Raw genomic sequence first — 42,321 nt, forward strand, 5'->3', positions numbered from 1 at the left:
ATAGGCCTCGGTTTCGGGTCGAATTTTGTACTCTATGCCAGGGAAACTGCGGAAATTTTCGGAGTCGACAAAGTCGGCACAATTTATCCGTATATATTTTTATTTTACGGTGTTGCAGGCATTGCCGGGCCTACAATAGGCGGCAAAATTTACGACTATCTGAATTCGTATTCATTAGCGCTTTTAATATCGTCTTTAATTTGTTTGACAGGTTTACTTTTGTATTATTATACTATTAGTAAGGAGATAAAAGCTGTTGAATCCCACTAGAATAAAATTAGGTATAATCGGAGGCGGACAGTTATCGAGAATGATGGCTTTCGAAGCCCAGAAAATGGGGATATATATAGAAGCGCTGGATCCCGACCCGAAATGCCCCGCTTCTTACGTAGCCAACAGTCTGATAGTCTCGGATTTTTATAACGAAGAACATCTTGCAAAAATATTTCACAATAACGACTTCATTACTTATGATATAGAGCATATTAATGCAGAGGCATTAAAAAAACTCTACGACAAAGAACCGAAAATATTCCCTTCCCCTTACATTTTGGAACAGATACAGGATAAACTCCTTCAGAAAAAAATATTCGAAAGAGCGAAAGTGCCTGCGCCCGCTTACCGGAAGCTCGACAAAAATGAAATAGAAAATTTCGAATCGGATATTTATCCTGTAGTACAAAAGTCAAGGAAAGGCGGATACGACGGGAGAGGCGTTTTTGTGCTGAAATCCCCCGCCGATAAAGCAAACATGCTCAAGACCGATTCCTTAATTGAGGAATATATCGACTTCGAGAAAGAGCTTGCAATAATGGCCGCAAGAGACAAAGAAGGGAATATAAAACTCTATCCGGTCGTGGAAATGATATTTGACGACAGGGTTAACATTTGCGACATTACATCGGCTCCGGCAAGAGTATCCGAAAAAGTAGTTAAAGAAGTCAACTCGATTGCGGAAGCTATAGTAGAGAATCTCGACGGAGTCGGCATTTTCGGCATTGAGTTGTTTCTAACCGGAGACGAAAAAGTTTATGTTAATGAGATAGCCCCGCGTCCGCATAATTCGGGACATTATACTATCGAGGCGTGCAAAACTTCCCAGTTCGAACAGCATATTAGAGCCGTTTGCGGTTTACCGCTTGGCTCGGCAGACCTGGTAATTCCCGCTGTAATGGCTAATATTCTCGGCGACGAATCCCATACGGGCAAACCTTTAATCACCGGTCTTAAAGAAGCTCTTCAAATCGAAGGGCTCTATTTCCATTATTATTGCAAATCTTCGACTAAGCCGTTCAGAAAGATGGGACATATTACCGTAGTCGATAATTCAGTCGACTCGGCGTTCAAAAAAGTATCCCAAGCAAAAAATATCATAAAAGTAATAAGCGAGAAATAAAATGAAACCGATAGTCAGTATAATTATGGGAAGCGATTCGGATTTACCCGTGATGAAAAACGCAGCCGAAGTTTTGGAAAATTTCGGGATTGAGTATGAAATTAAAATTGTGTCGGCTCACAGAACTCCGGATTTCATGTTCGAATTCGCGCACAATGCCGCGGAACGCGGAATCGAAGCAATCATTGCGGGGGCGGGCGGCGCCGCTCACCTGCCGGGCATGGTTGCTTCTTTAACGGAACTGCCGGTAATCGGAGTCCCCATTAAAACTTCGACGCTCAACGGCATCGACTCTCTTTTGTCGATTGTTCAAATGCCGGGAGGCGTTCCGGTGGCAACCGTAGCCATAAATAACGCCAAAAACGCCGGTCTGCTCGCATGCCGTATTTTAGCTCTTAAATACCCGGAGATTAGAACAAAAGTTATCGAATCGATAAAGAATACGGAAAAAGAAGTGTTGGACAAATCGGATAAATTATATAGAGAAGGATATAAAAAGTACCTGGGCAATTCTTAAAAGCTCATTACTCTTTTCTTGAAGTACGAAAAAAGAGCCGTACTGAAATTTTCGTCCGTTTTAATCAGATTGTATTCGATGCCGTAATTGAGAGATTCGTTCTTTAATTTTTCAATAAAATCAGCCATCGATTCCGAGTATGCTTTACGAATATGATACGGCTGCGACGAAAGTTCTTCCGAAGTTTCGAGGTCTACAAAGAGAGCGTCCTTCTCGAAATCGAAATCGATTTCCGACGGATCGAGCAGTTGAAAAAGGATTACTTCGTTCTTTCTGTGTTTTATCTTTTTTATCGATTTGACTATTTTATCCGCGTCGTCGAAAAAGTCCGAAATGATTATTGTCAATCCCCTTTTGTTAATTCTTTCCGTTATCTGATTCAAACACTCGGTCGTATTTGTAGTGCCGCCCGGTTTTATTCCTGTCAGAGAAATTAGAATATTTTTCAGATGAATTCTGTTGGATTTGGGCGGAAGGTAATTATGTATTTCGTTCGAATAAATCGTGAGAGCTACCGCGTCTTTTTGATTAATCATTATATAACTTAGAGCCGAAGCCAGCGTTACGGCATAATCCAATTTTGTTACGGACGCCTTATGTTTGAAATTCATCGAGTTGCTTACATCCAGAAAAATATTACAAATTAAATTTGTCTCTTCTTCGTATTGTTTGATATAAAATCTGTCGCTCTTGGCATAAACTTTCCAATCGATATCCCTCAACGAATCGCCCTGCATGTAAGGACGATGCTGACTGAATTCAACGCTGAAACCGTGATAAGGGCTGCGATGGAGTCCTACCATAAAGCCCTCGACAACCGCTTTTGCCCTCAGCTCGAGGTTTTTAATTTTAGTTACGATTTCCGGCTGCAGATAAGTGACTATATCCTGTGATTTAATATACATGTCACTGATTGTTGAGTCTTTGCTCGAGTAATTTATCGGGCGCCATACCGAGATATTCCAATTCGAGTTTGACAGAGGTAACCATCTCGCTGTCGGGATAACGTTTAAGAAATTCTTCGTAAGTTTTTCTGGCGGCGCTTGTATCGCTCAATTCATTTGCCTCGATGTAGCCGGCGACGAAAAGCGCTTTTTGAGATTCGCTCGCCTCGGGGTATTCGGCGGAAAGTCTTTTATAATAGCGAACCGCATTGCCGAGCGATTCTTTTTTATCGATGTCCTTAATCAAATTCATATGATAAATTTTTGCAATTTCGTAAAGAGCTTTCGGAGCTAGCCGGCTGTCGGAATGTTCTTCTGCTAATTTATTATATTCATTAATAGCGCCCTGAAAATCGTTCTTTTTGACCAACTCCACGGCATTGCTAAAAATTTCGGTATCGCTTTGTGAACTGCAAGAAACAAATAGAACAGAAAAGAAAAACAAGAATATTTTACGCATAAAATTTCCCGATTTTTTTGTTGACTAATATACAATAATAATCGAATAAACGGAGTGAAATCAATTTTTATGGCTTAGAAGTTTAAAGGAATCGCCTCTCGACGAGGAAACTTTTCTGCCGATCGATTCAATTTGTAATTGAAGGCAGGAGCGGCAGTAATCGGGATTGTCGTTGACGCACCTTCTGTCGGCGTAAATCTGGTATTTTTCCCTGTATGGCGAGGGCGTAAAGTCGGGCATTACTACATTTGCTCCGGCTTTTAAACCTTTGATTCTGCCGTCTTCATCCAGAGTTGCCAATGCCGTAGTAGCGGGGATATGAGCGTCTTTAAGAACAATTCTGGCGACAGCCATAGTTTTAAGCGTCAGAACAACATCCCCTGCTTTTTTGTTTTCCCACGGCGTATCGGGCGCCGGGATGAAAGGACCGAACGCCGCCATATCGAGGTCATATTCTTTACACAGCAAAATATCGTCGGCAATATCTTCTAGAGTCTGATTCGGCAAACCAATCATATTACCCGAACCCACCTGATAACCGATCTCTTTCAAAAAACGGATATGTTCGAGCCGTTCGTTTAATTTTTGATTTTCATGAAAAGCGGCGTATAATTTTGGATTTGCCGTTTCATGTTTTATCAGATAACGGTCGGCGCCCGCAATTTTCCAGGTTCTGTATTCTTCGAAATCGCGTTCTCCCAAACTCAACGTTATCGCCACGTCGGCTTTCTGCTTAATAGAATAAATTATGTAGGCAATCTGATCCGTATCGTAATAACCGTCCTCGCCCGACTGGAGCACTATTGTAAAAATGCCTTTATTGATAATCTTATGCGCGACTTCAACGACTTCATCGGGGGTCATCCGGTAACGCGGCAGTTTTTTATTGCTCTTACGCAGACCGCAATAGAGGCAATCCTGCTCGCAATAATTGGAAAAGTCGATTATTCCTCTTAAATGGACTTCGTCGCCGCAATAAATACGACGCACTTCGTCCGCCCTTTCTAATAAAAGATTTATTTCTTTTTCATCGGATAAACCGAGCAGATATACAATTTCGTCCCGGTTCAAATTCTCTTTTTTCAATAATTCGTTTATATCCATAATCGTGGAATAATTTAGTTATCAGAAAAATACGTCGCGCTCGCCCGCATCGACTCTTTCGACCATTTTCAGTGTTTTATTCTTAGTCGGCTCTTCCAGTTTTTCAATTTCATTGAGCAGAAATTCGAGAGCTACTTTTTTTGTTACTTCCGATGCGTAGTCGAGTATGTATTCTTTGAAAGTCGAAATTGCATTCGGCGAGCAGAGCTTGCCAATGTTGCCCGTTTTTGCAAGTTCCATAAATCGGTCGCCCGTACGAGAAGACCTGTAGCATGCCGTGCAAAAACTCGGCAGATATCCCAATTGGCAGCAATCCCGAACGACTTCGTCTAAAGACCTGTGGTCGCCCAATTGAAATTGCTCCATTTGATGTTCTTCCAGGCTTTCCTGCGATTCTTTATATGCTCCGGGAGAAGTCCGGCTGCCTGCGCTTATCTGCGAAACGCCCAGATTGAATAATTCCCTCCGAAGTTCGGGACGCTCCCTTGTCGATAAAATAATGCCGGTATACGGCACCGCAAGACGTATAACCGCCACGAGTTTCTTAAACGAGAGATCGTCGACGGCAAACGGGGGTTTTTCCGAAACGGGAGCATTCAACGCCGGCTCAAGTCTCGGAACCGAAATAGTATGAGGACCAATCCCGTATTTTTCATCGAGATTAAATGCATGACTCAACATGGCAAGCGTTTCAAATTTATAGTCCGTCAGACCAAATAAAACGCCTATCCCGACATCGTCAATACCGGCTTGTAAAGCTCTGTCCATCGAATACAATCTCCACGCAAAATCGCGTTTCGGTCCGTCGGGATGCATTTTCATATACGTTTCGTAATGATAAGTCTCCTGAAAACATTGATAAGTGCCTATGCCAAAACTCTTTAACGTTTTGAATTCATCCACTGTCAGAGGCGCCACATTAACGTTAATTCTTCTTATATTGCCGCCGTTAATGTGAACTTTGTACATCGTATCGATTGCTTTTCCAACAAAATCGAGCCCGGGTTTTTTCGGATGCTCGCCAGCTACAAGTAAAATTCTTTTATGTCCCTGTTTAACTAAAAATTCTGTTTCCTCGCGTATTTCGTCGAGAGTGAGCGTTTTTCTTTTCAATTCCTTATTGTCCCTGCGGAAGGCGCAGTAGAGGCAATTATTTACGCATATATTGGTGATGTAGAGCGGAGCAAAGAGAACGAGTCTGTTGCCGTATATTTTTTCTTTAACCTCCTTTGCAGTGTGGAACAATTCTTCGAGCGTTTCCCTATCCTCGATATTCAAAAGTGCGGCGCTTTCTTTGAGACTCAATCCCTTTGCATTCTTTGCTTTTTCGATAATTTCACGCTGATAGGATTGGTCGTTTAATCCCTTGTCTTCAATTAGGGATTGAATATATTCTTCTTTTATGAATTCCATGCTGCCTCTTAAAATTAATGCAGGTGTAATTTAATTAAACAATAAGCATACCAAAACGGAAATCATCAAATAAATGAAGGTATAAGGAAGGTTTTTCTTAAAAAAGAGAAATATAAAAGTCGCTATTCTATATTTGCGATAAAATCAGACTACGCCGCTTTCTGGTATTTCAATAAAACCTCTCGAACCGTTAACGATACATTGCAATCCGAAAGGGATTGTTATATTTTCTTTAATATGCCCGTGTTTGACGTTGTAAATAACCGGTATTTTCATTTTTTCAAAATATTCGAGGATCACTTCATTTAGAGTAAATGAAGATTTGCTGTTATCCGTTTCGTAACAGTTGACAAATCTGCCCAAGATTACAGCCTGAGCGTTTTTAAAAAGTTTAGCCAGACGTATTTGATTAAACATCCGGTCAATTTTATACGGCGGTTCGTTAATTTCTTCGAAAATAAAAACAGGGGTTTTAAATGGCGGTAAATATTCGGTTCCGATAAGAGATGTAAAAATACTTAGATTTCCTCCGATTAAATTACCGACTCCGCGACCTTTCCGGAGCACGAAGAATTTTTCATCCGAAGGATTTTTCAGACGACCGATTTTCTTATTTGACGTAATAGTACGCCAGAAAATCTCTTCGGTAAATTCGCTCACCTGCTCATGGAAATCGACTGCAACCATCGGTCCTGCAAAAGTAACGAGCCCGCACTTTTTCAAAAAAGCCAGTTGCAGGGCGTTAATATCGCTGTATCCGACGAAAATTTTCGGATTTCTTTTTATCAAATTATAATTAATTTTATCGAGCAATCGCGTTGATCCGTATCCTCCGCGAATCGAAAAAATAGCTTTTACATGCTTGCTTTCGAACATATAATGAAGGTCTTCCAGCCGTTGTTCGTCTGTTCCGGCTAAATACCCTTCCTGGAGTCCGACATTTTTACCGAGTTCCACGCGATAACCGATGCTCTCGAGATAACTGACGCCTTTATTGATTTTATTAAGGTCGTCGGGCGATGATGCAGGCGAGATTAACCCTATCACGTCTCCTGCATTTAATTTGGGAGGTTTTATCAACTTCATTAAGATTTATAGTTTTGTCAGAAGTTTTTTACAATATAAAAAAAGTTTGCTCCAATGCAAAATAATTTTTTGATTTATGCGGCTCAATTTCTGAGCCGCATTTGTTTTATTTCAACACCGGATAATGAACTTTGATTGTGTCGATATCCGTCCATGGTAATTCGTCCAAAGTAATAACTTTTTCGTCTCTATATATTTCGAAAAATTGGCGATTCGATTGAATTCCGCCAAACGGATCGCCCCAGAGCATAAACCAGACCCAGCGCGGTTGTTCTTCCAATATTTTACTTGAAGGAACAGCGCCAACTTCCCCTAACGCTATGGGTTTATCCTTGGCTAATTCGAGCAGTTCATCGTAATTTTCCCGATTAAATCCTTCAGAATAGACGTCGGTGGCAAGTATGTCCACCACATCGTCGCCGGGATAATACTCAGCATAAGAGTCGACGCCCGGTTTAACTTCGTTGGCGTTGTATACCCAGAGCAGATTATTAAGGCCGTGAAAATTCACCAACCTGTCGAAGAGCATCCGATAAAGCTTTTTATAGCCGTTTTCGCCTTTTTTCTTTCCCCACCAGAACCATCCCCCGTTCATTTCATGATACGGTCTCCACAGTACAGGCACTCCCGCATATTTAAGTTGTTTTAAGAACCAGGCAATTACGTCAACCTGAGATTTCCATCTTTCGTTTAATTCCGTTCCTTCGGTAATCAGGTCATTCCACTCATCATCCGAAAGCCGGCTTTGGATTGCCGAGCTGAAGTCGACGGGTTCTTCCATATTCGGAGGTACGGCGTGCCACATTAACGTAATTATAAAACCCTGTTCATGGCGTTTAATCGCTTCGTCAACTATTTGTTGTCTGTAGTTTATACCGTCCCACGTTCCGGGTTCGCTAAATCCGAAATCCTGTCCGAAAAGAGCGGGATACTTACCCGTGGCTTTATGGACTGCCGGCAGCCTTAAAGAACCGAGCAAAGGCACGGAATGCTGTCCCGCTAATATTTTTTTGCCGGAAATCGAATAAAGATAATTCAGCAATTCCACTGCTTCAGGAGAAGCATCCGGAGTTACTGGTAAAACCAAACTTGAATCTTGTTGCGCGTTTATGGTTATAGCAATAAGAAGCGCTGAAAATATTTTTTTCAACATAACTACTCCACTTTAATTATTTAATTCTTTATATGCAGTTTCCATAAGAATAAAGAACGCCTGCCCTTCCGTAGCAGTGCCCGGATGATCGAACTCAGGCGAACCGCATACTCCTTGGATAAGTCCATAATTATCGAATTTAGAATGCGCCGCTTTTCTCATCAGTTCTGCTTTTTCAAGATATTTACCGTCGAGCCAACCGCCTTTGACACCCCGAAAGATGGAATATGAAAGCATCTGAGATAAGTTTGTTTCTACGAAGGAATTAGGGTCGTCAACTATATTATGATATAAGCCGTCAGATCGCATATGCTTCAGGCAGCCATCCAATAAATCGATTAGTCTCCTTATCAGCAGATTGCGTTCCTGCTTCATAGAATCGGGCAATCTTGGAATTATGCGCGTAAACCCTGCCGCAGTCCAGCCGTTTCCTACGCCCCAGCAATCTTTTCTTGCAAACTGATTCTTTTCAAAATCCCACATGTGCGATAACAATTTTTTATCCTCATTCCAGAGGACTTTCCAAACTCCGTTAATTTGCTTTATAGCTTCATCGTATTTGTCTGCGACAACCAGAAACGGGGGCAGCATATAATTAATGTCGCTCCATACCTGCGGAATATTCGTAAAATGATAAATAATCCCGTCTTTATTCCTGGGAGCATTATACAAAATATAATTCAAAAGCTTGCTAAATCCTTCGAATAAATTCTCATCTCCCGTTTTTCTTGCAGCCCAGAGAACGGCTTCGCCCGGCGAAGCCGCATCGCTAAGTGCGAATTCCTCTCCCAACATTGCCAATCTGCCGTCCGGCGATTGTCTTAAAACGGCTTCTTTTGCCATTAGAATTACCAATTCTTCTTCTCCGTATTCCAGAAGAGCCTGCATTGCCACGCCTTGCTCCCATGTTGCTCTTTGCATAGTAAGCATCGCCAGTATGGCTTTTTCAATTTTATCGTCGCTTTTCCTAAACATTGTCTCGTTTTTCTTTTCCGCATTAAGAATATCGTTTTTTAACAAACCGCTGCCCAAAACAGCAAGCGGAAAAATACTTAAAAATTGTTTCCTTTCCATTTTATACCTGCTATTATTTTATTTAAGTAAATAATTTTAACTCATTGTCAAACAATTAATAAGTCGACGCTCTCGAAAGCATAGATTATCAGAAATATTTTTTAACCAATTCGAGCATTTTTCTGTCGAGTTTATGTCCTTTATAATTTTCGTACTTTACATCCTTTCTGCCGCTGTTTAGGATTCCGAAATCCCCTTTCAAATTCCACATAGCATGTCCCCATCCGGCTTCCTTCCAAAGCGAGAGTACATCTTCCATCCATCTAAGGCAAACATCGTGAGGAGTTTTATTGTAGCATCCCCATTCTCCTACATGAACCAACGACCCTTGCTCCACAAGCGGCATCCAGGAATCGATCAATTTTGCCCTGAGGGCTTCTTTATCCCATATTTTTCCGTCGTCGGCTTTAAGCGGCCATGTGGGCGGATTAAAGGTCTCAAATTCGTCTTCAGGCACCCAGGTTGCCGTGTAATGACTTAAACTCATCGGGTCGTATCCCCTTGTACTTTGCATCGGCACTACCTCCGCCAATTCCATCACGGGATATCTTCCGATTTCTCTGCCGTCGGCAATAATCAGTCGTTCAGGGTCTTCTTCTTTTATGCCCGCCACGAGCGCTTTAACGATTTCCACATATCTCTTTACATTTGTATTTTTGGGCGGCTCGTTAATCAAGTCGAAACTCAATTGAGAATTCGGTATTCCGCTATACCTCCGGGCAATATACTTCCAGTGATAGACAGCGGCATTAAGGGCTTTTTCCATGTTCTCCGGCGTGTCATCGAACAAATCGTACGGTTCCATTTCCCTTCTGTTAATACAATATCCCGGAATACGATGTAAATTGAGGTTGATATGAATATTATATTGTTTGCCGAATTCGATCAATTCATCTATGTCGTTAAATACGTCCTCGTTTATTTCGTACCAATTATCTTTCGAAGCCCAATTCCAATACGACATTGGTATTCTGGCAAAATTAAACCCCCACTCCGCCATTATTTCAAAATCTTCTTCATTGAATTTTCTACGGGGTCCCATGCCGCCTGTTTTTTCGGTGAGGTTAAAACCGATATAACGGGGAATGTCAATTTTTTTATTCTTCTTTAAGTTTGAGGCTAATATTTCAGGTACCCCGCTTAAGAGCGATCCCGCTCCAAGCATACCGGTATACTTAATAAATTCCCTTCTGTCCATAGATAAAATTCCTTTATTTATTATTCAAAATTTTATCCGCTCCTAATGAGAGCAAAATATAATCAACCGTTCCTCCTCCCAGAACATATTCTGTCTGCTGCCATAAATAAGGCCATATTTTAAGTTCCGGTAAATCCGGTCGAATTAGAGCCGTACCGCTCCCGATACCGCCGGGTATGTAAGACCAGTCCGCGCGGTTAAATCCGTACGCGGTAGTAAGCGAATTTACGCCGATACCGGAAACAAACGACGCGTTGTTTTTTCCCGGATGAACGCCCAGAATGAAATTTAATGAGTTGAGCAGATAATCAGACTCGAACGCATCCGGAAAATAGAGATGCAGGAATAATTGCGACACTCCGAAAGCTTGAATTCCCCAACCCGCTCCCCAGATATACGGTTTATAGGGAACTCCGAAAGGCGTTTCCCGTTGAAGTTTAGTTACATTATTGTATAATTTTTTAATCGCGTTTTCGACTTCTATTTTGAAATCATCTCCGAATTTATCCGTAATTCTTCCTATGACAAGAGTATGTGCAAATATATTTTCAACCAGTTTCTCACGATTTTCGAAAAGAATTTTTTTATAATTTTCGTTTTGAGTCGATAAGTAAAGCTCGGCTGCCGCATTTAATTTTTCGGTAGTAATTCCCGAAGTATCCCGTTCGAAAAGTTCCGCTGAAATTTTCAAACATTTATCGGCAAGGACCGGATTAAAATTTTTCATTACTCGATAGGCTGCCGCAAGCGCTTGCGCGGTTCCGAGCTCGTGTCTGTAATAGTTTTCGGTAAAAACCCATCTGTCGTCTTCGCCGGGAATATTGTCTGTCATGTTTACCGGATCCCCCAGTAAAACATATTGCCTCAAATCACGGCATATTATTCCTCTGTAAAGCCTGCCCATCGATTCATAAGCGCCAACGATAGAGAGCAATCCGTGTTCAATTTGCTGAAGAATATCGTTTTTGCCGTCGGGGATATGGATTTCTACCGTTTGACTCTTCTGGTCGATTGTTGTGACGTCAATTTGCGGGCGGAATAATTCGTACGCCAGAGACAGTTTATAAACTGTTTCAGACTGCGATTCAATTCTCAGGTCGAAATCCCCGGCGTCGTGCCATCCCCCCTTATTTAATCCCGGCACGCGCGAACCCGATTCGAATCTCGTCAGAGTCGATTCGCTCTGCACGTATCCGTCGAAATGATTATGATTTACGGGAGCCATGACCGCGTCGTCCATATGGCAGCGACCGTGCCACACTCTGTAATTTTCGTTTACTCTCATGTGGCACATTTGTATCGGCAGAAAATATTCAACTGTAGGCTGCCAGACATATTCGGAAAAAATCTCGTAATCGATCAAAAAAATATTTGAAGAAATATTCTTGTCCTTATCAAAATAAACGAACCTGTAAAGTCCTTCGTTTCTAATATTAGTAAAATCCCAAGCGTAATAATTGTAACGTAAAAACCTGCCCCAGTATTCGGGATTAATATTATCTTCAATAATAATTACCGAATCTTTTCCTATTCTTTGGAGCTGCAATTTTCCGTTTAACTCATGATCCTTTGCGGTTTCTATAATTACCTGTTTCTTCTGCGCTGGGTGGTATCCCACCTGCGACACCTTGATTACCGGTTTATACATATTTTCAGAATCGGAAGGGTCGATATGAGGAGTAATCACCCACTTAACAGCTTCTTCGGGATTGGAAGAATCGATAATGGTTCGGAGAATAAACCAGCCGTTATTATGGGTAATTCTTCCGTCGTATAATTCGATATCTTTCGTAAGACTTTTGATAGCTATTCTGTTTGCAGTTCCCGGTTCCAATACAAATTCGGTGCATTTTACCAGAGGGCTGTCAACGGAGGAGTCTTTTAGAATCGGATCTCTAGGGAAGGCTCCCGGTTTACCATCAGCCAGATAGTATTTACCAAAAAAGTAGCCGGGAAAGAGTTCTAGATTAAATCCTATTTTGCCATCCCATTGAGAAGGCAGCGGTTCGTCCATTTTAACAGTTACAAGTATGGAAGCCCCCTCGTTTATCGGTTCGGTTTGAATTTTATATTTAAGTTTAAGGTCGGGATATACAATCGGATTGAATCCTTTACAATTTTTCGATGAATCCGGAAACCAGAGTTCAACACTGATTAATTGTTTTTCATTATCTACGATTTTCTCGCCCATTTTAGGAACGGGCGACCATTGCCCGGGAGTCGGCTCCAATCTTAAATCGCCGTTAGCCGCAATTCTTTCGTCGTTGCGAATGATAGTGATTCCCCCCTGATGTCCTTCGGGGTAGAAGTCGTCGAATACGGTAAGATTGAATCCGGGAGCTTCATAATATTTTTCGGAATTAAGATATATTTTCGACGAATCCGTTTTAACAATATTCAGTTGAGCTGAAATGTTGACAGTTAGCAGGAAGATAAAAAAAAGAAAAAGTTTATTCGAACGCATACGGACTCATGATTTAATGAAAAAATGACTTTATTGCAGATGTTTTAATGTCCCCCTATAATTTCTCACCCGAAAATAAAGAGACAGCCGGTTAAAGCCGGCTGTCCCAATTAACAATATGAAGTTTAATTTACTTGAGAAGAATCATCTTCTTGAATGTTTTGAAGTTGCCTGCTTCGATACCGTAGAAATAAATTCCCGAAGCCAGATTAGAAGCGTTGAAATGAACGAGGTGCTGTCCCGCAGTCATAGGACCGTTAACGAGGGTAGCTACTTTCTGTCCGAGTATGTTGTAGACTGTCAATTTAACCACTTCGGGTTTTGCCAAAGTAAATCTGATTGAAGTAGTCGGGTTAAACGGATTCGGGAAGTTTTGTTCGAGAGCATAACCGTTCGGTATTTCGTTTTCGTTTACCGACGTGATTGTGACTTTTACCAGTTGAGCCATATCAAGATTAATATTGCTTGCTTCGACAGTAATCTGATGCGAACCTTGAGTTAACTCAAATTTATCTGTTAATACAGTAAGTCCGGTTGAATCGTCTTTACTTGCAAAAGATATCGTAGAAACGACGGCTCCGTCTATTTTAAGAACGCCGTTTTGAGGTCCGCTGTAATTTTGATAGAGTAAATTCAAAGCATAAGTACCGTTGCCAGGCGCCTCAACAGTAAATGTAACGCTACCGTTAGAATTCATAGCAACAGATTTCAATCCGCTCGGCACCCACACAGCTCCTTCTACCATTATTTTAACTAAATCTGATGTAGCGTCCGGCACACCAAGTTCGACGACCGGAGTAGTTGTTCCTGCCGGTATAAGTTGTATACCTGCAAAGTTCTGATAACCCCATGATGATTCAATTCGGATTGTATTTTTACCCGCAGGTAAAGTTAAAGCGCCTGCTTCAAGAATTTCTTCCTGTTTTATTAATGTCCATACCCATTCATTCGGATCGAATTTACCGTACCAGATATTTGCTTCCTGTTCTTTGGGACTCCAGATATATTCACCCCAACCCATCGGATCGTGAATACTTACGCCGTTGACAATGATTCTTTGTCCTCTTGTGCCATTTCCTCTTAAGTTCGTATATATATTCAAATCATATTGTCCAGCCTCAGCCAAATCGAATTCCCACTGAATATAACCGCCGCCGTCCATCTGGAAGTACATAAAGCCGGCAACGTCTTTTATTTCCGCATCACCGCCTAGTACGGCCTCTTCGGCTTCATATTCGGCAATTGTTTCCAATTCAATTCTCGGACCTGCCATAGCTTCTAGTTGTGCTACGTACTGATCTTTGTTCTGTTCAAAAATAGCTTTTTTATCCGGGAACCAATTTAAGTCGCCAAGGGGCAATCCGTCGGTACCGGCAGTCATAAGTGCAGCGTCGGTATATGAGAAATCTTCGGGTAGAGGCCAACTTGGACATACATTACATACATCGCCGGTAATATTGTCTATTGGTAATTTCCAGAAATATTCAGTAGCCGGTAAAGTGTTGGAACGAATGTCTTTAATGTTTTGGATCATATTCTCTACAATCTCAGAAGGATATGTGCCTACCGACGGCATACTGCTCAACCAAACAGTGTCTTTAATTACCATATTCTCGTATACATCGAAATAATCTTCTCTGGTCATCGGACCTGCAAAAGGCTGAGCCACAATAGTGTCGCCGTAGTAAGCTGCGAATGCAGGGTCTCTCCAAGCATACGCGTTCGAAAATAATATACGGCGTCCTTCTTCGGGGCCGTATTTAGTCGGTAATGCGCCTACGCTGAATATTGAAGCGGGTATAGTGCGAGGATCGCGTCCGGTGGCTGTAATATCCGCATGTCCTTCGCCGTGCCAGAAAGGATTAATAAAGAGGTTATTGGTAAAGTATGCTTCTTTCCACCAGTTTCCGGCATTGAGCGCGCGTCCCATATTGACAATAGTATTGTGGTTAAATCTGATATAATTAGCCGCGCCGCCTTCGAGCTGAAATACGGTCATATTAATATTGAAAAAGGTATTGTTTTCAACAATTACAGTATCCTGATCCGCCCAAATTGAAATTCCGCGTCCTTGCCATTGCTGATCGGCCGGATGGCCCTGAATATTACGGAAAACGCAATTGGTAACAAATATGTCGTTATTTTTACCCGTAAACGCAATTGGCGCAAAGTTTGTACGCTCGAAAATACATCCGTCAAAAACAAATCTCGAATCGTTAGCGTCGAGCTGAATCGGTTGATAATAAGTTTGTGAACCAAATTCATCGCAACCGATTACATAAATATTCTTCATAGTAAGGGATGCGCTCGGCTGCATTAAACGGTCAGCGTGCGTACCGTCTTCTCTTCCAACCAATTGCAATACAGGCGGATTATCAAATTCCGTCGGTCCGCCTTTCTCGCCTACAAGTCTCAAATGAAAATCGGAATAAGTAATTTTTTCGGAAATCCAATAAAATCCTCCGCGTAATAATTTGTAAACGCGTCCTTCGGGACGGTTTGTATCGTTTTCAATGGCATTACGGAGAGCGTCGGTAATAACTTCGCCCGTAACTGGGTCCTGCCATTCTACAACTAATGTATCCCCCGCTTGTGCGCTTATTTTTTCAACAGGCATAAAGAAGCCTGCAATCAGCAGCGCCAAGATTAGAAAACGGTAATTGAACTTCATATACTCCTCCACTTATTGGTTTGGTTTAAGTTGCTTAAGTGATTACTCACTATTTTATAAATTATATCTAATTCCCACATCCATCGAGAAACCATAATATTCAATATACGTGGGGTTTCGCAAAGAAGAACCACGGAATGATTCGTCGGGTCTGTTATTCAGGTTTGTAAAGTTTGCAAAGACCTGAATACCGTTGTCAAGTTTTTGTTGCACGGTAAAATCCCATCTCGAATAGGGTCCTGTGAAATTATCCAATGCTGATTCTGACGAGATATATGTAACTTTATCCGTTTGATAGAGATAGGACAAGCGCGCCGAGAAACCCTTATAATCGTAACCCAATGTAACATTTACAATGTGCTTAGGCTGGTCGGGCATACGGGCGACACGGAAACTGTCTACAAGTATCGGTTGCCTTCTGGGCGGTCTTGTTCCGGGAATTAAATCGCCTAATTTATTATAAAAGAGCTGCTTTTTAATTTCAGAATGAATGTATGTATAATTTACATTGAGTACTACACCTTTCAAAATGCTCGGCAAATACCAGAAATTGGTTTGCCATTCCAATTCAACGCCTTTGTAGTATGCCGGTTCGGGATTATTTATGTATGTATCGATTTGCGGCGCCGATTTCAACCAACTGTTGGGTATGTTCAAACCGGATACAAATGCAGTATCCTCGAATGTGTATGCAAGCCCGGGCTGTAAAATATACGAAGCGTAAAATGCCAGATCATCGATTTTTTTGTAGAAGCCTGTAACGCTGAAAAGTCCTACATAATTTTCATAAACCGATACTGAAAGGTCATAATTTGTAGAATGGGAAGGTTTTATTTTGGAATTGGCTGCTTTAATATAGCTTTGGTAAGAATTGACCCAAGTTATTGGAGCATATTGGATAAAATCGGGACGGGTCAAAGTTTCGGTGCGAGCCAATCTAATTTTCATCCAATCGACAGGTTTTACAATAAGATGAATCATAGGCAGGAAAAATTCATTATCGCGTTCGATTTCCAGGCCTTCGAAATCCGCGGGCGCCGCTTCGACATTGTTTGGGGTCACCTGGCGGAATCTTTGTCCGTTGTAAACAGTATGTTCTTTTTCCCACCTCATACCGCCGATCAAGGTAAGATATTTTGTAAGGTTTAACTCACCCATGAAATAGGCGGCTTGAATCGATTCTTTACCGTCGTAATCATTCCCCAGGGATCCGATAGAATAACGTCTTGCGATTGCCGCAGTATCTCCTTCAATTTTGTCTTTTGCAAAAATTGCTTCCATTACTTTATTCATAAGATCATTATCCACTACAAATCCGAGAGGATAATCGCCGTTCAAAAAGTCGTCTCTGTTATAATCGCTAAGAAATCTCGAAATCGGTAAAACGGCATTTTCTCTGACCAATATAGAGTCGCTCTGGAAATTAAACTGTTCGGGATATTTCTGAGCGAGATAGAGTAAAATTCTTCTCAATTCACGGCTTAACCCCGTACCGGCGCCGTATTGCAGACTGCCGCGTCCGTTCTGCTCCTGATCGTAAAGACGTTTCAGCCATTTGAATTTTGTGCCTGCTTTTATGTAGCCGTTAATATCTTTACTTAGAGTAAAAGGCATTTGTAAGTTAAGCTGAAAAGCAGTTTCGTCTTCGTTAAGTTTTGTGCCGTAGATATAAGCCGATTCCAATCCTGTAGCATTCGTGTCGAGCGTAACAAACGAAGGCACTTCAGTCGGATGCGTATCGGGCGTAATTTTTCCGGTTTCGAATGAAGCGTTTTCTTGTACGAATGTCCATGTTCTGTCGCTCGGATTGTCATTTCTGGATGACGTATGCGAAACGCTGAAATCATATTTTATCCAGTTGAAATCCTGTTCCATACCGACGGCGCCTGTAAAAATGGAAGTTGTACCGCCACGGTCTTCTAGATCATAAAAATGTCTGTTTTCGCTCAACAGCATCCTGTTTATTCGATACAACCCGTCCCAAGTTAATTTGTTGTAGAACGAATTTGCTGTAATTTTTCCGTTAGATAGCTTGTAGTCGAGGAGCAAACTTCCGCCTGTCCTCTGTCTTTTTACGTTTTCTTCACGAAGGCGTAATTGCGAGATATAAACTTGCGTTTCACCTGTGGTAACATCCGTAGTTCTTAAATACTCGCCTTGAAATTTATCGGCGCTTCTGTCGTAATTATCGGTATTGAAACTGGCAATAACTCCCAGTTTGTTATTCAAGAAACGGTTGCTAAGATTTGCCGATAAATTGTAATTACCGTAATAATTTTGAAGTTTGTTGTATCCGCCTTGAATATTGGTATTCAGATGGAAACCTTCGGGAGCTTCTCTCAATTTAAGGTCGACAGTTCCGCCTAAAGCGTCGGCATCCATATCCGGAAGATTTGCTTTCTTAACTTCTATACCGTCAAGAATATTGGAAGAAATTAACGATAGATCGACGCTTCGGTCATTTCCACCCGTTGCTGGCAAGCGCACACCGTTTACCGTAACGGCATTATATTTGGGAGAAAGACCTCTAATTTCAACTTTTGTAGCTTCGCCTCCGTATCTCTGAATCGATACGCCGGGTAAACGTCCAATCGATTCTGCCGCGTTGACATCGGGTAATTCTTTGATGCGGCTCTTGGATACTACATTTGCTATGGTGTTTGAAGAGAACTGTTGATTGATTGCCTGCACCTGACCTTCAACCTGAGCGGTAATGACAATTGTTTCGCCTTCGAGAGTAATAAATTCGAGGTAGAAATCCTGCTGGACTGTCCTGTTATCTAGTATCTCTATTTCCGTAGATTCCTGACGATAGCCGATATACGAAACAACTATAGTGTGCTTACCCGCAGGAATTCCAACAATGCTGTACCTTCCTTCCAAGTCGGTTGCGGAGCCAAGGCTCGTACCCTGTACAATAACATTTGCGCCAATCAGCGGTTCATTAGTGGTTTTGTCGAACACTCTGCCCCTAAGACCGCCGGCAGCAAACAGCGTCTCATTGAAACTTAAAAACAATAAAACTAAAATTATTAGTTTACTGCAGAAATTACTTAATGTAGAAGTTTTCATTCTGCCTCCTGTTACTGAACAATTTACAAAAGTTATAAAATTGGAATTTTGTAGTATAGTTTATGATACAGGACAGGTTACTCCTCTTAAATTCAGAATTAAGCCCCCCATGCTTAATTATTATATACCGCCCTATATAATTATTATTCATATCTAATTTAATAACCAATTATAATGCCATAGACCAACGACTAATTAAACACGTAAAAGCTGCAAATTCATATTATTACGGATTATCAATTCAATAAAATTTTATAAAAATAATAAAGTAAAAAAGGATTACCGGCTATTTTAATCATTATCTAAGTGATTTAAACAGTTAATGAGCGCTCTGGTAGTATGGTAATTTCCTTTCCAAATCGTAGCCTTCGGGTAAAATTCCATATTTTCAACCGAGTCTTTACCCCAAAAATACCATCCGCCGTATTTTCCATCGACGAGGTAATTTTCGATAAAGTTTATCTGTTTTTCAAAATATGAGTAATAATCAATATTATCAACCGGAAAAAGAATTGCAAAGAGAAGAGCGGAATTAAGAGCTTCTGCCTGCGCCCACCACTCTTTACTCTTGCGAATAATTGTTATTTTATCCTTGCCTTTGAAGTAGTATCCCCTGTCGTAAATGCCGCCCTTATCGGAATCCCATCCGTTTAGCAGCGTATGATCCACTAATTTTTTTGCGATTCCGAGGGTTTTCTCTTTATCCGATAAATCCATTGCATCCGAAGCCTCCAGCAGCAAGTACGCCACTTCAATATCGTGCCCGAACGAAACATGGTCGAATTCAAAGTTTCGGCTTCTGACCTGATCGCTCGAATCGCGGTATGAAATCGGTTTCATATCCCGCGTAAAGAAAAGGCGCATATAACCCTTTTCCGATACAATTTTATCTCTTACAAGGTAAAATACCGATTCGAGCCGTCGCCTCAAATGATCGTCTTTCCATACTTTGTACAATTCCGTAAAAGCTTCCAAAAGATGAATCGAGCTGTTCTGGTCTTTAGGAGGAACTTCATTATAACCTTCCGTAAAAGGAGCGCCGTTGCTATCCATAAATTGGAAATAGCCGCCGTACTGTTCGTCGTAACTGTGTCGATCGAGCCATTCGAATGTTTTTATCGCTAATTTCAGCGCGCTCGAATCGCCCGTGGCTCTGAAATAAGCCGACAATCCGTAAATAGCGAAAGCATTTCCGTATGCTTTTTTAATAATTTTTCCGTTCTCTTTTATCGGCTTGCCTTTACGATCGACAAGGTCGTAAAAGCCGCCGTATTTATCGTCCCACATAACGCGCGAAAGAAAATCGACGCCGTGTTTTGCATACTTCAGGTATTGTCTGTATTTCGGGAATTTCAATGCGGCGTTCGATATCGACCAGATATGACGAGCTTGCGTCACAATCATTTTGTTCTGAGCGCCTTCCAATTCCCATTTATAATTAATGTCGCTGTAATATCCTCCGTAAAGAGTATCGACGCAAAGCGGATACCAGAGAGAAATCTCCCGCTCCAGAAGGGTATTCAATCTTTCGATATAATTTTCTTTATCGCTTTGGATTCCCGCAGAAATTACGACGGCGTTGATGAATAACAGAATGATAAACTTTTTCATTTGACAGTCTTCCGGCTTATTTAACGGTTTTGTCGAGCTCCATATTCAAGCTTTTATATAAATCTTTTCTGCCTGCTTTGTCTTTTTCAAGAATTTCCCTGGCGTATTTTGCAACATCTTCGGCAACATAGCGCGGAACTACTACCACTCCGTCGCCGTCGGCTACAATTACGTCACCCGGGCATACGAGCACACCGCCGATTACAACCGGACGATTGATCGATTCGATTTCATTTCTGCCGGGACGAATGCCTCTGCCTTTCTTTCTCAAATAGAGCGGCACGCCTTGTATTTCAATTTCGTCGGTGTCTCTGGAAGCGGCGTCTGTAACAACGCCTACGGCGCCCAGTTTTTTCCAGGCAAGAATATTATAAGAACCGATTGTGCCGATATCCTTGTCTTCCACGTCGTCAATTACTATAGCCGTACCGGGACGAATCAGTTTAGCAAATTCTTCGTGCGAATATTTGCTGTAAAAATTTCCTTCCCATTCCTGAAATTTCTCGCCCGGAGCAGGACGGTCAGGCTTTTGAGTCGGCACATATCTGACTGTTACTGCAATTCCTCTGAACTGATGCGTTAAGTTTTTTGGGTCTTTCCAGCAGGCTTGAATTGCAGGGTCTACCAACCCAGTGTTTGGCAGCCCCACCATATCCAATCCGTCCGACACGTCTGCCACGCGAAGCCCTTCAAATAATTTCAGAATCCTTGCGTCTTCTTCCGCCGAATAAACTTTAGTGGGGATGTAATTATAACCCTTTTGCAATTGTTCTTTTGTTACTTCCTGCGCAAAAAGCGTTACGGAAAAAATGACTGACATGCTCAAAAAGTAAAATAATTTTTTCATCGATAACTCCGATTTATTTAACGTTCTATTAAATAGACGAACATAAATTTTATTTAATCTCCCGGTCAACAAGAGAAAACCTGACTGTATTAAGTCTTTTTTGCCGTTTAAAAATTGCTCTTCTTATAACATCAAACAAAGAACCGACAAACCCCAAACCCCTAATCCCTAATCCCTACACTCTACTCCCTAATCCCTATTTTAATATACTCCCCAATAATTCTGTCGATCATTTCGTTGGTTTCTTTTTTAACGATCATTCTTTCGGGTTTTTCTTCGAACCATTTTAATGTTTTTTTAATCCCTTCCTGGAAAGGAATCGTCGCTTTGAATTCCGGCACGAATGATTTTATTTTAGAATTATCGAAAATTGCAGTCCATGTTTTATCGCCCAACAAGCTCCCTTCCAATGAAGGTTCGCACTTTACAATAAAATCCGAAGGGATATGAACTATATTAGCTGCAGCCCCAACCGCATCGGCAATATAATAATGAATTTGATCCCACGAGAGAGCTTCGTCGGAAGTAATGTGAAATGCGTGTCCGATTGTTTTCAGATTTCCGATTAATCCGGTAAATCCGATTGCAAAATCGTCGGCATGAGTAACAGTCCAGAGCGAAGAGCCGTCGCCGTGAACGATAATCGGAAGACCTTTTTTTATTCTATCGACAATTGTATATTCCGTCCACCCGCCAATCGGAACGGGGATAACGTTTGAATATGTATGAGAAGGCCTTACGACTACGGCAGGGAAACTCTTGTCGCGGTACGCTTTATTCAATAATTCTTCGCATGCGATTTTATTGCGCGAGTAATCCCAGTAAGGATTACGCAAAGGAGTCGATTCGGTAATGACCGGATTCAAAGGCGGTTTCTGGTATGCCGAAGCCGAACTGATAAAAATATATTGTTTTGTTTTTCCTTCGAACAGCTCAATATCTCTTTCAACGTCTTTCGGATCGAACGCTATCCAATTTACTACCGAATCCCAATAATGTTCTTTAAGCAATTCTTTCATCCTGTCGAGATTATTGATATCGCATTTGATATGTTTTGCCCCGTCGATATTAACACTGTTTTGCCCCCTGTTCAGCAGATAGAGTTCATAACCTTTTTTTATACACTGTCTGCTGACGCTGGCGCTAATATTACCGGCGCCGCCGATAAAAAGAATTTTCATAAATATTAACCTCTTTTTTGATTGACGAATTTTGAAAGATAATCAGAACTTTCTTTTATTCCTTCAAAAATATCACCATTATATTCGTCAAATTCAATAATAAGCCAGTCGGCAGTTTCGCCGCAAGCTTCCAGAATCGGGGGAAAATTCATAGCTCCTTTGCCAATAGGCGTCTGTTTGTATGCTTCTTCGCCCTTTACTGTTGTGCCGTCTTTAATATGCAGCAGCGGAACTCTTTTACCGAAATCTTTGAGCGCCTTTACAGGATTGAACCCTGCCGTCGTTGCCCAATAAGTATCTATCTCGAAGAGGATATTATCGTTTAGGTTTTCGAACAACCAGTAAAACGGATAGTAACCGTTCTGTTTCTCAAATTCCCACCAATGATTATGCAACGCAAATTTGAGACCTTCTTTTTTCAATTTATACGAAATATTATTGTAGAGTTCAGCCGTCTTCTTCATAGAATCGAGCGAACTGTACTTATCATCCTGAGGCCAGCCGTGATAGACAATTATATCGGATTTGTAAGCTTCCGCCATTTTCAGCGATAGATCAAAATTTTCTCCGACCGGAAGTTCACTATGCATTGCCAGGACTTCGAGTTCATAATCGCTTAATATGGCGGCGGCTTTTTTCAGAGTAATATTTTCCGGGAGCTTATAGGTTTCTACGCCGCGAATTCCCGTAGTGGAAATTTTGGCGATAGTATCCTGGAAATTGTTTTCGAGGTAATTTCGTACCGAATATAATTGCAAACCGACTTTAGGCGTTTTTCCGAAAGCAAGAGCCAACGAACTGCCGCCGAGCGCAAATGCGGCGCTTCCCAATCCGAGTATTTTAATAAATTCTTTACGCGATATACGCTTCATGTTTCAACTCAATAAATTAGCCTGTAACTTACAAATGCAAATCTTTTACCGTCAGGCGACCAGGAAGGAACATTGATTGTGCCCTGCCCGCCGAACAATTCCGCAATCGTCTCGATAGAACCGTCCTGAAGATTCAGTAATCGCAACAACACATTTTTATTCGGCGGATGCCCTGTTACGTCAGGGGCATACGAAAGGAAAACTATATATTTATTATCGGGAGAAGGATGCGGGAACCAGTCATTAAACTCGTCGGCCGTAATTTGAGTTTGATTTCCTCCGTCGGCATCCATACGCCAAATTTTCATCTTGCCTGTCCTTTCGGAATTAAAATAGATATATTTTCCGTCGGGTGAAAATTCCGGTCCGTCGTCAAGTCCTTCTGCGTCCGTAAGTCTTATTTCATTTTTTCCGTCTATATCGATTTTATAAATATCGAAATTTCCGTTTCTTTCGGCGCAATATACAAGGTATTTCGAATCGGGGGACCAGCCGTGCCAGTATGACGGTCCTTTCCGGGTCACTAATTGGGGAATCCCCCCATCCCCCGGTAAAACATAGATACGCGAAAGTCCGTCTTTATCGTGATTACTGATTGCCAGCATTTTACCGTCAGCCGACAAACCGTGGTCGTTGTTGCAGTGAATTGCAAAATCCGTATTGACCGCTTCGGGTATTTTTCCGTCGAGAGCTATTCTGTAGATTTTGCCTTCTTTATTAAAATAAATAAATTTATTGTCGGGACTCCAATTAGGCGCTTCGAAATGTTCCCGACTTCTGTAAAAAATTTTTCTTGTGCGCGTTTCCAGGTCGAATATTTCAATTGTACTTTCCACTTTTCTTTCTCTGTTTAATGGTTTTTGAAACTTAAGATTAACATTCCGGAAAACCGCTTTCTCCGAGACGGTCGAATCGTGAGAGCATACTACGATTCCCGCATAGAGGCTATCGGATAAATTAAGAGAGATTGTTCCTACAGGATAAATAATACTTCCTTTCAGCAAAGAGGCTGTGTATTGGTCTGCATTTTTTTCAAGCATTAATTTGACCGGAGGTTTGACGTTCGATTTAATTTCCGAAGTTTCACCGCCTTTTTCTTTTCTGAATTGCATTGAAATCAGACCGTCGCCGTGAACTACAATATCGACATACGGGTCGTTTTCCGAAAGTCCCGCACGGAACATCAATCCGCCTTTCCTGTGCGGGTGTTTACCTTCGCCTATCCATTCGATATCCGTTTCCATAAAAATATCGCCCTCGACTTTTTCCCATACAAAATGAAATGCGTCTTCGTAACCCCAGATATTTTCCCCGCTTCCTGTAATTACGTATGCCTTTTTAATACTGTCGTAAAGCGATTCGCCTTTAATATTAACCTTACCGACATCCGAGGATTGCCCGATAAAGTTCTGGGAATAAATCATTATCGGTATAAAAAACAGAAATAAATATTTCATTTCCTTCGCCTTTATTTTTCGGTATTAAAATAGATACAGGGAACGTTGATGTTATTTTCCGAAGCATAAAACGATGCGACAACGGAACCGAGAGGTTTGATTACAATTCCTTTTGTTTTACCGTCCAAAAGTCGCTGCATTACAGGTCTGGAAATAACAAAATAGTTTTTTTCGCCCCGAAGTTTATTGACTTCGCAATCGATAATCATCTGACTGTTAAAAACTTCCGATATTGTTTTACCTTCGGTCAATGCTTCGAATGTAATATTTTCGTCCAACCAGTTATCCTTGCCGTCGAGAATTTCGACCACCCTTATCATTCCGAAATCCTTTTTATAATCGGGCGAATTTTGAAGCGAGTAAGTGGTCAGTTCGAGTACCGCGGGTCCTGTTACCTTCATATTTTTATAATTCTCAAAATTCCATTTCAGAATTACATATTGATTTCCGCTTACGGTAAGCAATTTTACGATATTTCCCTTTTCGTCGGTAGCGCTCCAGTTATTAAAATTATAATCGGTAAATTCCAGGTCGATAGTGGCATCTTCCGCAACGGGCAATCGATGCTCGAAGGAAGAAATTTCCGGAACTGGGGGATGATAAGGAATCGGTTCGCCGAGGTCGTTGCCTATTGTATCGACTCTTACGATGTCAACCTTAAAATAATCGATATCGACGCGATAATTATCGAAACCCCAATCCATCAGAGCCATCTGAGCAAAGACATTATCTCCCGGACGCGCATCAAAATTTTTGGTAGTCATGCTTATAACATGCCAGTTCGACGTATCAGGTATATCGTATTCCATTAGATGCGTATGGAAGTCGGTTGTGCGTTGTGTATTTAGATGAAGATTCACTCTTTTGGGGGCGCTGCTGACTTTAATTTTTGCTTCGATTCGAAATTCATAATTCGGTTTTTGGATAAGCGACAGGTCCATACCTTCCGAAATTCTTCTTCGGATTAGAGCCCACCAGAGGCCTCGTTTATCTTTAGAGGCGTCAACACGGACGGAAGCATATCCGTCCTTCTGAATAAATTTTACTTCGGCATTGCCGTCGCCCGAAAAAAAAGTCCAGCCGTTTAAGCCGTCCGGGTCATATTGCAATTCTTTTCCGTTAAACTCGTCGATAAATTGAGCGTTCATTTGACTTACCGTAACAAAGATAAAAAATATTAATAGATTCGGAATTCTTTTTATCATAGTTCCTGTATCCCTGCTTTAATTAATCCGGGTTCTTTATGTTTTTGATAAAAATTTATTCTTTTAATAATGCTCTACTGCCGGATAAATCCGCCCAATTATAAGAATCAGCAACTTATAACGATTTTTTTTAACAATTAAGACTCAATATATATGCCAGAAAATACGATACGCAGAGAAACTTATTTAAAGATATTATCAAGATTACCAAGATTTCAAGATTACCAAATTACCAAGATTGCAAGATTGGCAAATTGGCTGATTTTTTTTTAGTTGTTAATTCTGGCGCAGGCGTGTTTTGGAGTACTGGAGTTCACAGAGTTGAGGTTCTGTGTCTTCGTAAAAATGTCATTTTATATGCTAAAAGGATATGCCATTGTCTATCAACTAAGAATAAAAAAATTAAATACTTCTAACCACTAATCCCTACCGACGAACATTGAATACCAAAACGTTGAACATTGAACTCCCAAACGACAAACATTTAACTCCGGAAACGAAAATATAAGTTCTCAGCTGTCTTCATCCGGTTTGTTCTTTTCCAGTTTTTGCAATTTCTTTTTATGAGAAATTATTTTTGCTTCCACATAAAACACCAGGTCTTCGGCAATGTTTGTAGCATGGTCGGCAAGACGTTCGATATGTTTGGTCATTACAATAAGATGAGAGCACGGTTCAATTAATTCCGGCTGGGACTTCATTTTAGAAACTAGAAATTTGAATGCCTGTTTATTGTATTTATCCACAATTTCGTCTTCTTTCATGACGGTTTCAGCCAGCTGGCTGTCGTTATAGATAAAAGAATTGATAGCTTCTTTCAACATTTTACGCGCTTGCTTGCCCATCTCGTTAATTTGAGCTTCTACAATTAACGGGTAGTTATCGGCGGTTTTTTTGACGCGCTTGGCGATGTTCACCGCAATATCTCCGCAGCGTTCGAGTTGATTGTTAATCATCATAGCGGAAATAATAAAACGGAGGTCGGCGGCAAAGGGCTGAAAGAGCGCTAAAATGTTTTCGCATTGCGCCTGGATTAAATTGTCGTAAGCGTCCACTTCAATGTCGCGGGCTTTTACTCCCTTGCACAATTCGACTTTGCCCGTTTCGAGCGCTTCGATTACCCTTTCTACCTGTTCGTCGACAATCGACGCCATTTTAATGAGATTATTTTTCAAACTTTCCACTTCGGCGTTAAAATGTTCCTGCATAATCACTCCGTTTTGATTAACCGAATCTACCGCTTATATAAGCTTCCGTTTTTTCATTTTCGGGCGCGGTAAATAATTTTTTTGTATCGTTAAATTCAATCAGGTCGCCCATATAGAAGAACGCCGTTTGGTCGCTCACACGGGCTGCCTGCTGCATATTATGTGTAACAATAACAATAGTATAATTTTTTTTCAACTCAAAAATCAGGTCTTCTATTTTTGTCGTGGATATCGGATCCAATGCGCTTGCCGGCTCGTCCATTAAGATTATTTCCGGTTCCACGGCTAAAGCTCGCGCAATACAAAGCCTCTGCTGCTGCCCGCCGCTGAGCGACAGCCCGCTCTTTTTCAGATCGTCTTTTACTTCTTCCCAGAGCGCAGCCTTTTTTAGACTGTTTTCGACAATCTCTTCAAGCCGTTTTTTGTCGCGTATGCCGTTGATTCTGGGACCGTAAGCCACATTGTCGAAAATAGACATCGGAAAAGGATTCGACTTCTGGAAAATCATTCCCACATTTTTTCTCAATTCAACTATATCGACCCTATCTTTATAAATGTTCCTGCCGTTAATAATAACGTCGCCTTTGATTTTTACGCCGTCGATCAAATCGTTCATTCTGTTCAGGCATCTGAGGAATGTCGATTTGCCGCAGCCCGAAGGACCGATCAGTGCCGTGACCTTCTTTTCTTTAATGTCCATCGAAATATCTTTCAATGCCTGAAATTTGCCGTAAAAAAGGTTCAGATTTTTTACTTCAATAATATTCATAATATCAGCCGAAACGTCCGGAAATATATTCTTCAGTTTGTTTATTAGAAGGATTTGTAAATATTTTTTTTGTATTGTCGTATTCGATCAGTCTGCCCATATAAAAGAAAGCCGTATAGTCGCTTACGCGCGCGGCTTGCTGCATATTGTGAGTTACAATAACAATCGTATATTCTTTTTTCAATTCATAAATCAAGTCTTCGATTTTAGCGGTTGCAATCGGATCCAGCGCGCTGGTCGGCTCGTCCATTAAAATTACTTCGGGATTCAGAGCGATTGTCCGGGCAATACACAATCTTTGCTGCTGCCCTCCGGATATACTGGCGCCGGAGCGGTTTAGATTGTCTTTAACTTCGTCCCATAATCCGACTTTCTTTAAATTTTCTTCGGCGATTTCGTTCAATAATCTTTTGTCGCGCATTCCGTTTAATTTCAATCCGGCAACGACATTATTCATTATCGACATAGTCGGAAACGGATTCGGCTTTTGAAAAACCATACCGACCCTCTTTCTGAGTTCGACCGGATTGATATTTTTTATATCTTCGCCGTCGAATAAAATACTCCCGGAATATGTCCCGCCAATCACTTCGTGCATTCTGTTCAGGCATCTGAGGAATGTCGATTTGCCGCAGCCCGAAGGACCGATTATGGCCGTAACCTGATTTTTGGGTATGTTGAGATTGACTTCAAAAAGCGCCTGCTTTTCGCCGAAATAAGCCGATAAGTTTTTTGTTGAAACGACCGCCTCTTCTTCGGTTACTTTGCGGCTTTCGTAAATTATATTTGTTACTGGTATTTGGCTCACGGGTCAATTCAGTTGGTTTTGTATTTAGAACGAGTAATTATTTTGAACGTTAAACTTAATAAAGAAATCAAAATTATTAATACTAAAGCCGCAGTCCATGCCTGTGCGTTCCAATCTTCAAAAGGCGCTCGCGCGTAGTCGTAGATATAAACCGTAAGAGAAGCAATCGGTTCGAATACATTTGTAGACCAGAATCTGTTGCCGAGCGCGGTAAATAACAACGGAGCGGTCTCGCCCGCGGCTCTCGACAAACCGAGCAGTACGCCCGTAGCAATCCCTTTCCATGCAGTTCTTAGTATAATGAACAATGAAGTTTTCCATTTCGGTATTCCGAGTCCTAAACCGGCTTCGCGATAACTGTGAGGCACCAATTTAATCATTTCTTCCGTAGTTCTCGTAATAGTTGGAATCATCAGGATTGCCAATGCCACTCCCCCTGCAAGAGCCGAGAACTGTTTCATCGGGATAACGACTAGCGTATAAGCCACAACGCCGACTACAATCGAAGGTATGCCGCTGAGAACGTCGGTAAGAAATCTCAATAATTGTCCGAATTTATTTTTTCCGAATTCGGCAAGATAGATGCCCGACATAATTCCAACGGGCAGTCCGATAGCACCGCCGATGCCGACCAATATCAATGTGCCTACAATCGCATTAGCCATTCCGCCTCCGGGCTCGCCTACGGGTTTGGGCATCTCGACAAAAAACTCCAGATTCAATCTGCCGATACCTTTCGAGACCGTATAGTAAAAGATTAAGAAGAGCGGCAATATGGCGATCAATGCGGCAAGAAAAGTCAATGAATTTACCGCTAAGTTTACCGCTTTGCGGTATTTAAGTCTTCGTTTATATTTTTTTAATTCTGTTTCCACTGCTTTTCCAGACTCCAGACTAATAATCGTGCGGCAATATTAATAATAATAGTAATTACGAACAGGATTAACGCCAATTCGATTAATGCGCTCAAATAGAGTTCCGTAGTAGCTTCGGTAAACTCGTTGGCAATAATGCTTGCCATGGTATATCCGGGATCGAAGAGCGATTCCGAAATAATCGGGCGATTGCCGATTACCATTGTAACTGCCATAGTTTCGCCGATGGCTCTTCCCAATCCGAGCATTACGGCGCCGAGAATACCCGATTTAGAATTTTTCAGAACAATTTTAATAGCTTCCCATTTAGTGGCGCCCAAAGCGAGAGCCGCTTCCTTTTGAACCGACGGCACCGATTTCATTATATCCCGCGATATCGAAGTTATAATCGGCAGCACCATAATCGATAGAATTATTGCCGCGGCCAGCATACCGAATCCGTACATCGGTCCGTCGAAAAAGGGCAGATATCCGAAATGTTCGTTGAGAAAGGGTTCCACTTCTTCGCGCAGCCATGGAACCAGCACGAATATGCCCCATAAACCATAGACAATGCTCGGTACGCCGGCTAGTAATTCGACCATAAAAGACAGCGGTTTTTCGAGCCATCCGGGCGCCGACTCGGCCAGATAAACGGCAACCGCAAGACTCAAAGGAACGGCAATCATTAAAGCCAGGAAAGATGAAACGAGCGTGCCGTAGATCGAAGGGAGCGCTCCGTAAATTTCTTCCACCGGGTCCCAGGTAGTCTCGGTTATAAAATCCCATCCGAATTTATCGATCGACAATTTCGAATTGATATACATTTCGTATCCCATCAGGATTATCATCGCGAATACAATGACGGCAAATATTAACGTCAACTTTTCATAGATGAAATCGCCGATATTGATTCGGGACGATTTAACGGATTTTTTAACGGACTTCGTTTTTTCCATAAAGTTTTATTTTACCTTAATCGGTTTGCCGTTAACTGTCAACATATCGATTTTTTTCATGCACAATTTAACAACCGAAGTCGGCAAAGGAGCGTAATAAAGACTTTCGGCATACGATTCGCCTTTTGTCAAAGCCCACTTTAAGAATTTAACCAACGCTTCGGCTTTCTTTTGATCTTTCATATCTTTATAAATCAAAAGCCATGTAAAGCCCGAAATAGGATACGAGTCTTTTCCGTCGGCGTTTGTAATCATGGCTCTGAGATCATCGGGCATATCTTTGGCGGCTCCGTCGGAAGCCGCGGAAACCGTCTTAAAATTCGCTTCGATGAAATTTCCCGCGCGGTTTTTAATTGCAACGTGAGGAAGTTTATTCTTTACGGCATAAGCAAGTTCCACGTATCCGATTGCTCCTTTAGTTTGTTTGATCATCCCCGCCACGCCTTCGTTGCCTTTGCCGCCCAGTCCGATCGGCCAGTTAACCGAAGTGTTGTATCCGACTTTCTTAGCCCATTCTTTACTTACATTTGAAAGATAATGAGTAAAGATGAACGTAGTACCGCTGCCGTCCGAACGATGCACCACAATTATGCTTCTGTTTGGGAGTTTAACGCCCGGATTTAATTTGGCAATCCTTTTATCGTTCCACTTATAAATTTTACCCAGAAAAATATTTGCTATAGTCTCCCCGTCAAGTTTAATCGTTTCTTTAACTTCCGGTAAATTGTAACTCAGAACAACGGCGCCCAAAACCGTCGGGATATGAATTACATCCGTGCCCTGTTTAGCTTTTGCTTCTTTAAGCTGTTCGTCGCTCATCGGTCCGTCGCTGGCTCCGAAATCGACCGTGCCTTCGATTACCTGTTTAATACCGCCGCCGCTTCCAATAGACTGATAATTAATTTGAACGCCCGTTTGTTTATGAAACTCGTCGAACCATTTGGAATAAATCACGTAAGGGAAAGTCGCTCCGGCTCCGTTGAGTTTAACCTGCGCCGGGAGATTTATTAAACCGGCAATCATGAACATCATTAAATAAATTATTTTTCTGTACATCTTTTCTCCTTTTTAAATTAAAATTTCCAGTAAAACGAAATGCGCGGGACTATATCCGGGTCGCCGCTGCCGTACGTAACTATTTCGATATTGGGAGCTATATGAACGGATTTATCTGGAACAAAATCCGCCGCTGCAAGAATCAAAGTGTTTTCGTCTTTTGATAGATCCGAGTTAGGCTCGTAATAATCAATGCGAAATACGAATTTCAATTTTTCATTCAACCGAAAATGGCTCCATGCCGAAACGCCGTATGAATTTTGATCTGCAAGAGGAGACGTTGACGACTTATAGAAATTATTTTCGATTTTACGGTAAAACGACTCAATTCCAAAATTCAATTCTTTATACGAATAACCGACAAAAGCGGATGTTACAATACTGTTGTTGTTTTTGTAAGAATTCGTAAACCCGTCTTCAATCATTCCGGAAGAAGAGTAATCGAAGTATGCGGTTAATGTTAAATTTTTCGCAGGACTAAATTGCAACAGTGAATAATACCTTTTGAATTTGTCGTTTTCCAGTCCGCTTTTTGAATTGTTGCCAATTTTAAGCCAATATTTGATTTTGCCCTTTGAGGTCAGATTGCCTTTCAGGTCGAGTCCCATGTCCCTGCTCGATACGATTTTGTTGTAATCGAGAATCGTTTTTTCAAGAAATCGATAGCCCCACGCTTCTTCCGAAATACTGAAAGCCGGAGTCGGCGACAAACCGATCATCGCATCCGAACCTTCGAAAATGCCGTTCCACTTCAACCATGCGTCCTTTACATCCGTAGTAAAATTTGAACCTTGCCAGCTCGATTCGAGACGGAAACGCGTGCTGAACTTTTCGGATATTTTAAAGTCGGTAGTAAAATAGATTCTCCTGAATTGAAATCCGCTAATGTCGTTTTTCCCGTTGTCATTTTGTTGAACGTTGTAAAAATAATCTCCAAAAACGAGTCCGCTTAATTTTGGAAGGTTTTGCGCTGATATTTGAAATGAAATCATTAAAAAGAACGTAATTATTGGCAAAACAATTTTCTTGCTCACTCTCTCCTCTCTCTCCGGTTTGCAAAAAAATGAGTTACACAATAATAAGAATTAAAAAAATCCGCAGTGTTAAGAAATTGTTAAATCATTTAATGCGCTTTTTTGTCCGAACTTATTGAAGACGAATGGATTTGCATAAACAGCTTAACTGTTTTTTGATTTCGCTCAATTAATTAGATAATCTGTCAGTTTCTGTATTCTAAGCGTTTTGCCTTTTTCGGGCGTTTCCGCTATTAATTGCACAAGACCTGTTCCGACCGAATAATAATAGTCGGCATACCAGCTCACGCCGTTCCCGGTTCGTATAACTATGCATATATATTGATTGTCTTTTATTTGAACCGTATCGGCAGTTGAGAGACATGTATAAATTTCAGCATAATCCCCGTGATCAACTCTCCAGCTTTCGCCTTTTTCGACAGGATATTTTACGACATGAGATTTAATAAATTTTCCCTCGCTTATTTCCTGCCAGTTATAGAGTCCGTCTTCTTCATACGAATAATAGAAATATCTTTCCGCGAAATATATTCCTTCCGTTGTTTCCTTCACTATAAATACTTCTACGTTATTACCAGCTGTCCTAATTTTTGTTTTGCCGGTAACTTCCACGTTAACCTTTCGAGACTCAGCAACGCTGTCGTTTTGAATTATATCATATTGATATTCCCATTTGTTGCCTACAGCCAAAGGAAATATTTGCTTCGATTTGTCGATAAAAAGATTTGACTCCGTTGTATCGCAGGATATACCCGCGAACATCAAAGTGAGTAAGATAATTCTTTTTTTTGCGGACTTAATTATTTTGATATAACAATTGAAATTCTTCATTACAATAATTGTCATTTTTCGTACGTCAATTATTCTTCAACGCATCAGTATCATTTTTTTGGTTTCAATAAAGTCGTTTATTTTCATTTGATAAAAGTATATTCCCGACGGCAAACCCGATGCGTCAAAGTCGAGAGTATAACGTCCGACAGACTTAAATTCATTTACCGGCGCGCTGATTACTCTGCCGAGAATGTCGTACACAATTATCCGCACTACACCCGGTTTATAAACCGCATACGAGATGCGAGTATGCGGATTGAACGGATTCGGATAGTTCTGTTCGAGCGAATAGTCTTTTTCGGGCAGCGGGTTTTCTTCTACGCCAACATACCCTTCGCCGTCGATATAAATCGTATACACCGGATAATTACGGGCGTTACTTATGAAATATAAAGTATCAGAAAATTTTTTGAAACGGCGTAGCGCCTTCGCAAATAGGACACAGGTCGGGCGTATAAAAAATTAATTTGACCGAGTCCCCAGGAGAAATAATAATGTCTTTAAAGATCTTATCAAACCCGAGATAAAACAAATAAGATGTATCCCTTGAATAAATTTCTACTGGATATCCGTAGATTTTATTTGAGTAGATACTGTCGATTATCAGATCCGATGCGCCGGCGTTGTATAAAAACAAACTGTCGTAAATATCGCCGAACGCTCCGTCGCCCGAAATATGAAGGGAATCCTTGCTGAATTCAATACTCTGCGAAAAAATTACATTTTGCAGAGTAATTAGAAACGCCGCGACAAGAAAAAAGCGCTTTTTCATTTTTTTATTTATAACCGATTTTTCAAACTCTCAATAACCCGTGTAGCCCTACAAACGGATTTTGCCCTTTTGACAATATTTGATACTGAAAATAACGGTAACATAAAATAATGTCAATAAAAAATATAAATCAGAGAAATAGTTAAAAACGGTAAAATAAATAAGGCGTTCCGCCGGAGAACGGAACGCCTTCTGGAAGAGAGGAGAGAGAAGTTTATTTCAATAATGTCATTTTTTTCGACACGACATAATTCTCGGTTTCCAATCGGTAGAGATAGAGACCTGAAGGCAGGTTATTTGCGCTCCAGGTAATATTATACTTTCCCGCTTCTTTATAACCGTTAATCAATTTTTCTACCTCCTGCCCGAGCGTATTGTACACGATCAATTTTACGTTGCCCGATTTCGGCAGTACGAATGAAATTGTTGTAGTCGGATTGAAGGGATTGGGATAATTTTGACTCAACTCGTAAGCGGCGGGAATTATGTTTGTATATTCTTCATCAACGCCTGTGAGCGTATAATCGGTATTTTGCGGATCGTAATTTGTCCAACCTTCGTCCCATCTGGCGCCCGAAGGATCGAAAGCTCCTATAAATTCGACGGATTCGAAAAATCCTCCGCTCAAACGGGGATTGTCGAAATTTGCGCCGCTTGCAGCAGGCGAGTCGCTCATCGGCGTCGCATTCGGAGCGCTCTGATTAAACGGGTCGGTTAACTTGACTTCCGCGCTCGTCTCAAATTCCTGATTCGAGTAGGACGAAGTTTTGAACCACGAGACGACGTCAAAGCTCTCGACGTTGGTCGTCAGGTTCTTTCCGCTCTGAGCGCCGGCTATAATAGTATTGCGTATTTGTAAACTGTCGGACTGAGCTCCCGCTACGCTGTTCTCTCCGTCCAGATACAAACCTACAGGATAACCCATAATTATCGAATTATATATCGACGTCAATGTCGATCTGCGCAAATGCATTCCGCGTTTGAAGTTCGGATTAAATTCCGTATAGTCCGGATTTACAAGAGGTCCTATTAATGTTACGTTTGAAAATATCGGACGTGTTCGAGGCTCGTTCAATGTTCCCGTTCCGTCGTTGTCGGATTCGAAACCGTTGCTGCCGCTTATGTCCGCTATATTGAAATCCCTGTAACCCGCTAAAAATTGCAGATTGCCTCTGTATCCGAAGTCCGTATCGAATTCATCGTCGACGCCTTTGTAAGCTATCAAATACTTGGCGTTCACGGTCCCTCCGAAGAATTCATAGGAATCGTCGCCCGAATAACTTACCTGTATGTGGTCGAGCGTTGTACCTCTGCCCACTCCCGCCAACGTCAACCCGTTTATTTCGTTGTCGGGTAAATAAGCTATGCCCGGAAATTCAATGCGCACATAACTCATTATACCGCTGTTGTCGTTATCGTCCGGATTTTCTCCGCCGCCGTAGATTGTGCCGGTGCCGCCTTCTATTACTGCAGTTCCCCCGGGTACGTTTATGCTTGCTCTACCTGCGATGATAATACCGCCCCAGTCGCCTGCCGCTCTTTGCCCCGCAGGCTGCTGACTTGTAAATACAATCGGATTGTTCGGAGCGCCCACGGCATTTATCTTCGCCCCGCGATTAATGATGAGTGTGCCTTTTGACGATTTTTCTCCGTAGATAATTGTACCTGCGGGTATTGTCAATGTAGCGCCCTCGTTAACATTTACAAATCCTTTTAACAAATATTTTTTATTTGCATCCAATGTTAAATCCGAATTGATATCTCCCTCGAGCGCTTCATCGTATTGAGCAAGCTGAGCATAGAGATTAATGCCGGATAAAAAGAATATTAGCAGTAAAATACGTTTGCACATAGATTTTTCCTCCTTAATTATAGTTTGTAAGAAATACTTATTGAAATGGCGGATTCCCTGCCGTTCAGGCGGGCTCTTTTATCTCCCTGTTTGAATATCTGATCCTTTCCGAGAATATCTTTGGCGGAAATTTTCAACGACAAGCTTTCTGTCAATGATTTATTGATTACAAAATCGATAACGTCCCTTGGCTCTTCTATTATATCTTCCTGATATGCCGTGGCTACTTCGATAATTCTCTCCCCGATTCTGTTATAGAGCAGACTCACTGTTGCGCCGTTATCGTCGCTGTTATAAGACAATCCTATATTAATAGTATAAGGCGACTGCCCCTGCAGAGGTCTGCCGTTACGCGCTATTGTTGTTTCCGTACCTTTAACAGTAACGGAAGATTTAACGCGAGTGTAATTGCCATTTAAGAAGAAATTCGAAAGCATACCGGTAATTCGTCCCAAACCGAATCTGCCTTCGAGTTCGAGTCCGTAGACTTCCGCTTTATCGGAATTTCTGAATGTTCTTTCGGAGCCCAATGCGCTTCCGGTAACCACCACCTGCTCGATTGCGTCTTTCATATCTTTATAGAATAGACTTGCCGATATCATTTCTCCGATTCCGAAATACGATTCGTATCTGAGGTCGTAATTTTTAATGACAGCTTGTTTCAGATCGCTATTGCCCCGTATTGAGGTTTGAGTATAAAAATCGAAATAAGCAAACGGAGCCAATTCTCTCAGTTCCGGACGATTAACGGTTTGATTTGCCGACAATCTCAGGTTTGCATTTTCGTTCAGTTTATAAATTAGATTCAAAGACGGCAGAAGATCGTTATTAGTAAGTTCAATAAAAATATCTTCCCTGTCGGAAAGGTCGCGCGAATTGACAGTTTGTCTCGAATTTTCAAGTCGGGCGCCGCCGACCAATTTAAGTTCCTTTCCCAGAAAGTCAAAGCTGTATTCTGCCATAAAATAGAAAGCCGATATAGTCTGACCTGCATTGTAATTATTGGTTCCGTTGAGATATTCCTGAATAGAAAATCCGTTGCGTCGGTAATTATCCGGACTGAAAATTTGATCGAGCGGCAGATATAAAAGTTTGAAATCGGTATAACCGTTGCCCGGCGCATTGATTATCGTACCGATCAAACGGGAACTGAATTCCCTGTTTTTGTCCTCGTAAAGTCCTCCAAGTTTGAGATTAACCGCTTTCAAGGGAATTTTGAAATCGGCTGCAAAACCGGTAGTAGTCTCGTCGAGATTCGAATAAAAGCGTCCTCCGTTTTTAAGATTGACCTGCGGTCCCAGCAAAGCCGCAAATTGATTGTCGCTGCCGAGGTCCCGCGAATAAATTACACGCCTGTAGTCGGGCTCGTTGCGCTTCGATATTGAATTGTACAAACGCCATTCAGTTTGAAGCAGACTACCAAAGTAATGCTCGCCCGATAACTGTCCCAGATAAACTTCGCGCGAAGTAAATCTGAAGGCGCTTTGAATTTGTTCCGTTCCCGAATCGGTAAATTGAGCGCCTCTCAGCTCCGACACCTCGTCGTCGGAAGTATGGCTGTATGTATTTTTGAAACTCAATTTATGATTGTTGCCGAGTTTATAACTGAGATTGAGCAATCCCCCCCATAAAGTGGAATATTTATATTGCCACCCACCGTAGCTGAAACGGGTTTCTCCGCTCGATTCGTACTCGTTGCGTTCTAGATTTGTCCTATTAAAATTATTCTTGTACGAAATGGCCGCTACGAAACCGAAACGCGGTCCGAGGAGCGTAACTCCGTCGCCGAGAGAAATCATAAATCCGCCGTTGAGAGGCGCTTTCTTAGTGCGGGTAGACCAGTTGTTGGGCAGTGTTTGGGCAAATTGCAATATTTCTTCGGACGAATAATTCCCTTTGCTCAAGTCGGAAGGAATTGAAGACGGGAGACTACGCGAACCGTCGTCGATTCCCAGAAAATCGAGTTTGCCGCCGTTATAAGTTTTGAAGTCCTCCAGCGACGTATTGTTCGAAAACGAACCGTTGATTGTTATATTAAATTTAAGTTTGTCGGGAAAATCGATCGTGTTCAGATTTACAAGACCGCCGGCAAAGTCGCCCGGCTTGTCGGGCGTATACGATTTATCGATGACCGTATTTGCCAGGAGATTCGAGGGGATCAAATCAAAAGCGAACGATTTTTTGTCGGGCTCGGCGCTCGACAGAGGCGAATTGTTCAAAAGAGCATTGCTGTAACGTTCGCTTGTCCCTCTTACGAAAATAAATTTATTGTCGACTACGGAAATTCCCGTAATGCGTTTCAAAGCGTCGCTCGACGTGGCGTCTGGCGATCTTTTTATCTGTTCGGCGCTGATACCGTCGCTAATCGAAATTGAATTTTTTTGTTTGTTCAACAGAGCCGCTTCGTAAGATTCATCGGCTTTACTGGTTACAACCACTTCGTCGACAGCTATGGCTTCGCTTCTCAAAGCTACGTTTCGTATTACGATTTCACCGCCCTTAACAATAACATTTGATATTTTCGTTTTGGCATACGATATATAGCTGACAATCATTTCGTAATTACCGGCGGGAACGTTTTCGATAGCATAATTGCCTTCTATATCGCTTGCCGCGCCGAGCGTTGTTCCGGAAAGGAAAACATTCGCACCGATGATAGCCTCTCCGCTCGCTGCGTCTACCACTTTCCCTTTTATTGTGCCTTTATTCGTCTGCGCATTCGTATGAATAGAAATCACCGCGGCTATTAATAAGATTAACCGAATTGTTTTTATCAATTTCGACGGCCTCGTTTTGGTTGCAGTAAATAAATTCATTTTTCCTCTCTCCTTGAATGTTACACTGCAAACCTACGAGACTAATGTTAACGTAATGTTAAGCGGGCGTTAAGGTAATGTTAATATTGAAGGGCGAGGCGTAAATGAAAATTGATCTTAGAAATTTTCTTACTCAAAGCGGAAAGAATACCGATTTTATATTTCCGCGGGTTTTACCGAAAGTTCAATAGATACGATAATAAACGGTAAATTCGACATTAAGCGTATTCATTTTTTCTTCCGAGGAAGGATGTAATTCGTCGGCAGGGTCAACTTTTCTCCTGTTCCACAAATTCATATAATTATAATTCGATTCGATTTCACACAATACATTTTTCATTATTTCATAACTGACGCCCAGCCCGAAATTCAGACCGAATCGCATACCGTTTTTATAGCTCCTGCCCAGTACGATTTGATCGAAATACTCAAACCTGAACCATGTGTCTCCCCAGTAATTCATAAGTAAAGAAACTGCGGCGTAAGGCTTGAATTTATCTATATCAATTATATATCTGCCCCCGAATCCGAAAGACCAGACATCGATAATCGTGGTAACGTCTTCCTTTATAGTTTGCATGTAGAGGAGGTTATAAATCTCTGCGCTCTGACGTCCGCGAAACGGAATGTAACGCGCTTGAGCAATAATCCCGAAAGACGATAATTCGTATTTGAATTTAATAGAGGCAAAATAATTTTTTCTAAAGGCAAGACCTCCGAACATTGTTAATGTTCCGTTTACGTAATGCGCTCCGGGATATCCCAAGTCCCGGGTATAGTAATTATTTTTTTGTACTTTTGCCATACCGCCGCCGATACCCAAGTATAAAGATTGACTGTAAGTATTCACTGACAGTAAGAATAATGAAATAATAATAATTTTTTTTGTAAGCATTTTATTTGACTATTATTATATATATCAGTTTCTACTTTATAAGAGCGATTTTTCTTGAATACACACCTTCGGATGCAGTAAACACAATATAATAAACGCCCGAAGCAAGAGCGCCAGCCTGATAAATCAACTCGTATCTTCCGGGCAATTTATAATTTTGTTCTATTAATTCTACAAGTTCTCCCAGCAAATTATAAACGCCGATTTTAACATAAGCCTTTCTATTCAGTTCATATATAATTTTTGTCGAGAGATTGAACGGATTCGGATAGACGGAAAGAATTTCAAAATTATCCGGTATTTTCCCGGGTTCATCTTCCACTCCCAGACCCAAAGAAATTCCCAGAAATAGTTGAGAAAGCGAGTCGATATAAACGTCGTTTCTTTTTACTTTTAGCATTACGTCAAACAATCCTATCAAATAATTTTCATACAAAGAATCGAGCGGCGCAATTTCCGGAAAGTTTTGCCCGTCGTATAGCGACCGAAAATGCAATTCATATAAATCGTCTTCATTTTTAGAATTACAAATAAATCCGACGGTTTCATTTTGCATTACCGGATTTTCAGATTCGTTATAAAAGATCATAGTGTTGAAACCCGCGATTACTTTTATTGTATCGCTTAGATTTCCGCGACGCAATTTAAAAATCACATTAGGCGGCGTGCATCCGCTTACCAACTTTATTGTGTCGGCTTCTGGCACAAATACAATGCTCTGCGCACGAACGACAGTAATAAACAGAATGAAGAGAAAAAATATGCTGAATAATTTTTTCATCTTATCCGCCCCCTAACGAAAAATGCATTCTATCAATAATCAATAGTAAATAGTAAATAGTAAATAACTAAAAAAATCAACGCCCGTTTATTCAATTGCCGTTAAATGAGAGTCGACCAACCGCCATTCGCCGTCATTTCTTTCGAGATATGCTTCCCCGAATTGATAAAATACCCGGAAGATTACAAAAGCATTCGATAATTTATTATCGACATAGATTTTAAATACTATCGGCATCGTGGCTTTATGATAATCGCTTATCCAGTGATGATGAGTCAATTGGATTGCCTGACGCAGAAAAGCGACTCGTTCCGAATGGTCGGATTTCCTTTCGCCGTCGAGCTCGTAAAGAAACCGATATATCATAGAGTCGGCTTCCGAAGAGAGATAAACTACCGGAAAACTTACCGGAGGCGTCGGTCGAAAATCGGATATTTTACGTTCCAGAGTCTCGACTCCCTTATAATAATAAAAACGAGGATTGGTATCGGTTATAGCATACTCGATACTGTTTTGTATAACGACGTATCTGAAATCGGTTTCGAAGTTTTCATGGTAGCCGCCCGTAATCCGATTCAAATCTTCAGGGGTATAAAATTCTTCGAATATCCCGTAGATATTTCTTACCGTATCGTTCAGGGAACTCCGTTGACTTTTCGTAAAAGAAGGTATCGCATTCCGCCACATTGCAAAAACCGAATCCAGTTTTGCTTGAGAGTCGCTTTGATATGCCTTTTCCAACTTAGCGCCGATTTCATCGAAACCGTATTTAATCGCAGGTTCTTCAAATTCGACAATTTTGTCCCTGCATCCGGCTAAGGATATAATGGCGGCAGTAAAAGCAATTGTTAATATTCGTAAGCGTTTGTTCATTTGGCGAAATATTAAAATATTTGTCTAATGCATCAAATTAATCTGCTCTCAAACCACAAAAACGGCTGCCGAATTTATTCCCGTATCAGCTCCGCTCTTCCCCATTCGATAAATTTATTCTTGATGAATTCGACTGTTTGCATGTGTTCTTCGTTGCCGTTTGATTTAATTTCGATCGGTTCGCCGAAGCTGATTTTAACTTCTTTGGAAGGATCGATTTTGCCGAAGTCTTTCAAGAATTTTCCGTTTGCCCACGCGTCTGAGATTAAAGCCACGGGTATGACGGGAACGTTATTTTTCTTCGCCAGTTTAATTCCGAGCGTATTGAACGATTTGACGTCGAGATAAAGCGAACGGGTGCGTTGAGGAAAGATAATAATCGATTTGCCGGCTTTGATTTTTTCCGCCCCCTGATTCAAAACGGCCATCAAATCCTCGCGCGGATTTTTACGCGATACCAGAATCGGATCGCGAGCCGCGGAAACCGGTCCGAACAACGGAAACCGCACTAGTTCCTCTTTCATTACGAAAACCACTTTTTTGACCGGATGTATTATGCACGGGAATACGAACGTTTCGAGTATGCTCATATGATTCGATACGAAAATTACGGGGCCCTCGACTTTTTTGATATTACTCATCCCGCTGATGTGAAAACGGATTCCGGTCTTTTCCAATCCCTTCAAAATATTGTACGAAGCTTCAATCCATTTTTCGTCGTCGTACATGCCTTTAACAGCCAGGCGGTTGGATGTATAAACGACTTTGAGAAGTCTCAATAAATAAAATCCAAACGACGGGAAAATTGATTTTCTGCTTTTTGGGGTAACATATTCGTCTTTCTCGGCTAAATAATTCATACTTATTCCGAATAAATTATACCGATAATTTAAGAAAAACAATTTTCAAGGGGAAATCAGCAAAAAGCGGGAAATTATCGGCAAAAAGAGTACCGGCTGATTTGCCTGCAAAATTCATTGATTAGATTTATGATATAGATAGGTTTGGTGTTGTGACCCCAACGGGAATCGAACCCGTATTTTCACCTTGAAAGAGTGATGTCCTAACCGTTAGACGATGGGGCC

The 42,321-nt window shown here is 41.3% G+C and carries 36 protein-coding genes and 1 tRNA gene (1 of these 37 only partly in view); 3 read left to right on the top strand and 34 right to left on the bottom strand.

What is annotated here, in order from left to right:
* The 3 genes in view from ACOYVE_RS09985 to purE are tightly spaced (at most 1 nt apart) and all read left to right on the top strand, a layout consistent with a single transcriptional unit that may run on beyond the window.
* Positions 1-270: the final stretch of an MFS transporter gene (locus ACOYVE_RS09985; RefSeq protein ID WP_422881745.1), read on the top strand. 930 nt of this gene lie to the left of the window's left edge; 270 of the gene's 1,200 nt are visible here — the last part of the coding sequence; its start codon lies beyond the left edge, outside the window; its stop codon occupies positions 268-270.
* Positions 257-1,396, top strand: a complete 1,140-nt coding sequence (locus tag ACOYVE_RS09990) for a 5-(carboxyamino)imidazole ribonucleotide synthase (RefSeq protein ID WP_014857276.1) — start codon at positions 257-259, stop codon at positions 1,394-1,396. Before ACOYVE_RS09985 ends, ACOYVE_RS09990 begins: the two co-directional genes overlap by 14 nt.
* A 1-nt stretch (position 1,397) precedes the next feature.
* Positions 1,398-1,913 (top strand): 5-(carboxyamino)imidazole ribonucleotide mutase, encoded by a 516-nt coding sequence (gene purE, locus ACOYVE_RS09995; RefSeq protein ID WP_422881747.1) that lies wholly within the window; start codon positions 1,398-1,400, stop codon positions 1,911-1,913.
* Here the strand turns inward: purE and ACOYVE_RS10000 are convergent.
* The 34 genes from ACOYVE_RS10000 to ACOYVE_RS10165 form a co-directional block, all read right to left on the bottom strand.
* Positions 1,910-2,818, bottom strand: coding sequence for a DUF58 domain-containing protein (locus tag ACOYVE_RS10000; RefSeq protein ID WP_014857278.1), 909 nt, complete (start codon positions 2,816-2,818; stop codon positions 1,910-1,912). The two genes, purE and ACOYVE_RS10000, sit on opposite strands and share 4 nt — an antisense overlap.
* Before the next feature lies 1 nt (position 2,819).
* Positions 2,820-3,317 carry a tetratricopeptide repeat protein gene (locus ACOYVE_RS10005; protein ID WP_014857279.1) on the bottom strand — a complete coding sequence of 166 codons (498 nt, stop codon included), beginning with the start codon at positions 3,315-3,317 and terminating at the stop codon, positions 2,820-2,822.
* Positions 3,318-3,377: 60 nt separating this feature from the next.
* Entirely contained in the window at positions 3,378-4,421 is a 1,044-nt protein-coding gene (hydE, locus tag ACOYVE_RS10010) for a [FeFe] hydrogenase H-cluster radical SAM maturase HydE (RefSeq protein WP_014857280.1), read from the bottom strand.
* Positions 4,422-4,442: 21 nt separating this feature from the next.
* Entirely contained in the window at positions 4,443-5,834 is a 1,392-nt protein-coding gene (gene hydG / locus ACOYVE_RS10015; RefSeq protein WP_422881749.1) for a [FeFe] hydrogenase H-cluster radical SAM maturase HydG, read from the bottom strand.
* 144 nt (positions 5,835-5,978) lie between these two features.
* Positions 5,979-6,920, bottom strand: a complete 942-nt coding sequence (locus ACOYVE_RS10020) for a S66 peptidase family protein (RefSeq protein ID WP_422881750.1) — start codon at positions 6,918-6,920, stop codon at positions 5,979-5,981.
* A gap of 106 nt (positions 6,921-7,026) precedes the next feature.
* Positions 7,027-8,073: a glycoside hydrolase family 26 protein gene (locus ACOYVE_RS10025; protein WP_014857283.1), complete on the bottom strand. Its 1,047-nt coding sequence runs from the start codon at positions 8,071-8,073 to the stop codon at positions 7,027-7,029.
* A 12-nt stretch (positions 8,074-8,085) separates the two neighbouring features.
* Positions 8,086-9,147, bottom strand: coding sequence for a glycoside hydrolase family 88 protein (locus tag ACOYVE_RS10030; protein ID WP_422881751.1), 1,062 nt, complete (start codon positions 9,145-9,147; stop codon positions 8,086-8,088).
* A gap of 88 nt (positions 9,148-9,235) precedes the next feature.
* Entirely contained in the window at positions 9,236-10,345 is a 1,110-nt protein-coding gene (locus ACOYVE_RS10035; protein WP_422881752.1) for a glycoside hydrolase family 5 protein, read from the bottom strand.
* A gap of 13 nt (positions 10,346-10,358) precedes the next feature.
* Positions 10,359-12,809, bottom strand: a complete 2,451-nt coding sequence (locus ACOYVE_RS10040) for a glycoside hydrolase family 9 protein (RefSeq protein ID WP_422881754.1) — start codon at positions 12,807-12,809, stop codon at positions 10,359-10,361.
* Positions 12,810-12,939: 130 nt separating this feature from the next.
* Complete coding sequence (locus ACOYVE_RS10045; RefSeq protein ID WP_014857287.1) at positions 12,940-15,480, bottom strand: T9SS type A sorting domain-containing protein; 2,541 nt, start codon at positions 15,478-15,480, stop codon at positions 12,940-12,942.
* A 54-nt stretch (positions 15,481-15,534) separates the two neighbouring features.
* Positions 15,535-18,552, bottom strand: a complete 3,018-nt coding sequence (locus ACOYVE_RS10050; protein ID WP_422881756.1) for a TonB-dependent receptor — start codon at positions 18,550-18,552, stop codon at positions 15,535-15,537.
* A 291-nt stretch (positions 18,553-18,843) separates the two neighbouring features.
* On the bottom strand, positions 18,844-20,163 hold the full coding sequence (locus tag ACOYVE_RS10055; RefSeq protein ID WP_422881758.1) for an AGE family epimerase/isomerase: 1,320 nt from the start codon (positions 20,161-20,163) through the stop codon (positions 18,844-18,846).
* A gap of 16 nt (positions 20,164-20,179) precedes the next feature.
* Positions 20,180-21,010, bottom strand: a complete 831-nt coding sequence (locus ACOYVE_RS10060) for an RraA family protein (protein ID WP_014857290.1) — start codon at positions 21,008-21,010, stop codon at positions 20,180-20,182.
* Between the two features lie 182 nt (positions 21,011-21,192).
* Positions 21,193-22,191: an SDR family oxidoreductase gene (locus tag ACOYVE_RS10065; protein WP_014857291.1), complete on the bottom strand. Its 999-nt coding sequence runs from the start codon at positions 22,189-22,191 to the stop codon at positions 21,193-21,195.
* A gap of 5 nt (positions 22,192-22,196) precedes the next feature.
* On the bottom strand, positions 22,197-23,063 hold the full coding sequence (locus tag ACOYVE_RS10070) for a sugar phosphate isomerase/epimerase family protein (protein WP_014857292.1): 867 nt from the start codon (positions 23,061-23,063) through the stop codon (positions 22,197-22,199).
* Positions 23,064-23,071: 8 nt separating this feature from the next.
* Positions 23,072-24,520: a TolB family protein gene (locus ACOYVE_RS10075; RefSeq protein WP_014857293.1), complete on the bottom strand. Its 1,449-nt coding sequence runs from the start codon at positions 24,518-24,520 to the stop codon at positions 23,072-23,074.
* 11 nt (positions 24,521-24,531) lie between these two features.
* Positions 24,532-25,725 carry a hypothetical protein gene (locus ACOYVE_RS10080; protein WP_422881761.1) on the bottom strand — a complete coding sequence of 398 codons (1,194 nt, stop codon included), beginning with the start codon at positions 25,723-25,725 and terminating at the stop codon, positions 24,532-24,534.
* Between the two features lie 512 nt (positions 25,726-26,237).
* Positions 26,238-26,933: a phosphate signaling complex protein PhoU gene (phoU, locus tag ACOYVE_RS10085; RefSeq protein ID WP_014857295.1), complete on the bottom strand. Its 696-nt coding sequence runs from the start codon at positions 26,931-26,933 to the stop codon at positions 26,238-26,240.
* A 16-nt stretch (positions 26,934-26,949) separates the two neighbouring features.
* Positions 26,950-27,702: a phosphate ABC transporter ATP-binding protein PstB gene (gene pstB, locus ACOYVE_RS10090; RefSeq protein WP_422881763.1), complete on the bottom strand. Its 753-nt coding sequence runs from the start codon at positions 27,700-27,702 to the stop codon at positions 26,950-26,952.
* A gap of 4 nt (positions 27,703-27,706) precedes the next feature.
* Complete coding sequence (gene pstB, locus ACOYVE_RS10095; protein ID WP_408606247.1) at positions 27,707-28,501, bottom strand: phosphate ABC transporter ATP-binding protein PstB; 795 nt, start codon at positions 28,499-28,501, stop codon at positions 27,707-27,709.
* Between the two features lie 17 nt (positions 28,502-28,518).
* A complete protein-coding gene (gene pstA / locus ACOYVE_RS10100; RefSeq protein WP_014857298.1) occupies positions 28,519-29,385 on the bottom strand; it encodes a phosphate ABC transporter permease PstA in 867 nt (288 codons plus the stop codon).
* Positions 29,370-30,323 carry a phosphate ABC transporter permease subunit PstC gene (pstC, locus tag ACOYVE_RS10105; RefSeq protein WP_014857299.1) on the bottom strand — a complete coding sequence of 318 codons (954 nt, stop codon included), beginning with the start codon at positions 30,321-30,323 and terminating at the stop codon, positions 29,370-29,372. Before pstC ends, pstA begins: the two co-directional genes overlap by 16 nt.
* Positions 30,324-30,329: 6 nt before the next feature.
* Positions 30,330-31,379: a phosphate ABC transporter substrate-binding protein PstS gene (gene pstS, locus ACOYVE_RS10110; RefSeq protein ID WP_014857300.1), complete on the bottom strand. Its 1,050-nt coding sequence runs from the start codon at positions 31,377-31,379 to the stop codon at positions 30,330-30,332.
* Between the two features lie 17 nt (positions 31,380-31,396).
* Positions 31,397-32,413, bottom strand: a complete 1,017-nt coding sequence (locus ACOYVE_RS10115) for a hypothetical protein (RefSeq protein ID WP_422881765.1) — start codon at positions 32,411-32,413, stop codon at positions 31,397-31,399.
* Between the two features lie 165 nt (positions 32,414-32,578).
* Positions 32,579-33,259, bottom strand: a complete 681-nt coding sequence (locus ACOYVE_RS10120; RefSeq protein WP_422881766.1) for a hypothetical protein — start codon at positions 33,257-33,259, stop codon at positions 32,579-32,581.
* A gap of 21 nt (positions 33,260-33,280) precedes the next feature.
* Positions 33,281-33,607 (bottom strand): T9SS type A sorting domain-containing protein, encoded by a 327-nt coding sequence (locus ACOYVE_RS10125; RefSeq protein ID WP_422881768.1) that lies wholly within the window; start codon positions 33,605-33,607, stop codon positions 33,281-33,283.
* A 37-nt stretch (positions 33,608-33,644) separates the two neighbouring features.
* A complete protein-coding gene (locus ACOYVE_RS10130) occupies positions 33,645-34,019 on the bottom strand; it encodes a hypothetical protein (protein ID WP_422881770.1) in 375 nt (124 codons plus the stop codon).
* A 214-nt stretch (positions 34,020-34,233) separates the two neighbouring features.
* Positions 34,234-35,871 (bottom strand): T9SS type A sorting domain-containing protein, encoded by a 1,638-nt coding sequence (locus tag ACOYVE_RS10135; RefSeq protein WP_422881772.1) that lies wholly within the window; start codon positions 35,869-35,871, stop codon positions 34,234-34,236.
* A gap of 17 nt (positions 35,872-35,888) precedes the next feature.
* Entirely contained in the window at positions 35,889-38,687 is a 2,799-nt protein-coding gene (locus tag ACOYVE_RS10140) for a TonB-dependent receptor domain-containing protein (RefSeq protein WP_422881774.1), read from the bottom strand.
* A gap of 184 nt (positions 38,688-38,871) precedes the next feature.
* Complete coding sequence (locus ACOYVE_RS10145) at positions 38,872-39,492, bottom strand: hypothetical protein (protein ID WP_422881775.1); 621 nt, start codon at positions 39,490-39,492, stop codon at positions 38,872-38,874.
* A gap of 121 nt (positions 39,493-39,613) precedes the next feature.
* Positions 39,614-40,363: a T9SS type A sorting domain-containing protein gene (locus tag ACOYVE_RS10150; RefSeq protein WP_422881777.1), complete on the bottom strand. Its 750-nt coding sequence runs from the start codon at positions 40,361-40,363 to the stop codon at positions 39,614-39,616.
* An 87-nt stretch (positions 40,364-40,450) separates the two neighbouring features.
* A complete protein-coding gene (locus ACOYVE_RS10155; RefSeq protein ID WP_014857307.1) occupies positions 40,451-41,236 on the bottom strand; it encodes a hypothetical protein in 786 nt (261 codons plus the stop codon).
* Positions 41,237-41,310: 74 nt separating this feature from the next.
* A complete protein-coding gene (locus ACOYVE_RS10160; protein WP_014857308.1) occupies positions 41,311-42,096 on the bottom strand; it encodes a lysophospholipid acyltransferase family protein in 786 nt (261 codons plus the stop codon).
* A gap of 153 nt (positions 42,097-42,249) precedes the next feature.
* Positions 42,250-42,321: transfer RNA gene (locus tag ACOYVE_RS10165), tRNA-Glu, on the bottom strand.

Origin of the sequence: Melioribacter sp. (assembly GCF_049325435.1) — a bacterium.
In the GTDB taxonomy this organism is placed as follows: domain Bacteria; phylum Bacteroidota; class Ignavibacteria; order Ignavibacteriales; family Melioribacteraceae; genus Melioribacter; species Melioribacter roseus.

Bases quoted from the DNA above. Each gene is read 5' to 3' on its own strand.
- purE (WP_422881747.1), top strand. From the start codon at position 1,398: ATGAAACCGATAGTCAGTATAATTATGGGAAGCGATTCGGATTTACCC.
- ACOYVE_RS10000 (WP_014857278.1), bottom strand. From the start codon at position 2,818: ATGTATATTAAATCACAGGATATAGTCACTTATCTGCAGCCGGAAATC.
- ACOYVE_RS10005 (WP_014857279.1), bottom strand. From the start codon at position 3,317: ATGCGTAAAATATTCTTGTTTTTCTTTTCTGTTCTATTTGTTTCTTGC.
- hydE (WP_014857280.1), bottom strand. From the start codon at position 4,421: ATGGATATAAACGAATTATTGAAAAAAGAGAATTTGAACCGGGACGAA.
- hydG (WP_422881749.1), bottom strand. From the start codon at position 5,834: ATGGAATTCATAAAAGAAGAATATATTCAATCCCTAATTGAAGACAAG.
- ACOYVE_RS10020 (WP_422881750.1), bottom strand. From the start codon at position 6,920: ATGAAGTTGATAAAACCTCCCAAATTAAATGCAGGAGACGTGATAGGG.
- ACOYVE_RS10025 (WP_014857283.1), bottom strand. From the start codon at position 8,073: ATGTTGAAAAAAATATTTTCAGCGCTTCTTATTGCTATAACCATAAAC.
- ACOYVE_RS10030 (WP_422881751.1), bottom strand. From the start codon at position 9,147: ATGGAAAGGAAACAATTTTTAAGTATTTTTCCGCTTGCTGTTTTGGGC.
- ACOYVE_RS10035 (WP_422881752.1), bottom strand. From the start codon at position 10,345: ATGGACAGAAGGGAATTTATTAAGTATACCGGTATGCTTGGAGCGGGA.
- ACOYVE_RS10040 (WP_422881754.1), bottom strand. From the start codon at position 12,809: ATGCGTTCGAATAAACTTTTTCTTTTTTTTATCTTCCTGCTAACTGTC.
- ACOYVE_RS10045 (WP_014857287.1), bottom strand. From the start codon at position 15,480: ATGAAGTTCAATTACCGTTTTCTAATCTTGGCGCTGCTGATTGCAGGC.
- ACOYVE_RS10050 (WP_422881756.1), bottom strand. From the start codon at position 18,552: ATGAAAACTTCTACATTAAGTAATTTCTGCAGTAAACTAATAATTTTA.
- ACOYVE_RS10055 (WP_422881758.1), bottom strand. From the start codon at position 20,163: ATGAAAAAGTTTATCATTCTGTTATTCATCAACGCCGTCGTAATTTCT.
- ACOYVE_RS10060 (WP_014857290.1), bottom strand. From the start codon at position 21,010: ATGAAAAAATTATTTTACTTTTTGAGCATGTCAGTCATTTTTTCCGTA.
- ACOYVE_RS10065 (WP_014857291.1), bottom strand. From the start codon at position 22,191: ATGAAAATTCTTTTTATCGGCGGCGCCGGTAATATTAGCGCCAGCGTC.
- ACOYVE_RS10070 (WP_014857292.1), bottom strand. From the start codon at position 23,063: ATGAAGCGTATATCGCGTAAAGAATTTATTAAAATACTCGGATTGGGA.
- ACOYVE_RS10075 (WP_014857293.1), bottom strand. From the start codon at position 24,520: ATGAAATATTTATTTCTGTTTTTTATACCGATAATGATTTATTCCCAG.
- ACOYVE_RS10080 (WP_422881761.1), bottom strand. From the start codon at position 25,725: ATGATAAAAAGAATTCCGAATCTATTAATATTTTTTATCTTTGTTACG.
- phoU (WP_014857295.1), bottom strand. From the start codon at position 26,933: ATGCAGGAACATTTTAACGCCGAAGTGGAAAGTTTGAAAAATAATCTC.
- pstB (WP_422881763.1), bottom strand. From the start codon at position 27,702: ATGAATATTATTGAAGTAAAAAATCTGAACCTTTTTTACGGCAAATTT.
- pstC (WP_014857299.1), bottom strand. From the start codon at position 30,323: ATGGAAAAAACGAAGTCCGTTAAAAAATCCGTTAAATCGTCCCGAATC.
- pstS (WP_014857300.1), bottom strand. From the start codon at position 31,379: ATGTACAGAAAAATAATTTATTTAATGATGTTCATGATTGCCGGTTTA.
- ACOYVE_RS10120 (WP_422881766.1), bottom strand. From the start codon at position 33,259: ATGACAATTATTGTAATGAAGAATTTCAATTGTTATATCAAAATAATT.
- ACOYVE_RS10130 (WP_422881770.1), bottom strand. From the start codon at position 34,019: ATGAAAAAGCGCTTTTTTCTTGTCGCGGCGTTTCTAATTACTCTGCAA.
- ACOYVE_RS10135 (WP_422881772.1), bottom strand. From the start codon at position 35,871: ATGTGCAAACGTATTTTACTGCTAATATTCTTTTTATCCGGCATTAAT.
- ACOYVE_RS10140 (WP_422881774.1), bottom strand. From the start codon at position 38,687: ATGAATTTATTTACTGCAACCAAAACGAGGCCGTCGAAATTGATAAAA.
- ACOYVE_RS10145 (WP_422881775.1), bottom strand. From the start codon at position 39,492: ATGGCAAAAGTACAAAAAAATAATTACTATACCCGGGACTTGGGATAT.
- ACOYVE_RS10150 (WP_422881777.1), bottom strand. From the start codon at position 40,363: ATGAAAAAATTATTCAGCATATTTTTTCTCTTCATTCTGTTTATTACT.
- ACOYVE_RS10155 (WP_014857307.1), bottom strand. From the start codon at position 41,236: ATGAACAAACGCTTACGAATATTAACAATTGCTTTTACTGCCGCCATT.
- ACOYVE_RS10160 (WP_014857308.1), bottom strand. From the start codon at position 42,096: ATGAATTATTTAGCCGAGAAAGACGAATATGTTACCCCAAAAAGCAGA.